38 protein-coding genes and 5 pseudogenes are annotated in these 57,671 nt (G+C 71.5%); 20 read left to right on the top strand and 23 right to left on the bottom strand.

The window, feature by feature from the left end; genetic code table 11:
- Window positions 1-270 precede the first annotated feature (270 nt).
- The 5 genes from ACFXAE_RS26100 to ACFXAE_RS26080 are packed head-to-tail and all read right to left on the bottom strand — an operon-like array spanning window position 271 to window position 5,990.
- Window positions 271-873 carry a hypothetical protein gene (locus ACFXAE_RS26100; RefSeq protein ID WP_384719036.1) on the bottom strand — a complete coding sequence of 201 codons (603 nt, stop codon included), beginning with the start codon at window positions 871-873 and terminating at the stop codon, window positions 271-273.
- Entirely contained in the window at window positions 870-2,432 is a 1,563-nt protein-coding gene (locus ACFXAE_RS26095) for an ATP-binding protein (RefSeq protein ID WP_384719034.1), read from the bottom strand. The genes ACFXAE_RS26100 and ACFXAE_RS26095 overlap by 4 nt, the downstream gene beginning before the upstream one ends.
- On the bottom strand, window positions 2,429-3,112 hold the full coding sequence (locus ACFXAE_RS26090; protein WP_384719032.1) for a response regulator: 684 nt from the start codon (window positions 3,110-3,112) through the stop codon (window positions 2,429-2,431). Before ACFXAE_RS26090 ends, ACFXAE_RS26095 begins: the two co-directional genes overlap by 4 nt.
- Before the next feature lie 23 nt (window positions 3,113-3,135).
- Window positions 3,136-4,797, bottom strand: coding sequence for a murein biosynthesis integral membrane protein MurJ (gene murJ / locus ACFXAE_RS26085; protein ID WP_384719030.1), 1,662 nt, complete (start codon window positions 4,795-4,797; stop codon window positions 3,136-3,138).
- Window positions 4,794-5,990, bottom strand: coding sequence for a lipid II:glycine glycyltransferase FemX (locus ACFXAE_RS26080; protein WP_384719028.1), 1,197 nt, complete (start codon window positions 5,988-5,990; stop codon window positions 4,794-4,796). The genes murJ and ACFXAE_RS26080 overlap by 4 nt, the downstream gene beginning before the upstream one ends.
- 214 nt (window positions 5,991-6,204) lie before the next feature.
- Here ACFXAE_RS26080 and ACFXAE_RS26075 point away from each other — a divergent pair, with 214 nt between their 5' ends.
- Complete coding sequence (locus tag ACFXAE_RS26075) at window positions 6,205-7,407, top strand: Ig-like domain-containing protein (protein ID WP_384719026.1); 1,203 nt, start codon at window positions 6,205-6,207, stop codon at window positions 7,405-7,407.
- Between the two features lie 351 nt (window positions 7,408-7,758).
- On the opposite strand, the gene ACFXAE_RS26070 is transcribed toward ACFXAE_RS26075, so the two are convergent.
- The 3 genes from ACFXAE_RS26070 to ACFXAE_RS26060 all read right to left on the bottom strand — a co-directional run bounded on the left by ACFXAE_RS26070 (window position 7,759) and on the right by ACFXAE_RS26060 (window position 10,064).
- Window positions 7,759-8,145 (bottom strand): hypothetical protein, encoded by a 387-nt coding sequence (locus tag ACFXAE_RS26070; protein WP_384719024.1) that lies wholly within the window; start codon window positions 8,143-8,145, stop codon window positions 7,759-7,761.
- Entirely contained in the window at window positions 8,142-8,885 is a 744-nt protein-coding gene (locus ACFXAE_RS26065) for a DinB family protein (protein ID WP_384719022.1), read from the bottom strand. Before ACFXAE_RS26065 ends, ACFXAE_RS26070 begins: the two co-directional genes overlap by 4 nt.
- Window positions 8,886-9,314: 429 nt before the next feature.
- Complete coding sequence (locus ACFXAE_RS26060) at window positions 9,315-10,064, bottom strand: SDR family NAD(P)-dependent oxidoreductase (protein WP_384719020.1); 750 nt, start codon at window positions 10,062-10,064, stop codon at window positions 9,315-9,317.
- 127 nt (window positions 10,065-10,191) lie between these two features.
- Here ACFXAE_RS26060 and ACFXAE_RS26055 point away from each other — a divergent pair, with 127 nt between their 5' ends.
- Together ACFXAE_RS26055 and ACFXAE_RS26050 are read left to right on the top strand one after the other, a co-directional pair.
- Window positions 10,192-10,626, top strand: coding sequence for an Rrf2 family transcriptional regulator (locus ACFXAE_RS26055; protein ID WP_384719018.1), 435 nt, complete (start codon window positions 10,192-10,194; stop codon window positions 10,624-10,626).
- Window positions 10,627-10,913: 287 nt separating this feature from the next.
- Window positions 10,914-11,477 carry a DinB family protein gene (locus ACFXAE_RS26050; protein WP_384719016.1) on the top strand — a complete coding sequence of 188 codons (564 nt, stop codon included), beginning with the start codon at window positions 10,914-10,916 and terminating at the stop codon, window positions 11,475-11,477.
- 164 nt (window positions 11,478-11,641) lie between these two features.
- Here the strand turns inward: ACFXAE_RS26050 and ACFXAE_RS26045 are convergent, their stop codons facing one another.
- Window positions 11,642-12,064: a winged helix-turn-helix transcriptional regulator gene (locus ACFXAE_RS26045; RefSeq protein WP_384719014.1), complete on the bottom strand. Its 423-nt coding sequence runs from the start codon at window positions 12,062-12,064 to the stop codon at window positions 11,642-11,644.
- 87 nt (window positions 12,065-12,151) lie between these two features.
- Here ACFXAE_RS26045 and ACFXAE_RS26040 point away from each other — a divergent pair, with 87 nt between their 5' ends.
- A complete protein-coding gene (locus ACFXAE_RS26040; protein WP_384719012.1) occupies window positions 12,152-12,961 on the top strand; it encodes an NAD(P)H-binding protein in 810 nt (269 codons plus the stop codon).
- Between the two features lie 283 nt (window positions 12,962-13,244).
- Here ACFXAE_RS26040 and ACFXAE_RS26035 read toward each other — a convergent pair.
- Together ACFXAE_RS26035 and ACFXAE_RS26030 are read right to left on the bottom strand one after the other, a co-directional pair.
- A pseudogene (locus tag ACFXAE_RS26035) lies at window positions 13,245-13,914 on the bottom strand (response regulator).
- Between the two features lie 514 nt (window positions 13,915-14,428).
- Window positions 14,429-14,482 (bottom strand): annotated as a pseudogene (locus ACFXAE_RS26030) (hypothetical protein); the annotation flags it as partial.
- Between the two features lie 1,024 nt (window positions 14,483-15,506).
- On the opposite strand from ACFXAE_RS26030, the gene ACFXAE_RS26025 reads away from it, so the two are divergent.
- The 5 genes from ACFXAE_RS26025 to ACFXAE_RS26005 all read left to right on the top strand — a co-directional run bounded on the left by ACFXAE_RS26025 (window position 15,507) and on the right by ACFXAE_RS26005 (window position 27,238).
- A complete protein-coding gene (locus ACFXAE_RS26025; RefSeq protein WP_384719010.1) occupies window positions 15,507-16,520 on the top strand; it encodes a trypsin-like peptidase domain-containing protein in 1,014 nt (337 codons plus the stop codon).
- Window positions 16,521-20,915 carry an FHIPEP family type III secretion protein gene (locus ACFXAE_RS26020; RefSeq protein WP_384719008.1) on the top strand — a complete coding sequence of 1,465 codons (4,395 nt, stop codon included), beginning with the start codon at window positions 16,521-16,523 and terminating at the stop codon, window positions 20,913-20,915. It begins immediately after the preceding gene.
- Window positions 20,912-23,593 (top strand): hypothetical protein, encoded by a 2,682-nt coding sequence (locus ACFXAE_RS26015; protein WP_384719006.1) that lies wholly within the window; start codon window positions 20,912-20,914, stop codon window positions 23,591-23,593. Before ACFXAE_RS26020 ends, ACFXAE_RS26015 begins: the two co-directional genes overlap by 4 nt.
- A 173-nt stretch (window positions 23,594-23,766) precedes the next feature.
- Window positions 23,767-25,785, top strand: coding sequence for an FHIPEP family type III secretion protein (locus ACFXAE_RS26010; RefSeq protein ID WP_384719004.1), 2,019 nt, complete (start codon window positions 23,767-23,769; stop codon window positions 25,783-25,785).
- Window positions 25,775-27,238, top strand: a complete 1,464-nt coding sequence (locus tag ACFXAE_RS26005) for an FHIPEP family type III secretion protein (RefSeq protein WP_384719002.1) — start codon at window positions 25,775-25,777, stop codon at window positions 27,236-27,238. Before ACFXAE_RS26010 ends, ACFXAE_RS26005 begins: the two co-directional genes overlap by 11 nt.
- A 20-nt stretch (window positions 27,239-27,258) precedes the next feature.
- On the opposite strand, the gene ACFXAE_RS26000 is transcribed toward ACFXAE_RS26005, so the two are convergent.
- Window positions 27,259-27,483, bottom strand: coding sequence for a hypothetical protein (locus tag ACFXAE_RS26000; protein ID WP_384719000.1), 225 nt, complete (start codon window positions 27,481-27,483; stop codon window positions 27,259-27,261).
- 82 nt (window positions 27,484-27,565) lie between these two features.
- Here ACFXAE_RS26000 and ACFXAE_RS25995 point away from each other — a divergent pair.
- Window positions 27,566-27,865, top strand: a pseudogene (locus ACFXAE_RS25995) (DDE-type integrase/transposase/recombinase); the annotation flags it as partial.
- 70 nt (window positions 27,866-27,935) lie between these two features.
- On the opposite strand, the gene ACFXAE_RS25990 reads toward ACFXAE_RS25995, so the two are convergent.
- From ACFXAE_RS25990 to ACFXAE_RS25975, 4 genes and pseudogenes are all read right to left on the bottom strand, one after another.
- Entirely contained in the window at window positions 27,936-28,481 is a 546-nt protein-coding gene (locus ACFXAE_RS25990) for a WYL domain-containing protein (RefSeq protein WP_384719044.1), read from the bottom strand.
- A 2-nt stretch (window positions 28,482-28,483) separates the two neighbouring features.
- Window positions 28,484-29,974 (bottom strand): alpha/beta hydrolase family protein, encoded by a 1,491-nt coding sequence (locus ACFXAE_RS25985; protein ID WP_384719042.1) that lies wholly within the window; start codon window positions 29,972-29,974, stop codon window positions 28,484-28,486.
- A gap of 516 nt (window positions 29,975-30,490) precedes the next feature.
- Window positions 30,491-30,608 (bottom strand): annotated as a pseudogene (locus ACFXAE_RS25980) (IS6 family transposase); the annotation flags it as partial.
- Window positions 30,609-30,657: 49 nt separating this feature from the next.
- On the bottom strand, window positions 30,658-30,921 hold the full coding sequence (locus tag ACFXAE_RS25975) for an alpha/beta fold hydrolase (protein WP_384719040.1): 264 nt from the start codon (window positions 30,919-30,921) through the stop codon (window positions 30,658-30,660).
- 362 nt (window positions 30,922-31,283) lie between these two features.
- On the opposite strand from ACFXAE_RS25975, the gene ACFXAE_RS25970 reads away from it, so the two are divergent.
- The 3 genes from ACFXAE_RS25970 to ACFXAE_RS25960 all read left to right on the top strand — a co-directional run bounded on the left by ACFXAE_RS25970 (window position 31,284) and on the right by ACFXAE_RS25960 (window position 33,850).
- The gene (locus ACFXAE_RS25970) at window positions 31,284-31,871 is read left to right on the top strand and encodes a hypothetical protein (protein ID WP_384718999.1); all 588 of its coding nucleotides are present in this window, start codon (window positions 31,284-31,286) and stop codon (window positions 31,869-31,871) included.
- 229 nt (window positions 31,872-32,100) lie between these two features.
- Window positions 32,101-32,877: a hypothetical protein gene (locus ACFXAE_RS25965; RefSeq protein ID WP_384718997.1), complete on the top strand. Its 777-nt coding sequence runs from the start codon at window positions 32,101-32,103 to the stop codon at window positions 32,875-32,877.
- A gap of 313 nt (window positions 32,878-33,190) precedes the next feature.
- The gene (locus ACFXAE_RS25960) at window positions 33,191-33,850 is read left to right on the top strand and encodes a TetR/AcrR family transcriptional regulator (RefSeq protein WP_384718995.1); all 660 of its coding nucleotides are present in this window, start codon (window positions 33,191-33,193) and stop codon (window positions 33,848-33,850) included.
- 120 nt (window positions 33,851-33,970) lie between these two features.
- On the opposite strand, the gene ACFXAE_RS25955 is transcribed toward ACFXAE_RS25960, so the two are convergent.
- Window positions 33,971-34,183 (bottom strand): hypothetical protein, encoded by a 213-nt coding sequence (locus ACFXAE_RS25955; protein WP_384718993.1) that lies wholly within the window; start codon window positions 34,181-34,183, stop codon window positions 33,971-33,973.
- Window positions 34,184-34,408: 225 nt separating this feature from the next.
- Between ACFXAE_RS25955 and ACFXAE_RS25950 the strand changes: the two genes are divergently transcribed.
- Window positions 34,409-34,594, top strand: coding sequence for a hypothetical protein (locus ACFXAE_RS25950; RefSeq protein WP_384718991.1), 186 nt, complete (start codon window positions 34,409-34,411; stop codon window positions 34,592-34,594).
- Between the two features lie 754 nt (window positions 34,595-35,348).
- Here ACFXAE_RS25950 and ACFXAE_RS25945 read toward each other — a convergent pair.
- The 4 genes from ACFXAE_RS25945 to ACFXAE_RS25930 form a co-directional block, all read right to left on the bottom strand.
- Window positions 35,349-36,698 carry an oxygenase MpaB family protein gene (locus tag ACFXAE_RS25945; RefSeq protein WP_384718989.1) on the bottom strand — a complete coding sequence of 450 codons (1,350 nt, stop codon included), beginning with the start codon at window positions 36,696-36,698 and terminating at the stop codon, window positions 35,349-35,351.
- 146 nt (window positions 36,699-36,844) lie between these two features.
- The gene (gene uppS / locus ACFXAE_RS25940; protein WP_384718987.1) at window positions 36,845-37,624 is read right to left on the bottom strand and encodes a polyprenyl diphosphate synthase; all 780 of its coding nucleotides are present in this window, start codon (window positions 37,622-37,624) and stop codon (window positions 36,845-36,847) included.
- Window positions 37,625-38,111: 487 nt separating this feature from the next.
- Entirely contained in the window at window positions 38,112-38,624 is a 513-nt protein-coding gene (locus ACFXAE_RS25935) for a hypothetical protein (RefSeq protein ID WP_384718985.1), read from the bottom strand.
- A gap of 243 nt (window positions 38,625-38,867) precedes the next feature.
- Window positions 38,868-39,485 carry a dirigent protein gene (locus ACFXAE_RS25930; RefSeq protein WP_384718983.1) on the bottom strand — a complete coding sequence of 206 codons (618 nt, stop codon included), beginning with the start codon at window positions 39,483-39,485 and terminating at the stop codon, window positions 38,868-38,870.
- A gap of 416 nt (window positions 39,486-39,901) precedes the next feature.
- Here ACFXAE_RS25930 and ACFXAE_RS25925 point away from each other — a divergent pair, with 416 nt between their 5' ends.
- The gene (locus ACFXAE_RS25925) at window positions 39,902-40,108 is read left to right on the top strand and encodes an alpha/beta hydrolase (protein WP_384718981.1); all 207 of its coding nucleotides are present in this window, start codon (window positions 39,902-39,904) and stop codon (window positions 40,106-40,108) included.
- Window positions 40,109-40,391: 283 nt separating this feature from the next.
- A pseudogene (locus ACFXAE_RS25920) lies at window positions 40,392-41,052 on the top strand (IS5 family transposase); the annotation flags it as partial.
- Window positions 41,053-41,101: 49 nt separating this feature from the next.
- Here ACFXAE_RS25920 and ACFXAE_RS25915 read toward each other — a convergent pair.
- Together ACFXAE_RS25915 and ACFXAE_RS25910 are read right to left on the bottom strand one after the other, a co-directional pair.
- Complete coding sequence (locus ACFXAE_RS25915; RefSeq protein ID WP_384718979.1) at window positions 41,102-41,620, bottom strand: RNA polymerase sigma factor; 519 nt, start codon at window positions 41,618-41,620, stop codon at window positions 41,102-41,104.
- A gap of 53 nt (window positions 41,621-41,673) precedes the next feature.
- The gene (locus ACFXAE_RS25910; RefSeq protein WP_384718977.1) at window positions 41,674-42,993 is read right to left on the bottom strand and encodes a protein kinase; all 1,320 of its coding nucleotides are present in this window, start codon (window positions 42,991-42,993) and stop codon (window positions 41,674-41,676) included.
- 468 nt (window positions 42,994-43,461) lie between these two features.
- On the opposite strand from ACFXAE_RS25910, the gene ACFXAE_RS25905 reads away from it, so the two are divergent.
- The 4 genes from ACFXAE_RS25905 (at window position 43,462) to ACFXAE_RS25890 (ending at window position 57,516) form a co-directional block, all read left to right on the top strand.
- Entirely contained in the window at window positions 43,462-52,095 is an 8,634-nt protein-coding gene (locus ACFXAE_RS25905; RefSeq protein WP_384718975.1) for an amino acid adenylation domain-containing protein, read from the top strand.
- Window positions 52,088-55,999, top strand: coding sequence for a type I polyketide synthase (locus tag ACFXAE_RS25900; protein ID WP_384718973.1), 3,912 nt, complete (start codon window positions 52,088-52,090; stop codon window positions 55,997-55,999). The genes ACFXAE_RS25905 and ACFXAE_RS25900 overlap by 8 nt, the downstream gene beginning before the upstream one ends.
- Window positions 56,000-56,021: 22 nt before the next feature.
- Window positions 56,022-57,251, top strand: coding sequence for a crotonyl-CoA carboxylase/reductase (ccrA, locus tag ACFXAE_RS25895; RefSeq protein ID WP_384718971.1), 1,230 nt, complete (start codon window positions 56,022-56,024; stop codon window positions 57,249-57,251).
- 67 nt (window positions 57,252-57,318) lie between these two features.
- Window positions 57,319-57,516, top strand: coding sequence for an antitoxin (locus tag ACFXAE_RS25890; RefSeq protein ID WP_384718969.1), 198 nt, complete (start codon window positions 57,319-57,321; stop codon window positions 57,514-57,516).
- Window positions 57,517-57,671 lie beyond the last annotated feature (155 nt).

Here is a 57,671-nt window from a genome sequence, read left to right as displayed (position 1 = left end):
TCACCGGACCACCGTCGGAGGTGACACCCGGGACCTGAGGCGGCGGCCCTCACCTCCGCGGGGTCCGGGTGCGTGGCCGGCCGGTCCCGGCGGGCACGCGGTCCACCCACCGGGCCTCCGCAGCGCGCGCTCCGGCGTCCTCGGGGACGACGGGACCGACCACGCCCGGTGCCTCGTCGGGACCCGGAGGCGAGACCTCGCTCTCCCGGCAGCGGTGAGTGGCCGTGGTCCGCGCGTACGGCGGGCTGCTCCGTGCCGGGGCGCGGATCGTCAAGGTCGTCGTCCCGACGCCGGGTCGAGGCCGCAGGTTCTCGAGGCCGACGTGCCGTCCCGTCCCGTGAGCCGCACGGTGGCCCGGCCGTCGGCGTCGTGGCTGTAGGCGATGGTGCAGATCAGCTGGCGCAGCGCGGTCCGGCCCAGTCCGCCCAGTGCGATGGGCAGGTCGGTCATGACCTTCTCGCCGCCGGGCGAGACCTCCACCCGAAGTGTTCCGGCGGGCGGGGCGGGGGGCAGGGATGTGCCGAGCCCCGCTTTGCGGTCCTGTTCGTCGGGACCGCTGAGCAGCGCGAGGATCACTTTCTCCGTCGGCACGGGCAGGGTGTCCGCGCCGGTGGGGTCCTGGCCGGCGACCAGACCGCCTTCGGGACCGTACTCGAGCGTGGAGTGGGCGGACCGGATCACCGGAGTGATCCCGCCTTCACGGGAGTGGAAGAAGAGCAGCATCTTGTGGTCGTGGTCGACGAACGCCTCGACGGAGGCGGGACCGCCCGCCTCGATCACGTCGGTCTCCCGGATGCCGCAGCCGCCGAGCAGCAGCGTCCCCGACACGACGGCGACCGCGCAGGTACGCCGCCACGTCCGCGCACGCCTCATCCGCCGGCCTCCTCCAGGTGGAGCGGTATCTCGACCGTGAAGACGGCACCGCCTCCGGGAAGGTTCCCCGCGCGGACGGTTCCGCCGTGCAGCCGCACGTTCTCCCGGGTGATCGCCAGGCCCAGGCCGCTGCCCGCCGACCGGGCACGGGCCGCGTCGGCCTTGTAGAACCGGTCGAAGATGCGCGGCAGCACGTCGGGACGGATGCCGGGTCCGCTGTCGGCGACCTGCGTGATCAGCACGGGCGGGCCGGGGGAGCGCGCCTCGCTGCGCAGGCTCACGGTGACGGGTGCGCCCCCGTGCCGCAGGGCGTTGCCGACGAGGTTGGCGATCACGATGTCGAAGCGGCGCGGGTCGAGCCGGGCGCGGATGCCGGGGGGCAGCTCGGTGCGGACGCGGCCGTCGGTCCAGTGCCGGTTCTGCAGCGTCTTGCCGATGGCCTCCGCGATGTCGACCTCGTCGGTGTTGAGTTCGGCGGCGCGGGCGTCGAAGCGGGAGATCTCCATCAGGTCCTCGACGAGCACGGCGAGCTTTCCGGTCTCGGCGCTGACCAGCCGGACCGCGCGGGCGGTGTCGGGGTCCAGCCGGCCGGCGTCCTCGTCGAGGACCTCGGTGACGGCGAGCATTCCGGCGAGCGGCGTGCGCAGCTCGTGGGAGACGTCGGAGGCGAAGCGGCGGGCGCGTGCCTCGGCCTCGCGCAACTCGCTCACGGAGTCTTCGAGTTTGCCGGCGGAATCGTTGAAGGTGCGGGCGAGATCGGCCAGTTCGTCGCTGCCGCGCACCGTGATCCGTGTGTCGAGTCGGCCGCTGCCCATGCTCTGGGCGGCCTGGCGCAGTTCCCGCACCGGCCGCAGCACACTGCGCGCGGCGATCAGGCCGGGGAGCAGCGCGATGGCGAGGCCGGGCAGGGTGCCGTCCCGGGCGGCCACGAGAAGCGCGTCGACGTCGACCTGCTCGTCGGTCATCCGCATGACGGCGTAGAGGACGAGTCCGCTGGGCAGCGAGCCCTCGGGGCCGGTCTTGAAGACGGTGGGCATGGCGATGGTCAGGTAGGGCACGCCGTCCTTCACGACCCGCTCGAAGCTGCCGTTGGGGTGGGCGTGTGCGGCGCGGCGCAGTTCGGGGGTGATGACGGTGGAGACGGGATTCTCGCCGGAGGAGGCGCGGACCGAGCCGTACTCCGCGAAGACCACCCAGGGGCGCGGCTTCCCCTTGCGGGCGATGTCACGCAGGGTCTCCTCCAGTCCCTCCCTCCGCACGGGCAGGGCCCAGCCGGTCTGCTGGACCTGGTCACGGAACGAGGAGACCGCGGTGTCCTGGGCGGTCTTCAGCAGGGCGTTGCGGGCTTCGCGGTAGGTCAGCGCGGACGTGGTGCCCGCGCTGACGACGGCGACCAGCAGGAAGGCGAACACCAGCCGGGTGCGCAATCCGAACGCCCTGGCCCGCGTCCGCCCCGCGGGAGCGTCCCCGGGCGTGCCGTCGTCGGCTGCGCGGCGTCGGCCGCCGGCGTCGAAGAGGCCGCCGAGGAGCCGCCGCGCCAGGCCGGGGCCGGAGGTCACAGCGGTCCGAAACGGTAGCCGAAGCCCCGCAGCGTCTGGATGTAGCGGGGGCTGCCCACCTCGTCCTCGATCTTGCCGCGCAGCCGTGCGACGCAGGCGTCGACCAGTCGTGCGTCGGCGTGGAAGCTGTGCTCCCACACGTGTTCCAGCAGCTGCTGTCTGCTGAACACCTGCTCGGGGGCGGCGGACAGATGGAGCAGCAGCTTGAGCTCGGAGGGGGCCAGCGCGAGGTGCCTGCCGGACTTGGTCACGCTCAGTCCGGTCCGGTCGACGGTCAGTTCGTCGTGGACCTCGATGGCCGTCCGGCCCTGGCCGGTGTGGTCGATGCGGCGCAGCACGGCGCAGATCCGGGCCTCGATCACCTCGGTGCGGGCGGGCTTGACGATGTAGTCGTCGGCACCGGCCTCCAGGCCGATCACCACGTCGAAGTCGTCGCCCCGCGCGGTGAGCATGATGATCGGCAACTGGCTCCGCTCGCGGACCCGCCGGCAGACCTGCACCCCGTTCATGCCGGGGAGCATCAGGTCCAGCAGCAGCAGGTCGGGCCGGAATTCGGCCAGCGCGGCGAGACCGGCCTCACCGGTCGCGGCCACCCGTACCTCGTGTCCACGGCGGCGCAGACCGAGCTCGACTCCTTCGCGCACGGAAGGGTCGTCCTCGATGAGGAGCACGCGGGGCATGGGCAGTTCTCCCTCGGTGGTGGTCAGGTCCGGGTCGCTCTCCGGCGTACGCCGGAGAGCAGGGCGTCGAGTTCGGCGAGCCGCAGCGGGCGGGCGAGCAGGGCGAAGGTGAGCACGACGACGGCGGCCCCGGCGGTTGCGGCGGCGAGGGCTCCCGCCCGTGCGGCGCCCAGCGCGGCCAGGTGGCCCAGCACGGTGGCGGGCACGGCGGCGAGGACGAGCCGCGCGTGCGTTCCCACGGCGGTCGAGCGCAGCGGACGGGCGACGGCGAGACGGCGGCTCAGCACCCGGGCGGTCACCGCCCAGCCCGCGCACAGCGCCACCGAGTACGCCGCGGCCATGCCGGTCACGGCCCAGCGGGCGGGCAGCAGGTGGGCGGCTGCCACGGACAGTCCCGCGTTGAGGGCGACGATCACCAGGTTGAGCAGGAACGGCGTACGGGTGTCGGAGAGTGCGTAGAAGGTGCGGGACAGCACGTACTGGCCCGACATGGCGACGAGCCCGGGCGCGAAGGCCGTCAGGATCGCGGCCATGGCCGCGGTGTCGTCGGCGCTGGTCCTGCCGTACCCGAAGACGAGGGCCATCACCGGCTGGGCGAGGGCGAGCAGCATGCACGCGGCGGGTACGACGGCGGACGCGGAGGTGCGCAACGCCCGGGAGACGTCGCGCCGCAGGGCGGCGGTGTCCCCGTCGGCGGCGGCCGCGCTCATCCGGGGCATCAGTGCGGTCACCAGGGAGACCGTGATGATGCCGTGCGGTACGACCCACAGGACATAGGCGTTGTTGTACGCGCTGTACCCGGGGCCGCCTTCGAGGCCCGCGGTCGTGGCCAGCCGGGTGGTGACCCAGTAGGCGGCCTGGTTGGCCAGCACCAGCAGCACCAGCCAGAAGGCCGACCGCAAGGGGCGGGTCAGTCCGCTGCCGCGCCAGTCGAAGCGGGGCCGCCAGCGGAACCCCGCCGCGCGCAGCGCGGGGAGGAGGGCGAGGGTCTGGACGGCGATGCCGGCGGTGGTGCCCCAGCCGAGCAGGGCGGTCCCGGCAGGGGTGAGCGTGCCCCCGCCGCCCGTGGCGAAGGCCAGGTACAGGCCGAACACGGTCATGACGACCAGGTTGTTGAGAACCGGCGCCCACATCATCGCGCCGAACCGGCCGCGTGCGTTGAGGACCTGCCCGAGCAGCGTGAACAGCCCGAGGAAGAGGATCTGCGGCAGACAGTAACGGGCGAACGCGGTCGTCATGGCGGCCTGTCGGCCGCCGTAGTCGGTGTACGCGTCGACGATCGCGGGAGCCGCCCACACCGCGGTCGCGGTGATCGCCAGCAGGGCGGCCACGCAGACGGTGACGAGCCGGTCGGTGTACGCGACGCCGCCGTCCTCGTGCTCCTTGGCCGCCTTGACCAACTCGGGGACGAAGACGGCGTTGAGCGCGCCGCCGAGGAGGAGCATGTAGACGATGGTGGGCAGGGAGTTGCCGACCGCGTAGCCGTCCGCGGTCGTCCCGATGGTGCCGAGCGCCGCCGCGACCACGGCGGAGCGGGCGAAACCGGTGCCCCGGGAGACGATCGACCCGGCGGCCATGACGGCACTGCTGCGTGCCGTGGAGGCCGCCTTCGCACCGTCGCCGGACCGCTCGCCGTCCGGCCGGGAGACGGCGTTGTCCGAGCCGGTCGGAGTCGTGGCGCTCACCGGTGGTTCAGGTACGCCTGGAAGGCGCGGTACAGCGTCTGGTTGGCGGTGCCGTCCAACGGTCTCTCCCATTCCCCCGACGTCTCGACGACCTGTCCGCCGGTGCCGAGCTTCCACCGCAGCAGTCCGTACGCGCGTTCGGCAGGGTCGAGAGTGGAGGGTACCCCGCGCATGTCGTAGACGTCGGCGCCGAGGGCGTGGGCGTCCAGCAGCATCCGCCACTGCAGGGCGTTGGAGGGCCGCACCTCGCGGCGGTGGTCGGCCGACGCCCCGGTCTGGTACCAGACCCGGCGCCCCACCGTGATCATCGTGTGGGCGGCGAGGATCTCACCGCGGTGACGGGCGAGGTACAGCTTCATCCGGCCCGGTTCCTCGGCGTTGAGCGCCGCGTACTGACGCTCGTAGTAGGCGAGGGAGCGGCCGAGCCGGAAGCCGTCGCGCCGCTCGGTGACGCCCAGCAGCCGGTGGAACTCGGGGAGTTCGGCGGCGCTGCCCACGACCACCTCCACGCCCTCCTTCCGGGCGCGCCGGACGTTGCGCCGCCACTCCTGGTTGAGGCCGGACCACAGGTCCTCGGTGGTGCGTCCGGCCAGCGGTATCCGGAAGACGTGGCGGGGCTGAGCGTCCCCGTCGTCCGCGGTACCGTCACCGCCGCAGCGGCGCCACCCCCGGGCGCGCAGCCGCTCGGCGACGGCGGTGCCGAGCGGATCGACCTCGCTGGCGAGCACGTCGCCCAGCCGGCGGCCCGGTCCGGCGAGCGGCTTCAGCGCGGCGGCGTCCCAGCGCCGGTACGCGGGCGAGGGGCCCATGCGTACGGCGAACGCGCCCGCGCCGCGCAGATGGTCGAGCAGCGGCGTGAGCCAGACGTCGATGCCGGGATCCGCCCAGTCGGCCACGGGCCCCTCGGGAAGGTAGGCGAAGTACCTGCGGGTGCCGGGGAACTGACGCAGCAGCACCAGTGCCACGCCGCTCAGCGACCCCGGTCCCGGATCCGTTCCCCAGCCGAGCAGCCGGGCCCGCCAGCCCTCCTTGACGTCGGCCCAGGAGGGGCACTGCAGGAAGCCGGGGCCGAGGGCCCGGCCGGCGGGCGACGCCAGGAAGCCGCGGTAGGCCTCGGGCGTGACGGGTCCGAGGAACACGGGTCCCTTCCCCGCTCGGGGGACGCGGCCGGGCGGTACGAGCAGTGCTGACACGGTCCGATCCTCACTTCCTCCCCGGCTTGTCGCAGGGACGCCGACGATGCTCACAGCGGTCCGTGACCGCTGCGCGCGGCGAATGTGACGGGACCATGACCGTTCCTCACCAACCGCCGTCACCTTGCTCCGTAGCGGCTGACCTGGCCTTTTCCGGCTCTAGAGTCACGACCGTCCGCTCATCACCGCGGAGTTGTCCGTCATGGAGGTCCCCTTGCACCACACACGTGTGTTCGCCCATGCCTCGATACGGGCCGTCGTCGTGGCGGCTCTGCTGGCGCCGCTCGCCGCCTGCTCGTCGAGTTCGCCGCCGACCGCGTCGGACGCGCCGGGGACCGGGAAGCCCGACGACCGGCCCGTCACGGTCACCGTCACGCCCGAAGGGCGGCAGGCCGCGCCGGGCCGGCCGGTGACGGTCACCGCCTCCCACGGCCGTCTCACCTCGGTGACCGTCACCGACGCCGACGGCCGCCGTCTGTCCGGCAAGGTCGCGGCCGACGGCGGGAAGTGGATCTCGGACCGCAGGGCCGCGCCCGGCACGGCGTACACCGTCACCGTCGCGACCCGGACCGAGGGCGGCACCGCCACGACCACGAAGGCCTCCTTCACCACGGCCGGGGCGGACAAGGTCAACAAGGTGGACTGGCGTCCGGGCACCGGCACCACCGTCGGCGTGGCCCAGCCGATCTCCCTGGTCTTCGACCACCCGGTCGGGAACCGGGCCGAGGTCGAGAAGCAGCTCGAGGTCACCACCTCGGACGGCACCGAGGGTTCCTGGGGCTGGATACGCGACTGGTCGGGCAGGGACCGGGTCGACTGGCGTCCGAAGTCGTACTGGAAGCCCGGGACGAAGGTGACGCTGAACGCCGAACTGAACGGCACCGACTCGGGCCCCGACGGCGGCTGGTTCGTACGCGACTACACGACGGCCTTCACCATCGGCGCCCGGCAGATCGTCGAGGTCGACCTCGACCGCCACCGGCTCACGCTGGTACGCGACGGCAGGACCGTCCGGAGCATTCCGGTCTCCGGTGGCACGCCCGGTGGCGACAAGCGCTCCTGGCGCGGAACGGCCGTGCTCATGGCCAAGGAGGGCACGATCAACATGAACTCCGAGACGGTCGGCCTCGGCGACGCCTACGACAAGATGGTCGACTACTCGATGCGGCTGACCTGGTCGGGCATGTACGCGCACGCCGCCCCGTGGAACGCCCCCCACTTCGGCAACGCCAACCGCAGTTCGGGCTGCATAGGCATGAGCGACGCGGACGCGGCCTGGTTCTACGGGCAGGTACGGCCGGGCGACCCGTTCGAGATCACGGGTGAGGAGACCAAGGGCGTGGTCGACCCGGGGAACGGCTTCGGTGCGTGGAACGTGCCGTGGACCGCCTGGCGGCAGAAGAGCGCGCTGCGGTGAGGACGGCCCCTGCCGACGGGGGTGCGGCCCGGCCCGGCTGACGAGCTCGCGCACGGCAGGCAGTGAGGCGTCGGGCTCCCGATCGTCGATCGTGGTCGCGTGGTGGGGCCTGTGACCAGGCCGTGGTGGCTCGGCCGACGGCGCCGGCGGTCCGGTCCCGGACGGTGAACTCGCGCCGACCGCCGCCATCCGGCACAACGACCGCACCGGGCAGCCCGTCATGCGATCGCCGACCGCGTACGGCCACTGAACCCCTTGGAATCGATCATCCAGGGCATCCGGCAGGTTCCTGCCTGCCGCGCGCATGTGTCGCGGGCTCCAGGGGCGCTTCGCGGCTGTGGAGCCGGGCGGTCACCCGTGCGGCATGCCGCCGAGAGGGCCGGACACGACCAACGGGACGGACGACTCGGCGAGGTAGGGGTGCCCGGGGAAGGGATCGATGTGGAGGTGCCCGCCGTCGTCGGTGGTGGCCATGGCGCGCAGGTTGTCCGCGAGCAGGGCCCTGGCCCCGGCGTCGCCGCTGATCACGAGGTGGTTCCGCCCGGCGTCCACGCGCACCAGGACCCCGGGACCGGGAGCCTGCCGCACCTCGATGCCCGCCAGGGCCCCGTCGCTCGCGGGCGCTGTCGAGGCGAGGTGTCCCGTGCCCGCCGTCACGGCGTCCGCCAGCCCGGCGAGTTCGTCCCGTGACGCGCGGAGATCCACTTCGCCGAACACGGGATCGCGGGTCAGTCTCACGGCTGTCCTCCGCGGGTGTGCCGCGCGGGGGCGCCGAAGCGGTTGTGCCACAGATCGCGGAGCAGCGCGATCTCGGACATGTGGTGGATGAACTCCAGGTTGGACGCCGCCAGTACGTTGGCGAACGGATACGCGGAGTCGTTGCTGTACGGGTACTGCGAGAGGCCGACCGTGTCGAGCTGCTCGTCGGTGAGCGCGGCGACGCTGTCGCGCCAGCGGTCGGTCAGCTCCCGGAGCCGGTCGAGCGCCAGGGCGGCCGAGGGGGTGAAGTCGACCAGCTCCTTCGGCTCCCGCCGCTGTTCCCCGAAGGTCCACTCCCATGCGCCCGCCAGGTGGAAGTGGACGTGCCCCAGCCGCCAGGCGATGGTTGTGACCGGTGCGTCGCCGGGCTCGGGCGGGCCGGTGTGGGCGAGCACCTGCTCGACCCGCTCGACGCTCACGCTCCAGTCCTCGGCGATCCTCGTGACGGACATCCCGTCGGCGGCCTGCCGGGCGACCTCGGCGTACTCGCTCGCCGGGATGTCCGGGGCACCGAGGTCGATCACCCACTCGCCCGGTCCGAACGCCCGGGGTGTCACCGCCTCGTCCCGGCGCCGGATCGACCAGCAGCCGGGCACCGGCTCCCACAGGTACTCCTCGTCGCCCAGTCCCGCCAGCCGTACCCGGGCCATCTCCCTGGCCTGGTCGAACTGTTCCAGCAGCAGCCCCAGGCGGTCGGTCCGCACACCCTCTGCCCCCATGTCCGGCTCCTTCCGCGGTCGCGACGCACCTCACCGCGCTCAGGCGGAAGCTAACGGCTCGCTCCCCGAATGCGCGACCGAATTCCGTGACCGATCCCCGTGACCGATCTTCGGGGCCGGCTTCCGCGCCCGGTCGACAGCTCCGGCGCGAGCGACTGCGGCATCACGATTCGCCGGCACCACCCCCGACCGGCCGATGAACCGCGAGGCGTTTGAACCGGCGGAGCGGGGCGATCCGCTCGGCGACCGGCGGAGCCTGCCCAGGCCCTTGATGTCCGGGGAGCCCTTGCGGGAGATCAGCGCCTGGACGCGGCGGCGTCGCAGCTCACCGCGTACAGCCTTCGAGCCGTACGCCTTGTCGCGGGTCGTCGGCGGCGCTTACGCCCCGAAGGCGCGGTGTCCTTCGGGGCGCGTGGCAGGGGTCCGGGGTCAGGCGTTGTAGCCGCCGTGGGCGTCCAGTACCGCGCCCGTGACGTACGAGGCGGCGGGGCTCGCGAGGAAGGCGATCGCCGCGGCGATCTCGTCGGGGTGCCCCATGCGCTGCAGGGACAGCGAGCCGACCAGGACCTTGAGCGTCTCGGGGTCCGGCGGCTCCATGCCGCCCTCCATCAGTCCGGCCTCCACGACGTTGGCCGTGATGTTCCGGGGCCCGAGGTCGCGTGCGACGCCCATGGTGTACCTCTCGATCCCGGACTTGGTCGCCGCGTAGTCGGCAAGGCCGGGGGCGCCGACCCGGGAGCCCAGTCCGGAACTCACCGTGATGATGCGTCCGCCCGTGCGCAGCACTCGGGAGGCGGCCCGGATGACGGCGATCACGCCGAGGTAGTTGGTGGCGTGCATCCGGTCCAGTGCGGCGGTGTCGGCGTCCGGGTCGTCCACCGTGCCGGCCACGGAGACCGCCGCGTTGTTGACGAGGATGTCCAGGCCGCCGAAGTGCGCGACCACGTCGTCGACCAGCGCCGGCGCCCGGCTCGTGTCCGCCTGGTCGGACTGGAGGGCGACGGCCTTGGCTCCCTTGCCGTGCACCTCGTCGACGACGGCCCGCGCCCGCTCCTCGGAGCTGACGTAGGTGAAGGCGACGTCGGCGCCCTGCTCGGCCAGCAGCCGTACGGTCGCCGCTCCCAGTCCGCGCGACCCCCCGGTGACCAGGGCGACCTTGCCCATGAGTGGCTTGCTCATTCTTCTCACCTCGTTGATTGACCCTTCCAGCAGTCGCAACTCTAATTGTTACGACATGCTGTCGCAACCTTCACTGTTACGACTGTGCTGTCGTAACATGAAGCGTTGCGGCCAGGAGGAGGAGTCCATGAGCGCCAACAGCAGGCTGACCATCGCCGCCCACGCGCTGGCCTGGATCGGCCTCTACCAGCGCCAGGGCCATGAGGTCGCCACCTCCGAGCAGATCGCGACCAGCGCGAACACCAACCCCGTGGTGATCAGACGGCTGCTCGGCGAGCTGCGCAGGGCCGGGCTCGTGGAGTCCCGGCGGGGCGTGGGCGCGGGCTGGTCGCTGGCACGCGAGCTGGAGTCGATGACCCTGCTCGACGTGTACGAGGCGGTGGAACCCGGCCCGCTGTTCGCGATGCACCGCGCCACCCCGGACCAGGGATGCGTGGTGGGTCACGGCATCCAGCCGGCCATGCAGAGCATCTACGAGGGCATCGAGAGGACCCTGAGACACGAGCTGGCCCGCGTCACGCTCGAGGACGTACTCCGGGACGTACTCGCGGCACCTCGCTAGCCTCCCCGTTGCGCCCTGACATCACCCGGATCCCCCTCCACGCCCAGGCCGGCGAACAGCCCGGCAACCGGTCACGCCAGAGTCGAGCCGGGGCACACGGGCGGCCGCGCCGGGCACACGCGCACCAGGCCTGAGCCGCCTTCGTCGTCACGGGCGTGACGGCGCGGCCCGAAGGGCACATCAGCCCTCAGCGTCATCTCCCGGTGCGGTACGCTCTCGCGGCCCACGGCCGGCGACGGCGTCCGCGAGGGGCGCAGTCAGGTTTCCGCTGTATGTAGTGTGCGGAAATGACAAGAAGCGAGCGACTCGCGGACCAGCTGGACCGGCACTGGCACAAGAACCTGCGGCCGCGGCTGCACGGTCTTGCCGATGAGGAGTACTTCTGGGAGCCGGTGCGCGGCTGCTGGAGCATCCGCCCACGTGGCACGTCGGCCGCACCGATGTCGGCAGGTCCGGGGGAATGGGCGATGGACTCCGCGTCCCCTGACCCGGTGCCGGCACCGGTGACCACGATCGCCTGGCGGCTGGCGCACGTCATCGTCTCCTGTCTGGGCTACCGGGTCGGATGGCACTTCGGCGGCCAGGACGTCGACTCCCGGACATTCGCCTACGCGGGGACCGCTGACGAGGCGCTGGAACAGCTCGATGAGATGTACGGGAGATGGAACGCGGGGGTCCGCGAGCTCTCGGACGCCGACCTGGAGAGTCCGCCCGCGGCGGGCCCCGAGCGGTTTCCCATGGAGGGCATTGTCCTGCACGTCAACAGGGAGCTGATCCATCACGGCGCCGAGATCTCCCTGCTGCGCGACCTCTACCGCTGGCAGGACGGAGCCGTACCGCGCCGAATATGACTTTCCGGTAACCGTCGATCGAGCTTCGGGAACCTACGTGGACTCCGTGACGCTCCGTGGCTGCGAGCTTCGCTGAGGGAGAAGAGGGCCAGGTGCTGCTGGTCGTGACGTTGTCGACAGCCCTCCGGCAGCAGGTGTCCGGCAGGCGGCGACAACTGCTCGTGTCAGCGGATGCCGTGGTCGGGATGGGCCTGGTCGTACGCGTGCCGTGCCTCGGCGATGACGGCACGATGTGCGAGGGACCAGTCGGCGAGTGCCTTGACCAGGTGGGTCAGGTCGGCCCCGGTCCCGGTCAGGCGGTAGTCGACCTGGGCCGGGACGGTCGGGTACACGGTACGCAGCACGAGGCCGTCGCGTTCGAGCCTGCGCACGGTGAGGGTGAGCATGCGCTGGGAGATGCCGTCGATGGCGCGCTGGAGTTCTCGGAAGCGACGTGGCCCGTCGGCGAGTTCGACGATCACGAGCACCGACCACTTGTCCCCGATGCGGTCCAGGACATCGCGGATGCCGCAGTCGGGGTGGTCCTCGCGCCCGCACGGGTCGAGGTCGGCGGGGGTGGTGGTTACCCCGGTGTGCGTGAGTGACATCGAACTGCCTTCTTGTGGCCGGTGGGCGTGCGGTCGAGGATCAAGCGTAGTTACTGATGGGAACCACTGCGAAGACTGCGAGTGAACATGATTTTGGTGACCGGAGCGAACGGGAACCTCGGCTCGGCCGCTCTTGCGGCGCTGCACGCCGGTGGTGCCGCTGCGACGGGCGGCAGCCGCACGCCGGGCGAGGGGGTGCGGCGTCTCGACTTCGACGACCGCGGGAGCCTCGACCTCGCCGGTGTGTCGACTCTGGTGCTCGTCTCCGCCGGCTATGCCGAGGACGACCGGGTCGTCGCCCGGCACGCGGCGGTCCTGGACGCCGCCGTCCGTGACGGCGTCGGCCACGTCGTCTATACGAGCCTGACCACTGCCGGCGATCATCTCGGTTTCGCTCTGGCACACCGTGCGACCGAGCGCCTGGTGCGGGCGAGCGGGTTGCCGTGGACGATCCTGCGCAACGGCCTGTACGCCGAGCTCTTCGGCGGCCTGCTGATGTGGGCCGGTGGCGGTGTGGAGTCCGCGTTCGGGGACGGTGCCCTGGCCGCGGTCTCGCGAGAGGACCTGGCCGAGGCCGCGGCGGTGGTGGCGTCGGATCCCGCACCTCATGGCGGGCGCGTCTACGACCTCGTCGGCACGCCGGTCACGGCGGGGCAGGTGGCCGACGAACTCGGCGTCACGCATCGCACCGTCGGCCTGGGTGAGTACCGGCGCCGGCTCCTTGACGAGACGGCGGGGCTGCTGCCGTTCCAGCCGCCGATGCTCGCCTCGATCGCCACAGGCATCCGGCACGGTTTCCTGGACGGCACCGCACCCGACCTCACCGACCTCCTCGGCCGGGCCGCCCGCGATCCACTGGCCACGGCCGCCGCGGCCGCGTCCGCTGCCCGGCCGTAAGGGACCGCGTGATGCTGGAGCGGTTCAGCGTCGCACCGGGGCTGCCGCGGCAACGCTGCTCCTGCTGTGCCTTCCAGGACTTGTGCTCATCTGGCCGCTGCGCACGCGACTTCGGAAGTCGACCCCCGTGAAGGGGGTGCCGGGGAGAAGACCGTATCGGCGCTGTCGCGGTAAATCCGGCATTCACTGCGGCACCGCACTTCTCGTGGTAGCCGCGTCGGACGATGTGCAGTGCTGGTGGCGCCCGGGCTGAGGACACTGCCGTTGGGCCCGGGCGGCGGCGTCATGCCGGGTGGACGAGGCGGCTTTCGTGGGCGAAGACCACGGCCTGTATCCGGTCGCGGAGTTCGGGCTTCTGCAGGATTCGCCCGAGAGGGGACTTCACGGTCGCCTCCGCGAGGTACAGGGCGGCCGCGATCTCGGTGTTGGACAGGCCGCAGCCCACCTGGACGAGTACCTCGCGCTCGCGGGCGCCGAGTCGGCTCAGCCGCTCGTCGCGGCCGGCGCTGCTGCCGTCGGGGATGTGCGGGCGGAGGTTCTCCAGCAGGCGGCGGGTGATCCGCGGAGAGACCACCGCGTCGCCTGCGGCCACGCCGCGTATCGCGGTGAGCAATTCCTCGGGCCCGGTGTTTTTCAGCAGGAAGCCCGAGGCTCCGGCGTTGAGTCCGGCGAAGGCTTATTCGTCCAGGTCGAAGGTGGTGAGGATCAGCACTCCGCTCTGCGGGGAGATCCGGATGACCTGCCGGGTCGCCTCGATTCCGTCGGTCCCGGGCATCCGGACGTCCATGAGGCATGAGGACGACATCGGGGCGCAGTTCCCGGGCGAGGCGTACGGCCTCCATGGCGTCCGCGGCTTCGCCGACCGGTGCCATGCCGGGCTGGGCCTCCAGGACCGTGCCGAAGGCCATCCGGAGCAGCGCTTCGTCGTCGGCGATCAGGATGCGGATCGTCATGCGGACGCCGCTCCGCTGCTGCCGGGGAAGAGGCGGGTATGGACTCCCCAGCCGCCGCCCGGAAGCGGTCCGGCCTGCGACTTCCCTCCGTAGGCGGCCGAGCGCTCGCGCATGCCGGGGATGCCGTGGCCGGATGGTGCGGCGCCCGGAAGTGGCGGACAGGGGCCGCTGTCGGTGACGTCCACCGTGACGGTCTCGGCCGAGCACCGTATCCGGACCTTCGCGTGTGCCGGTGGGTGTGTGCTCGAGGGTGTTGGTCAAGGCTTCCTGTACCAGGCGGTGGACGGTCAGCTGTGCGGTGGCGGGAATATGGGTGTGACCGCCCCGGACCTCGACGCAGGCCGGCAGCCCGGCGGCGCGCATCTGGTCGGCGAGGGTCTCCAGTTGTGCGATGCCGGGCAACGGGTGGCGCTCCGCGTCCGGTTCGTCGGTCCGCAGGATGCCCAACGGGCGGTCGCATGTCGGTCAGGGCCTGCCGGCCCGTCTCGGAGAGCTGGAGCATCGCGGTGGTGGCCTTGTCGGGCGACCGGTGCTGCGCGTAGACGGCGGCGTCGGTGAGCGCGACCATGACGGACGGGTTGTGGGTGACGATGTCGTGCATCTCCCGGGTGATACGTGTCCTCTCCTCGGTGACGGTCGGTCGAGCCTGCTGGTCCTGTTGTTGCTCCAGGCGTGCGGCCCGATTCTCCAGGGCAGCGAGGCAGGCGCGCGTGGTCCGCACATTCACACCCAGGACGGCGGCGGCGACCATCGCGGTCACCGCGACGAAGGGGGTCAGGAACGCGCCTTCCGTCGCCCGGCGCAGGCGGGCCGGCAGGGTTCCGGCCTCTGCGACGGCACCGGCGACAAGTGTGCCGCGCCGGCCCGAGTTCGCGGCCGCCGTGGAGAGAACCACCAGCAAGGCTATGTCCGACGGCAGTTGAACGTTCATCAGCCACTGGACGAAGGCCGCGGCTGCCACGGCGCCGAACACCGTGAGCGGGGCCCGACGCCGCCACACCAGGGGCAGTGCAAGGGCGGCGGTGAGGCCCATAGCCGCCGGGAGCTCTTGCGGCGTCCCCGCCGAACTGCGGCCCGAAGGACTCTGGGCGGACTGGATCAGCGGCCGCCCCCCCCAGACCCGCCGCCTCCTGCTCGAGTTCGCCCCCGCACCACCCCCGACACACCGGCTGTCCTGTCCGATGCCCGCCTCCTGGGGGAGGGCATCGACGTGCCCGCCATCGGCGCAGTCGTCTTCGCCGACCCCGAGAACAACCCCGCCGACATCCCGCCGATTCAGCTGGCCACGGCCTTCGCCGGTACAGCCACTGCCGACTCGACAGCGTCCTGCTCGGCCACGTTCGCACTGGTCGTCGATGCGTCTTCCATGATCGGGAATTGCGCCGGACGAATTACAGTCTTGGGTGATGGTGCGGCCGATCCCCCTTCGCCGTGCGCAATCCGGGGTGGAAACCCCACGATTATGCGGTAGCCACAAGCAGCAGTTGTCCTGTGGAGGATCGCGCCGCTGCGGTACGGTGGGGATGGTTTCGGCTCAGCAGAGGCCAGTTGGGGAACCGGCCGTCGAGAGAGCCGCCGCGTCTGGGGGCGACATGACACACTTCCTCGATACTCTGCCGTTCGATTTCTCGAAGCAGTCCGCACAGGAAATGCTGGATTTCCTGTCGGAGACGTACAACCTCGAGGCACCCGTGCGGTCAATGGTCCAGGCGGCCGGTATTAAAATGAGCGCGATCCATTTCGGCCAGTCGATGAATCTGGTATGGGCCGACATCATTCAGAAGAGTCGAAATCAGAATAGGTTACGCACCCTGCTGCAGGTCATCAGGGACAGGGAAGACGCCGCAGTGGCAGCGAAGATCGACGAGTGGCTCGGCCCGGAACCGCCGGTGATCGCCCCGCAGCCTGCCGAGGCCCCCCGATGGAAGGGTTTCGGGGGCAGTTTCGAACGCCAGATCTTCCCCGAGCCGACCCTCTTGGACGTGGCCTTTCTGCGGCGCGGCACCGAACTGGCCGCGAGCGTATGCCGCTTGCGGGTCACGGTGGGGCCGCACGACTACCTTGGCACCGCGTTCCGCATCAGCGAAAACCTGGTTCTGACCAACCACCACGTCCTGTTCGGCCGAACCGCGAAGGCGACCGCGGTCGAGGCCTGGTTCGATTACGAACGTACTTTCGACGGGGCGCAGGTCGCCCACAAGGTCGTGTGGGGTCGGCCCCTGTCGATCCGTGGCTCGGCCGATCACGACTGGGCGGTAGTCGAACTGGACGGCATGCCCCCGGGGACGCCGGTCATCCCGCTCGTCGGGGCGCCGCCCGTCGCCCCGGGGCACCGGGTGTACGTCATCCAACACCCCGGCGGCGCGCCGAAGAAGATCGGGATGATCCACAACGAGGTGCGTCACGTCGACGAGGACGTCGTCCAGTACTGGACCGACACGGAGGGCGGATCCTCGGGTTCCCCGGTGTTCGACGAGCGATGGCGCCTGGTGGCACTGCACCACTGTTCCGTGGCCCAGCAGGTCCGCGGAGGGGTGGAGTACCGGAACCAGGGGCGGCGTATCGAGCGCGTCGCGGAGGCCCTGTCGGGGATGGGGCTGATGTGAGTGGTTTTCCTGTTCGACTCTTCCGAGTTCTCCCTGGGTGCCCCGGGCGCCCTCCGGCTGGTCGAGCTGCTGGCGAGCGCCTACCCCGAGCCGGAAGACATCAAGGTGCTCGTCGAGCGGGTGAGAATCCCGAGAACACGCATCGACTTCAGCGGCCCTGTCGACCAGATCTGGCCGCGGGTCCTCAGGTGCGCGGCGGCGGCCGGCAAACTGCGCCTGATCGTGGAGGAGGCAGCGGCCGGCCGATTCCAGGAGGCGTACCGCGAGAAGTTCGACGAGCTCTTGGCGGAGTTCGCCGACAACGGGCCGGCTCCGCACGGTCGGCACGACTGGCGCCACGCGGTGGCCTCCGCCCTGACGCACCCGGCGCCGGCCCGGTCACCCATCCTCATCGCGCTCGAGACCGAGACGGAGCCTTTGTCCGGCCCGGAGTTCCTGACGGTGGAACACCATCTCGTCGTCACTTTGGGCCCGCTGCAGGTCGAGCGCGTGGAGCGCACCGCGGGAAAGGCTCTGCGTACGGGGGCGTCGATCAGCGAGATCATCGCCGCCGGCTCCCTGATCTGGAAGGTCCTCACGGCCGCACAGCCGCGTCTGGACGAACTGCGCCGTCGTGGGGCCGAGGCCGGTCTCGCGCAGCCCGTGGCCTGGTGCGGCCGAAGCGAGCTGTTGGACCGGCTGTGGCAGCCACTCCTCATCGCTCACACCGGCACCGAGGGCGCGGACGGCTTTCTCTCCGTCGGCAGCGGAGGGCATTACTTCATGCCGCTCGCCGGTCCTCGGGAGAGCCGGACCATGAAGAAGCGCTCCAACGCCGCACGGCCGGACGTGCGCTGCGTCGATCTCCGCAACGCCGAACCGGAGAGTCGCGCCAAGCTGCTGCGCGGCGTGGCATCGGCGGAGGCCGCCCTCGTACTGTCGTTCGACGCGCCGGCAGCCGTCGTCTCGTCGCTGGTCACTCTCGTGCAGGGCGATCGCGTCAGCCCGACACGCGCTGTGGTCGCCTTCGGCCCGACGCCGCCGGACGCCGGTGGGATCGACAGGATCCTGCACACGCTGCCGTTCGTCAGCCTCGCCGACGGCGCGCTGGCCCGGACCGATCTGCTCGACGGGCTGAAGGAAGCGCTGCGCGACTACGCCGGGACGCGCGCGGCCCCCTGTGTCGTGGCCGCCGTGCGCGCCGCGTGGATTCGGTGTTCGCTGGCCTGCGCCGACGTGGCCGGCCTACGGAGCGGACTTACCTGGAGCTCATGGGCATGGATCGGCCTGCCGCTGTTCACCCAGCGGTACGACTCCGTCGTACCGACCGAGTTCCCGCATGTGACGGCTCTTCGGTCCCTCACCTCCGACGGCAGGTACTTCAAGCGCGAGAAAGGCATTCCGGACATCTACAAACCCGGCGAACTGGCGCGCGCCGATCTGCCGAACGAGGGGCGGAAGAAGTTCCACTTCTACCTGTCGGGGGCCGGCGGCAGCGGGAAGAGCTGCCTCCTCCGCTTCGTGCACGACGAGATCCGGACCCGCTCGAACGCGATCCCCGTGTGGTACCGGGTGGACGCACCCAGTTCGCCGTGGCGGGAGGTGGAAAGGCGCATCCGTGAGGAGACCGTCCGGGCCGTCCGGGCGAGCAGGTTCGCCGGGGCCGTGGACGAGGTCATGGCACCCGATGGAGCTTCCCTTGCCGCGTTCCTGCACAGGACGGCGCAGCGTCTGCGCAGCAGGGATCCGGATTTCGACGAGATCGTGATCTTCATCGATCAGCTGGAACGTACCTTCGAGTCGGGTGACGAGCCGCACTACGAACGACTGGACACCATTTCTCGGGACGTGATCCAGTTGCTCAGGACCGTGGGGACGGGGCAGGGAGTACGAGTCTTCATCGCCTCCCGGAAGCAGTATCTCCCCGACTTCCTCGGTTCATCGAGGACGGCGGAGCAGTGCGGACTCGAGTTCAACATCCTGCAGTCCCTCACCGACAGCACCGAGAGTGTCGAATTCGTACGAAGCCTCATCGACTGGTGCCGCGAGAAAAAACTCGTCGACGAGAATCTGGCAATCCAGCCCGATGCGGCCAAAGCCCTGGTGAACGGCGCCGAGGGAAATCCGCTCAACATCACCCTGGCACTCATCCAGCTCCTTTCCGCCACCCCCGAAGGGAAGATCACAGAAAAGCACATCACCGATCAGCGGCCATGGGAGCAGCTCTTCGCCCTCGACCTCCAGTCCGCGGCTCGGGACGACCTGGACTGGTACTTCCTGCTGGCGATGGCGCACGCGCGCACCGAGATCGTGCCGTTCGAGGACGTGTGGTGGCGATTGCGCATGGTCAGGCCGCAGCTGACCCAGCGCGTCGACAGTCTCCAAGCGCGTGGCATTCTCGAACGTCTCTGGCTGATCGGCCACCTGGGCCGAACCATCCACGCCCGCCCCTACGGCGACGAGCCCGCACGTTTCGTGGAGTTCTTCCACGCGAACCTCCGTGACTATCTGCTCCGCGACGTCATGGCGCGCGGCCGTTCCGGCCTCGACGTCGAAGTACCGGCCACCGAAGGCTTCGGCGCCGGAACGCCGCCCGCCTGGCGGGCCCTGGACCGGCTGGCCGACCACGCGCACGACTGGGACCAGATCCAGCAGTTGCTCCAGCCCGAGGACATCCGTGCTCTCATCACACACCGGGCAGTGGTGGTCGAGCCCTACCCCGCTGCTGACGGGGGCGGGCGCCTGCCGTTCCAACTGTTGTTCAGACGCAGTCGCGACGGGGAACGCGAGAAGCTGATCGATGCAGCCAGGGAATGTTTCGTCCTCTCGGCTCTCGTGCACGAGGACGCCGGACGCTGGGCGTTCGAGGAGCTCTTCCCTGACGCCGCGCTGCGCGTGGCGACCTGCATGACCTGGCTGCGCGACTGTCCGCCCGGGCACCGGACCGCCGTCCTGCGCTACCTCGTCGAGGTGCAGAGCGACAAGGCCCGCAGCGCCGTGGTCTCGTGGGTGCTGGACGAGGTGACCGAGGCCCGCCACGACGTGGTGCAGACGCTGACCGACGTACTGCGGGAACCTTTGTACGCGGGCAGGTACCGGAACGAGGTCATGGCCGCACTGCTCCGGACCGTGCTGCCCGCGGTGCACGGCGACCCCGAGCGGCTGCCGCCTCAGGTGAGGTCGTTCGCCGTGGCGGCGTGCGAAGGCGACGGAGTTACCCTTCGGCGGGCGCTGGCCTACTGCGCGGAGCGGCTGGGCGATACGGACGATCCTCGGATGCGGCACATGCTGCCACTGCTGACCTCGGCGTCCGTGGTCGAGCAATGGCTGGCGGAAGCGGCGGTGGCCAGCGATTACAGCAGTGACCGCATCGGTGACAGGCTGGCCGGCGCCCCCGGTTCGCTGCTCGACATCGCTGTGGGGAGCAGCCTCCGGGCCGTGGTCGACGAGGCGCGAGTGGCGGACTGGTCGGAGGCACTGCGCGGCCGGATCGGCGTGCGGCTGCCCGATTTCCAGGTGGTCACGGGCGACTGCGAGGCCGATGAGATCGAGTTCAGTTCGCTCCGGGAGCGCATCTCCAGCAACACCTTTCACACGGACCGGCTCTGTGTGCTGAAGCGTCAGTGGGAAGCGTTCGGCGGTACAGGCCCCTCGGACGCGCTCGACGGCTACGACGATGCCGTGGGAGAGGATGTCCTCTGGCTGCCGGCGACCGCGCTCCCCGGTCATTTACCGTTCGACGCACGGGACTTCGACACTGCCGTCCTCGACTGGCTCGAAGCACACTGTCGGCGCTCCTTCCACCGGATCTTCGACAGCGGGTTGCTGACGACGCTGTACCGGGAGCTGGAAGCGCTGTCGGCCGGCCGGCCCTTGGTGGCGGTGGAGCCCTTCCGCGCCGTGATCGCGGATCTCGTGGAGGAAGGCGCGCTGTTTCCCTCCCGGCGTCGCGCGATGCTCGAGGAACTCGCCCGGCTCGACCCTGCGGATCACGCGCTGCCCGAGCTGCTGGGCCAGAAGCTCAGGGAGCATATGCGCGCCGACATCTGCCGTTCGGTCGCCGACACCTCCATGCAGGTCACGGCGCTCTATCTGGCCGACACCTTGGAACAGGCGCTCGCCGATCGGAGGGCGTCCGCGGACGGACGGAGAATCCTGGTCCTGAGCCCGGCCGACGCGGAGATGGTGTCCGCGGCGGTTCGGCGCCAGTTCCTCGCCGTGCTGAACGACCCCAGGCGGCCACCGCCGATCCTCGCCACCACGCCCTATCTCCGGCATGCCCTGGCCAAACTTCTGCATCGCTTCGACCCACGCCTTCGAGTGCTCAGCTTCACCGAGCTGGATCATCCCGAGCTCATTCTGGTACCGGCCGACTACCCGGTCAGCGTGCCGAGGGCGCTGGAGGCTCCGGCGTGAGCCCGCCGTCCGCAGACCCGTACGCGCAGTTCCTGGCCGGCGCTGACGTGGCGACGTGGCGGGACTGCCTCGACCGCGTGGTGCTGCGCATGGCGGAGCAGCAAGACGACGGCCGGCGTCCCGCCCTGCTCGCACAAGCGCTGTGCATGACGATCTATCTGCACTGGCTCAGCAGGTTCAGCGGTGATCTGCACGCCGAGCGCGAGGCGCGGCGGTGCCACGACAGTCTCAGAGCAGAGCTCTACGCTCGTTCAGGGACCCACTCGGCCCCTGCGTGGAACGTCTGCTGGGGCCTGGTGCTGGGATGGGACGGTTACCGGGCCCGGGCGGCACAGCTCCTCGAGCAGGACGGCCGGATCGCTCCCGAGCATGTGCCGATCGTCCTTGAGGACACCGATATCGGTTCCCTGGCACAATTGCGTCGCCTGTTCCAAAGCCCTGCGGGGTGCGGTTTTCTCCCCGTCCTGTACATGTACGGGGAGAGGCTGGTGGCCGTGGGAGCTGTTCATGAGGCACTGAGCCTGGTCGGGAACCACGACCGAGGCGGGGAACCCCTTCTGCTGGACGTGCGCGGGTCGGCCGGTGAGCGGCTGGGGCGGTGGGACGACGCATACACGGCGTACTCCCGGTCACCGTGGCCGGTCCATCGTGTCCGCGCCGCGATGGTGGGAGCCATCGCGGGAACGTCTGGGAAGCCGACGGACCATCTGGTGCTGGACGATCCAGTGAGGCAGGTGATCGGCGACAACGACCGTGAACTCGATCAGAGTGAGATCACCCGGCGTACCGCCTTTCTGCACGCGTGCCTCCAGCAGTCGGGCACCAGCTGGCTGGTCGAGCTGGAACTTGGCAAGCTGAGCTCTCGCCAACGCCGGTACACCGAAGCGGACCTGCACTTCCATCAGGCCCTGAGAAACGCTCCCCAGGACGCGCGGTACGCCATTGCCCAACTCCGCTTCAGCAACCTGACCTGGGTGAGTGACGAGCGGTCCTACTCCCCGCTGCGGATGCTGCCCGAGGCCTGTACGGCGGGATGGGAAGCCCTGGCGCTCAACTCCGACCCCGTGGAAACTGCGGGCATCCGCATCTGGATGGCGTGCGAGTCCGGGGACCTGCGACTGATCCCGGCCTCGTTGGGCGGCCTGTCTGCGCGGGAGCGGGGTGAAGCGTACGACGCAGTCCTCGACACCGGCCGTGCCCTGGACGCATGGCTGGACAGCCTGGCCATCGGCTATTCGCACCGCTGTGCGTCAAGTGTGCTGAAGACTCTGGGAAAGGCGGGCTTCAGCCGGTCGGCCCTTCATCTCGCCGGACTTGTCCTGAGCGAGTCAGCAGACGATTTCCTCTCCCTCTGGGAAACCGCTGAGTCGATCGAGGACCTGGGCCCCGACGACCGGCTCGAGGCGGACACGCGAGAACTCCTGGAGGTGAAGAAGCGCTTTCACGAACGAATTGTGGAGCTCAGCCAGTTCGACTTCAAAAACGCCATACGTGCCTACGAACTGGTGGCGAGGATCGGCCATCACGGTCAGGCCGAGGACCTGCTCCTGCGGGCTGCGAGGCAGGCGGAGAGCGTTTCCGAGCTCCTGGCGGTCGCCGCACTCCGCCGGCGGGTCAGGGCTGCCCCGACCCGCCAGGAGGGGCTGCGGTGCCTCACCCGGGCCCGGCGCGAGGCTCGCCACCGCCTCGAACGGCTGCAGGTCGCGTACGAGTTGTTCTGCTACGGACAGATCCGGGATGCCCGCGCCCTCCTCGTTCACGAGGGGGTGTTCGCGGGCGATCAGCCACTCACCCACGTCGAGATGATTGTCGTACTGCGATGCCGTCGGTGGCTCACGGACCAGGAAGTCGATGATCTCGTCCACAGAGCGGTGCGCCGGCTCAACCTCGACCACCGGTCCGGAGAGCTGGGTGAGTTCGGCCGGCAGTACGGAGAACGGCTCCTCACCGTGTGCGAGGACTCCGCTCCCCTGAGCGAACGCATCAGCCAGGATCTCGACAGCGCGCTGGTCGATCCCCTGCCCGGGACCCCATGGCCCGGCCGGTCGGACGACGACTGGGAGGCGATCCGGGATCGCATCGACAAGATGGTGCACTTCGAGCACGATGAGCGGGCTCTGGACATCACCGCATGCCTCGGATCCGCCGACCCGGCGCAGTCGTTCGGCCTGCGCTTCGCGATCTGCGACCACCTGCGAGAGCGCATGCACCAGCTCCTCGCCGAGCTCCGACGGGACGCTCCCGCGCTGCCCGCCGAGGAGACTCCGATCTCCAAGCGGCGTGATCCCGGAGTCGGTACCCGGACGATCCAGTTGTGCGACCTGTGGCGTGCGCGCCTCACTGCCGCACCGGGCGACGACGAGGCGCAGGCCGTCTCCGCGCTTCAGGTGTTCCTCGACACGGAGCAGGCTCTGCTGAGGCAGTGGGAGAGCCGTCGGCGGCAGACAAGCGCGCCGAAGCTGCGGCGCACGCTCCGCGTAGCCGAGGCGCTGCGGGACTTTTTGGATACGCTGCTCGGCTCCTCCGAGCGCGAGCACGCCCACCCGGTACTTCGGTCCCTTTTCCGGCACATCGACCGGGACGTTGCCGCGTTCTCCACCGATGTCGCGGAGCGCATCGAGGAACTTCGCCGCGAGCTGGCGGACGTGCCTGCCACGGAGCCCGGGGGGAACGCATGACGGAGGGCTCCCCGGTTCCGGCCCACGATCCCCTGACCGGGCGGTGGCGTGATCTGCTCAGCAGGACGGGTCCCGTCTGTGAGGGCCGTCCGGTGGAGAGCACCGGACGGAGTGTCCGAAGTCCGGGCCCCGGTTCGGAGCAGGAGCGTCACATCGGCATCCGCGAGGTTGTCGTGGACGCGGGAAGCGCCCATCGGTCCCGGCTCGATCTGCTCTGCGTCGCGCTGCTCGAACAACAGGCGCAGACCGGACCAGGGGGCGTTCCGGAACTGGTCGTCATCGGAACCGAGACGCTGCGGGCACAGAGTTCGCCCACCCTCTCGGTCGACCCGGACACCGTTATCCCTCTGGGTGTCATGGGTGCCGGCTCCCTCACGGTGTCGCTGGCGCTCTTCCGTATGGAACGTCGCTCACGCCTGCGCGACATCGTCAATTCCATCGAGCATCTGGGCCGGCTGCTCGACTATCAAGGTGACGTCACCGGTTCCACGGCCGTGGCGTGGAACCTCGTCCGTCGGCTCGAGACGCTGTCGGCAGCACCGGGAGTGACTGTACCCGTCGCGGGCACCGCACGATTCCAGGCGGACCGGGACGGCCCGGAGACATACCAGTTGCTGGTCGGCTCGTTCAGGCCGGATGAATCCACGTGGTCGTCGGGGCCCGGCCTCGAGGTACGGGAGGGAACGGTGACACCGGCGGGACCCGCCGTCGCGAGCGGGGCCGGCTGGCGGGGTGCGGACTTCATGCTCCTGCGTGCGGGCCGGCCCGTCTCCGCACCGCGCGCCGACGTGCGCACCTTGCAACAGCGCAGCCGTGACCATGGCTTGACGGTGGTCAGGCCGGGTGTGGAGGTTGTCTACGACGAGGAGAGCTGGAGTCTTCGTGCCGCCCGAGTCCGGCAGATGTCGCGAGCCGGCCGCATCATCAGGCTGGCGGTGGCGGGCGAGGTGGCGGCTGCCCGTACCGAGTACCGAGCCGCCTTGGCTCAGCCCGGAGCCGACGGCCCGCTCATCGACAGCCTGACGAGCCGGATCACGAGCCTGCACGAATACTGGCTGGTGGACGACGTGCTGGGAGGTGCCGGGCAGGCGGGCTCCGGCGAGGCGCTGCCCGAGCCCGCCACGTCCCGGCAGTTGCGCGACCGTCTCGGCGCTCGTATGGACCATCTGCTGGGGTTGCTGCCGCAGCCGTCGGCACAGACTCCGCAGGAGTTCCTTCCGGTGGTTACGCCGATCGTCTACGAGTTGGGTGATGCCTTGGTGCCCCTCGCGGACTCCAGGCAGGACGGGGGCCGGTTCCTGTACGAGCTCATCCCCGCGATGAAGGACCGCATTCTGGCGGACACGGGGGTGCAGGTCCCGGGGGTCCGGGCACGTGGCACCGTCTCCCTCCCGGCGTATGAGTACGAAATCCAGGTCAACGAGGTGCCCGTGCTCAGCGGCTTCGTCGCCCCGGACGCGCGGTACGTCGTCGGGCGGGCCGGGCGCAGGGCGCCGGATCGGTATGCGGAACCGACGAGTGTGCACCCACTGACCGGAGCACCCGGATCATGGCTTCTGTACCCGGACGGCCATGGCGACGGTGGGGAAGGCGAGCGCGTCACGGCCGCCGAGTACCTGATCCACCGGCTGGAAGTGGTCCTCAGAGCCCACCTCGTTCACTACCTCGGCGTCCAGGAGGTGGACGGTCTCGTCGAGCGCTGGACCAAGGAGGACGGCGACGGACTCGTCGGCTCGGTGCTGACGGACAAGGCCGCCGTGCTGAAGCTCACCTGGGTTCTGCAGGCTCTCGTGGCGGACGGTGTACCGATCACCGACTGGCGGTCGGTCCTGCGCGCGCTGCGGGACGCGGGAGGGATGACGGCCCCGACGCGAACTTTGTGCCGGGCCGCGCGGGAGGGGCTGCGGCACCGACTCGTGGCAGCGCGAGCCGGCTACCGGAGAATCCGGGTCCCCGCCGGGCACGAGGCGGCCCTGCTGGGCCGGCAGGACCCGCCTGCCGCTGTGGAACGCGGCGCAGCGCGAATCCGGTTCCTGCACTGGCTACGGCAGGCGGTCGAGGAGGACGGCCCGAATCCTTCGCTGGTCACCGGTTCACAGGACGCCCGAGAGCTGATAGCTCCACTCGTGCGCGCCGAGTACCCGTTCGTCATGACCTGGTGGGAACAGGAGTTGACTCCGGATGAGACCTGATGGTCCGACACTCACGGTCACCGTGACGCTGGCTCCGCCGGTGTTCGACGCCGCCGACGATGCGGTCCGTCGACGGGTCGGGGCCGAGCTGAGCGGGCCGGCCGCGGAGCTCGGAATCCATGAGACGCTCGCCGTGCACTTCGTGAGGGGTGATGCGGACGGGCCGGCGGTTCCGCCGGTCCGCGTGTCGGTCGACGGACGACGCTGCCATGTCCCGGACACAGCCATCGGCGAAGCACTCTCCTACATCGACGGCAGCCCCTTGGTCGGTAACCGGACGGACTCCGACGCGGTTCTTCACGGTTCGGGGGCAGGCGAGGGCACGGACTCCGGCCGGCTCGGAGAACTGCTCGCGCTCGTCTGCCGCGGCGCACTACTGGCCCGCCCGGCCAGCCACGACAAGGCGACGGAACACGAACAGGAACAGCCGGTCGACATCCTCGTCGATCCCGCTTACCTGCGGGACCTGACGGCGGAGCACACGGAGACCGACCTCTTCTCCCTTCTGCGGAAGGATCTGTTCACCGAGTTGGGTCTCGTCCTCCCGCCCTTCCACGCCCACCTCGATCCGTCACTGGGCGACGCCGGCTTCGCCTTCCGCGTCCAGGGGATGCGTACGCCGCCCCGGATCGGCCTCACCAAGGGGACCCTCCTGGTCGACGACACCGTGGAGCGGCTCGCCCTGATGAATGTGCCCGCCCAAGCGACCACTTTTCCCGGGACCGGACGACCCGCGGCGGTCGTGGCCGCGGAACACGGCGAGATCCTCGAGGCGGCTGGTTTTACTGTCCGGGACCCGCTCAAGTATCTCGTTCTCGGCCTTACCGGCACACTGCGGTCCCAGGCACACACCCTGCTCACCCCCGGTGTCACGGCTCGCATGCTCGACGACCTCGGCAGCATGTTCCCCCTGGTCGCGGACGCCGCGCGCAGCCATCTCCCGCCCGGTCTGCTGATGGCCGTCCTACGAGACCTGCTCCACGACGGGGTGTCGGTCCGCAACCTCCGGCGGATTGTGGAACTGATGCTGCGTCACGTGATGGAGCGGAAGTCCTTGCCCGATCCTGACGGTGGTCCGGAGGATGATCTGGAGGGCTGCGTTGCGTTCGTCCGGGCCGGACTCGCGGACCACATCGCGTCGAAGGCCGCTCGTGGCTCCGGGACCATCGTCGTGTTTCTGCTCTCCCAGGAGCTGGAGGACGCCGTCGCTGAAGAATTCCGCGCGCCGACGAGCGACCGGTCCGAGGAGGCGGCGGATCGCCTGGGTGCGGCCCTGGAAGCGGAGCTGGCGTACCGCCCGCCCGCAGCCGGGCTGCCGGTCGTCCTGACACAGGACGACCGGCGGGTGCCGGTGCGTACCGTACTGCGCCAACGGCTGCCGCGGCTCGCTGTCCTGGGCTACAGCGACATCCCCCCGTACTACAACATCGAGCCGATCGCCCGCGTCTCCTGACGCGGGCGGGAACCCGGAGGTCACGCGTGCGCCTCCGGCAACCCCCGGGCGCGCATCACATCTTCGATCGCCTCCAGCACCACGGCCCGGTAGACCCGGGAGCCGCATAGCGGGCATCGGCTCTGTTCCACCCCCTCCAGCAGCACGGGCGTGCCTTCTACGGTCATGCGTACCTCGACCGCCCGGCGCTCGTAGTGCCCGGTGCAGGGACAGCGGTCGTAGCGGGAAGCGGGAGGAATCGCCATGGGGCCAGCGTAGGGCGATGGCTGCCGCTCGGGGACCGGAAACGGTCGCCCCACTCCCACCCCCGGGGAAACACGTGAACTCCTGCCCGGGGAGTTACGGGAGCGTTCACGGCCTCGGGTGTCGTTCCGTGAGGTGGAGGAGCCGATGCTGCAGCGTGGTGTGATCGTCTCCCGTGAGACGGCCCGCCGCTGGTGCGCCGAGTTCGGGCAGGCCTGTGCGAACGGGCTGCGTCGGCGGCGGCCGCGGCTCGGGGATGAATGGCATCTGGACGAGGTGTTCGTGAAGATCGACGGGGAGCTGAAGTGCCTGTGGCGGGCCGTCGACGCCGGCGGCAGCGTCTTGGACGTCCTCGTGCGGAGCCGCCGGGACAAGACCGCGGCGGACTCGGGCCGGGGCGGGCCGGCCGGAGGCGGTGGGTGCGGCTGAGACCTCGTACCCGGTGCAACGCCCGCTACCACCGGGCCTGACTGTCGCTGTTGTCCTCGAACAGGTTTCGGGTGCGGCGCAGCAGCGCCTCCCGTACGGCGTCCGGTGACAGGACGCGCAGCCCGGTGCCCAGGCCGAGGAGGTATGTGACGAGCTGGTCGGCTTCGTTACCGCCGATTTCGACGATGGTGGTATCGGGACCGTCCGGGCGATGGGTGCCGATCGTGGGTGGGACCAGCCGTAGCGCCTGGTCCATGGAGTGCGCCAGCCGGACTGTGACATAGAGCGGGTACACGACACCTGCGATGGATCGGGAGACGAGGAGCGCCGGGTCGGGCGGGTCGACGAGTTCGACGGTACGTCCGGTCGGTTGTACCTGTACCACCCGGTCGGCCCGGAAGGTACGCCACTGTTCCCGGGCGATGTCCTGGGCGACGAAGTACCAGCGGCGGCCTGTGTGCACCAGGCGATAGGGGGCGACGTTCCGGACCGTGTCCTTCCCCGCGTGGTCCCGGTACGACAGACGGGTGAGCTCGCCACGACAGCAGACGTCGGCTGCCGCGGCGCAGATGATCAGCGGCCGTCGCCCGGGCGGTGAACGCTGAGGTCACCGTGGGCCGACAGGACGCCGGCCAGGTCGCCGGGTTTGTGCCGCAGGGTGGCGTCCAGGAAGGCGAGCGTGGGCACGGCGACGGCGCGTGGGCTCTCGGCGCGGCCCAGAGAACCGACCATGGAGGGTACAGGCGGCAGGTACAGGGGACCGTCCATGAAGGTGAGGTGTGCGGCGTCGGGGATGGTGAGCCGGTAGCTCGTCGCGGTGTTGAGCTTGAGGGCCTTGGTGAGGCGGGGTAGGTAACGCTGGTCGGTTTCCGGGGTGATGGCCTGGGTGAGCGCGAGCGTCGGCTGCTGGAGGGAGGGGGAGACGGGGCCGTGGGGGTAGCCGTCCAGATCGATGACGGCGCCGAACCGGCGGTCCTGCCGGGCGGCCTGCAGCGCGGCGGCGCCGCCCATGGAGTGCCCGGTGACCGCGACGCGGTCGGTGTCCAGGTGTCCGGTCAGGGGGTCGGTGATCTCGCCTCGGCCCAGTTGCTCCAGCCGGGTGAGGACGAAGCCGAGGTCGGCGGCCCGGACAGCTGTCCAGCCGGCCGCCAGTTCGTCGCCCTTGTCCCGGTCGTCGGTGGAGGTGAGCTCGGTGTTGATCGTTCGGCCGTCGGCGAGGACGACGGCGGCGGAGTCGTACGGGTGGTCGAGGGCGGCAATCACATAGCCGTGGCTTGCCAGTTCCTCCGCCCAGGCGGTGTTCTGGGTGCGCACTCCGCCCGCCCCGGGAGAGAACAGCACGATCGGGAACCGTCCGCCCCCACCGGCCACCGGGGCGTTGAAGACCGAGTGGGTACGGGCGCGCGGAACGCCGTCGACCAGGAAGCCGGGCAGGCCTGCATAACGGGCGAGGGCGTCGGACACGGTGCGCGCCTCGTGCTCCGTGCGTCCGAGGTACGGAGCCCGCCGCGTGCCTGAGGGGCTGCGCTGCGCGGGGTACCAGAGCTGGACCACGACCGTGCGCCGGTCGTGCGGATCGGCGGTGAAGCTCTCGGGGCGGCGTGGGTCGGTCCACTGCACCACGCGGGTGCCGACCGCGAAGTCGCCTGACGGCTCGGGGAAGGCGGGTACGGGGAAGGCCCAGGCGGCCACCGGGCCCGTGGCGATCAGGCCGACGCAGGCAGCCGATCCCGGCAACGCCAGCCACCATCGGGCCCGCCACGCCGACCGGCCGCTGCGGCGTCGCAGCAGCGGAGAGACGGCGAACGGCAACGCGAGGACAGCGCCTGTCAGTACCGGCAGCATCTGCCAGCGGATCCCCGCCACGCTCAGCGCGATCGCGGACAGCGTGAAAACGGCCCCCACCGCGGTCGTCAGGCCCGGGCGGGCAGCGGGAGGAAGCCAGCGCGCCACCACCATCGCTACGGCACCCAGCAAGGCTGTGAATTCCAGGGGGGACATGTACAGCTGTGGGATGATCTCGGTCACCCGGCCATCCTCGGCGCAGGGCACGCGCCACCACATCGGTCCCCGGTAGCCGTCGGGGGCGACCTGAGTAGCAGTCCGGGGCATGTGCTCTGTACGACCGCAGGCGTATCCGGGCACGCCGTCTGTGCGACCGGAGTCGCAGTCGGGCACACCGTTACCGGTGACGTTCGCGACGCTGCCGGCGTGGCACCGCAGGCTCATCATCCGGAAGCGGGACTACAGCGAGCGCCGGAGCAGGCCCGGGAGACCGGCGACCGCGAGTGCGGTGAAGGCTCTGGTCCTGCGGCTCGCCAAGCGGAATCCCCGCTGGGGCTGTCGACGGACCCAGGGGGAACCGGTCCGGCTCGGACACCCGGTCGGCTCGACGACGGTCCGGGAGATCCTCACCGCAGCGGGCATCGATCCAGCCCCACGCCGCGGCGGAGCGGCGTGGCACGCGTTCCCGACCGGGCAGGACGAGGCCATCGTCGCCTGCGACTTCGTCCACATCGACCGGCCGGCCTGCGCCGGGCCTACGCGCCGGTGTTCCTCGAACACGGCACACGCGGGCCGCACATCGCTCCTCGACCTCGCGGAAGCTGAGCGGGAAGCGGTGATACAGCCCCACGCAGTGGGAGATGACCTCGACCGGGTAGCGGTGACCTTCGTACGACGGCGGCGCGCTCCCCACGTACGGCCCCTCCAGCATGATCGGCCCGAAGATCATTCCATGCCGACAGTCAACGTGACAGCGCCCTTCGGCCTCCTTGACCAGCACCAGCCCACGGACGAGCGCGGGACGGGTGGCGACGGTGAGCAGGGCTGTGCCCGCCCAGCGACCGGCCGACCAGTACCGGCCGGCGCGAGCCGAGTTGCTCGACTGCAGCGACGACCTCGGCGGCATGGACGGCCCGGGAGACATCCTGCGGATGGCGCTCGCTTGCGCCGTGCCCGCACTGATCGACCGCGACGACCTGGTACCGGGCAATCAGCCGCGAGGACACCACCTCCCACTCACCCGCATGACCGGCCAAGCCGTGCGGCAGCACGACCGGCTTCCCCGGTCCGCCCGGGTCCCGGCAGACAAGCCGAACCCCGTCGCGCACCACCACACGCTCGGACCACACCACGACCGCCCCCGGGAATCGTCTCGCCCCGACCACGTCCCGACAGCCACGAGCCGCGCTCGATGCCGCCCTTCTCGAAGGCGCGCCGCCATGGAACACCGGCCACGTCCGCGGCGACGGTGCCCTGTGACCGCAGCGGGGCAACTGTCATTGTCAGACCCAGGTGGCAGCATGACCGAAGTGAACACCCTGAGGTGTCCTCAACTCACCTCCGTAGCAAACGAAGAGGAGCATTCCCCTTGCGACTGCATCGCGTAGCGCCCGGAATCGCCGCGGGCATCCTCGCCCCGGCCCTCCTGCTCGCCACCCCGTCCTTCGCCACCACGGCGGCACCGACCGCGGTGACGGTGCCCGCGGTGTCCTCGTCCGCGGACGAGCCGGACGCCGACGACCTGAGGGTGGCCATAGTCCGGATCCTCGCCGACCCGGACAGCGGCCGGCGTGTGACACGAGAAGCCAACGCCCTCCTGGACGCCAACGACTCCGACGCGATGCGCGCCTGGCTGGAGACCGGTTACCGCATCGCCCAGGCCGAGGACGACCGCGTCGCCCTCACGCGCCTGCTCGCCGACCCGGACAGCGGTCGGCGCGTCATCGCCGAGGTCAACGCCCTCCTGGACGCCAACGACTCCGACGCGATGCGCGCCTGGCTGGAGACCGGTTACCGCATCGCCCAGGCCGAGGACGACCGCGTCGCCATCGCCCGCATCCTCGCCGACCCGTCCATCAGCCCGGCCCTGCGCGCGGCAGCCAACGCCGCCCTCGACGACAACACACCCGAGGCACTGCGCCACTTCCTGGAAGTCGGCAGGTACCAGGTCGCCTGACCGGTACGGCGCCGCACCACAGCGCGTCGCCCGGGTGGCACCCCCTGCCGCAGGCCCGGCCGCCGGAACGCCGAGAATCCGGGCGGGGCCGCCTGCACCTAGGTGTGCCGGCGGCCCCGCCCGGGGCAGGCCCTGTGCCGGCTCGGCGCCCTCCGCAGAGCTCTGTGGTCCCGCCGCCCGGTGCGGCAGGGGCCACTGATACCTCCGACAGCAGAAAGCACATTCTTCGATGACCACACAACCCCTACGCACCGAGCGCAGCGGTCCGCAGACCCCTTCCGTCGTGACCGACCTGCCGTTCAAGCCTCAGCTCGTCAAAGCGGTTTTCAGGGACGTGACCTCGTTGCACGTCTCCCGGCCGGCCGCGTGGGCCGCCGCGTCGGTGACGCGGACCGTACTGACGGAGATCATCGACGGCGCGAGAAGCGCGGCGGCCGAGGAGGCCAGGAAGAGGCTGATTCCCAAGGACCTCATCTCGGCGATCGACCGGAACGTCGAGGTGGAGGTGGGATCGGCGTGGTACCTGCACAGCCCGACCTTCCACGGCCTGATGGGCGAGGTGCGCAACGCCGATGGTGTGCTCGTGTCTCTTCGTGAGCGCCGCGGGGCGCGTACCCCGAGTGGTGTGGCCGGCGCCCACCGGTTCGAGGCCGGGGTGAGAAGGCTGCTGGGGAGCCGGGGGGTGAGGGCGGTCCCGGCGATGGTCCGCGACCTGGACGGAATCGCGAGCGTGTTCCTGACGGACCTCGCCCGGGACGCGGCCATGGTCGTCCGCGAGGGCGGGGTCAAGCGGTTCGGGACGGTCAGTCTGGTGGTGCCGGGCGAGCCGGCCCCGGCCCCGCTGCTCAAGGACCCCCTCCTCGCCCTGTCCACCCGCCGCGGGGACGGGCGGACTGTTGGCGGGGACGACGTCCTGGCCGCCGTCACGATGCAGCTGTTCGGCGATCTCAGGCAACGCGCCATCACCGAGGCAGCCGAGATGACACGGAACACGTCGGCCAACTGATCGGGTCCGGTCCCAAGCAGCACCCGGCTCGTGACCAGGCCGAACTCGCCGCGGAGACCCGCCGCTTCTTCCGCGGGCGTCAGCGTCAGCCGCACATCGTCCGCGGCTGCTTCGGCGGCCCGCACGTCCGCTACGTCCTGGACGAGAACCCCATGAGTTTCTGGTCAGTGGGGCGTGTCCGGCAATCCCCGACAGCGGCGGTTTCGGCGTGTCGTTCGGGAGCCGGACCGGTGAAGACGGCCGTAATGAACACTCCAACCGTAGGTGTCGCGAGATTGGAAAGTCGATTCCAATCTTTGGTAGGCTGGCTCTCATGCAGACGCGCAGTGTCGAGACCCGGGTCAAGGCGGCGAGTACCGAGGGTGGTCGTCGCACGCGGGACCGCATCCTGCACGCCGCTGCCGAGCTGATGTTCAAGCAGGGCGTCGCCGGCACGAGCATCCCCGACGTGCAACGCCGAGCTCGGGTGAGTGCCTCGCAGATCTATCACTACTTCGGGGACAAGAAGGGCCTCACGGCGGCGGTGATCGAGTACCAGAGCACCGTGAAGCTCGAACAGCAGCGGCCCTTGCTCGACCACCTCGACAGTATCGACGCGTTGCGTGAATGGTGCGAACGCGCCGCCGTCCGCCTGGACGCGGTGCACTGCGCCGGAGGGTGCGAGATCGGCTCGCTCGCGAGCGAGCTGTCGGACATCGACCCCTCGGCTCGCCTCGGCCTGGCGACGGGATTCGCCGCGTGGCAGGCGGCAATCGAATCCGGGCTTGCTCGCATGCGCGAGCGCGGCGACCTCGGAGCCGACGAGGACGTTTCGGCGCTTGCGGTCACGCTGCTGGCCGCGATACAAGGCGGCATGCTCCTGTCACAGGTGAGCCAGGACGCCACCCCGTACCGCCGCGCGGTCAACGTGGTCATCGACCACATCGCAGACCGTGTCGCGGCGGCTCAAGCTTCGCGGTCCACCGATCGCTGAACATGGGCGGTCCCCCCGGCGGCTGCTCCTGCACCGAGCGCCGCCGGGGCTCTCCACGCCGCCCGGCCGACGAGTCCCGCCTTGACGAGGGTGCCGCCTCGGGTCGGCACCCTGCGGATGTCACGGGTTCCAGGTCATGCTGGCGTAGACCCGGTCGAAGCGCTGTGCGGCCAGGTCCTGCCGGGATGTCGACCAGGAGCAGAGGGCCGTCTCCAGGCCGTCGAGCCCGTGTTCCCACTGGGCGAGGCACACCCAGTCCTCGGGACGTACGTCCGTATCGGGTGCGGGCAGTTCGCCTCGGGCCGCCGTTCGTGCCGCTTCCCGCCCGGCCACCACCGGGGGATGTCCACTGCGAGAGCCCTCTCACGCAACTCGTTCAGTATGTCCAGCGTTTCGAAGGACACGGGAAGTCTCCTTGCGGCCAGGTCGGTTCGACAGGGGGATCACGCCGGGGGAGGGGCGGATCGTGTCGGGCGGCCGGGCCTGACCGGGCGGCGGGAAGGGGGAGAGGCCGGGGGCGAGTTCGCGGCGGTATCCTTCCCGCCGGGCGGGTTCCGCGTGCACGCACGCACCCTGATCGGCCGCTTCACCGAACGCGTACGCCTCTTTGCTGCCCCCGCGTCCCCCGAGCGCGAGCGCCTCAAGGTTTTCACCCCCTGCGAGCACGAGGTCGTCCTCCTCGTCAGCGAGGGCCTGTCGGGCGGGGCCGGCTGGGGACGGCAACCGAGCCTGACGGCCCTGTGATGCCGTACGGCGCGGCGAGCCGGAAGCAGCGGCTCGCTCTCGCCCACGGCTCATCCGATACGCCCCACAGCGCCCCCACGGCGAGGGGCCGCGGCGACTCGGCAGGGTCGCTCCAGCCTGTGCCCACCCGGTCATAGGTCACCGACGTCGTGAACTCGGCCGCCCTGTCCTGGACGTTGAGGTAGTCCAGGTCCAGGGCGTTTACCGCGGGCAGGAAGACCACCACCGGACCTCCCGCGCCCGACCGGTGCAGGAGCAGCCGACGGCCGTCAACGTCATAGTGCTGCCCCAATGGGACGGGCGTCTCTCCTTGAGGAACGGAGAGGTGCGGTTGCGAACCGGACGTTCTCGTCATGGCGAGGGCGCTCTTCCGAACAGGCGGTGAAGCCGAGGGCAGCCGTGTTCGAGACGGTGGCCCCCGGTACGGCTGCGGCCGCACCGGGGCCTGGGGTCACCCAGCGCCTGTCTCTTTGACCCGTCCTGGCAGCGCCACCAGAAGATGCCACGGCGGTCTTGACGCTGTTCGTCCCCCGCGTGCTCCTGGGCGTAATGCTCGCGCGGGACACCTTCGAAGGGTTCCTGTTCCCTCCTCCTGGTACGCCGTCGCAGGGCTTCAGAAGCCCACCTGACCGCGAAAAGCTGCACCTTGCGCAGCCGCCTTCACAGGCGGGCCGGTCGTAGGGCACGACCGCTGTGCCGGCGGCCGTGCTCGTGCCAGGAGGCGCCGTCTCCGGCTGGTTGCCTGTCCGGGCGGTCATGCTTCGGCGAGGAGAGGATCGTAGGGGGTGCTGCGCCGGCGTGCGGACATGAAGGACAGGAAGTCGTTGATGAACGCGCTGCGGCTGTATGTCTCACCGGTCCCAGTAGTGTCGCGGTGGAACGCGGTCCGGAACAGGGACCGGTACTCGTCCGCGTCGATGCTCTGGTCACCGTTCTTGTCGGTCACGTCGAAGAGGACTTCGGCGACCCTGATCAGTGCGGGACCGGCGAGCGACGGGACGGCGGAGGCGTACTCGTGAGCGCTGATGCGGCCGTCGCCGTCGGCGTCGAGGGCCGCCTGCAGTTCCCGCCACCAGTCCGCGTAGGCGTTGTAGAGCCGGGTCTCCTCGGGCTCGTCCAGGTCGAGCCGGCTGGAAAGCTCGCGGGCCATGGCGGCGAGGTCGGGCCAGTCCAGGTATCCGTCCCCGGTCTGGTCGAGGACGTCCGTGAAGAACTCCTCCGCACCACGCTGCGTCGTGGTGGTCGCGGCGGGTTCCGGTTCCGGGGTCAGCGGGGTGATGAGGCGAATAAGGGCGCCGGCCCGCTTCATCTGATCACGCAGGGCGGCGACCGTCCTCGCGCGGGGATCGTCGCTGTCGGGGGAGAGCGACAGCAGTTCGGCGATGCTTTCGGCCTGGATCCACCCTCCGGGCAGGAACCGGGCCAGACCGGCCGCCAGGTACGCACCCTGCATCAGGGTCTGCACCCCCGCGATCTCGGGCAGACCGGCTCGCCGCCGGAACGGCTCCGGCAGGGACGCCACGGTGATCGCTCCGATGACCGGGCCGGCGACGGCCCGGCCGGTCGCCCACAGGGCAGGAAAGCCGTTCAGTACGGGTGGTGCGGGGAGGTGGTCGAAGAGCTTGTAGAGGATGATCCGCATCGCCTCGGTGTTCTCCAGCTCCTCAGCGACCACCCGGTCGTAGTAGGGCCAGAACTCCTCCAGGGTGGGCGGCAGATGGCCGGCTTCGTCGCCCATCGCGGCCAGGAAGGCCTGGAACTCGGCGTACAACTGCTCCATGGTCTTCTGCTCAAGGGGCTGTCCGCCGAGCCGGCACATGGTGACAGCGCTTTCGAACATGGTCGCCACCACCCAGGCACGCACACCCGGGTCCATCGCGTCGTAGGGCCGATCTCGTGCGTCGGTGCCGTGCAGCCGTGCGTGCATGCGGTTGAGCCGGGTCGCCTCCCTCTGCCGTACGTGGTCGTCGGCACCGAACATCCGCCGCAGGCTCGTGAAGGTGTTGCTCAGTCTCCGCCAGGGATGGACGACGAAGGTGGAGTTCTCGATCAGGGCGGCGCCGATCTGTGGATGCGCGGCTTCGAGCACGGTTGCCCGAATCATGGCCAACGCCCAACGCGGGTCGTTGAAGAGCGTGTGGAACTGTGAGCCAGGACCGAACAGGGGCTCTCCTCCGACGTCGCGATCCCCAGTTCCGCGGCCTCCTGTACCGGCACCAGCGGTGGGGGACTGAGGACGGTCCGCACTCGTCACGATCGGGTTTCTCCGTTCTGGTTCGGCAGTACGCCGCCGAAGCGACGCTCGCGCTGCCGGTAAGCGTGCAGGCACTCGAGGAAGTCGGACGCGCGGAAGTCGGGCCACAGCGCCGGCGGAAAGACCCATTCGGCATAGGCGACCTGCCAGAGCATGAAGTTGGAGATGCGCTGTTCGCCGGAGGTACGGATGACCAGGTCGACATCAGGAGTGTCGGGAAAGGGCAGATGAGCGGCGAAGCTCTCCTCGGTCACGGCCCCGGACGGCACGCCGCTGCGGATCAGCGACCGTGCGGCCTCCACGATGTCCCTGCGGCCGCCGTGATCGAAGGCGACGGTCAGCGTCATCTGCCGGTTCTGGCCGGTCAGCGTCATCAAGTCGGCGGTGTCTCGGGCCAGCCCGGGAGGGATACGGGGATCGGTCATGCCGAGGAAGCGGCAGCGGATGCCCCTCGCGTGCAGCAACGGGGCGTGCTTACGGACTACTCGGCGCACCAGGTGCATGAGGAATTCGATCTCGGTGTCCGGGCGGCACCAGTTCTCGGTGGAGAACGCGAACAGGCTCAACCAGCCCACTCCCGCCGCCCGCGCCGCCTCGATGACGTCGATCACCGTTGTCTCCGCAGCGCGGTGACCTGAGGTTCGCGGGAGCGACCGTTGCGCTGCCCACCGGCCGTTTCCATCCATCACACACGCGACGTGGCACGGCACCTCACGCGGCCTCGGCGGCGCCGTGTCCTTGACAGTGGCAGGACGGGAAGCGGGCCGTTCAGTCATGGACTGCTTTACTGTCACACCCGCCCCTCTCGGCGGTCGAGACGGACGCCGTCCCGCAGTGGAGGAGGCATCGTCCAGCGGCACCGCCACCGTCTTACGGTCATCAACGGAAGACTGACAGCGTTCAGCGCCGAACGGTCCGCACCTCCTACGAATTCACCCTTGGTGCGTATGTGCGAGGTGGAACGAGGTGGGGGTGAGCTCAAGTCAGGGAGTTCGCGCTCTGAACCATCGGATGATGGACAGCTTGACCCAAGTCGCCCTCGCGGCTCCGCACCTGACCCTTGGCAGCGGCCGTGCACGAGAACGTCTCCGCGGGGGCGTCCGAGCTCCGTGCGGGGAACGCGGATACTGTCCACCACCACCGATTTCCGGACCGCCCGCAGGGAATCAACGGGCCGGCTCGATCTCCGTGGCGCGGGTCGGCACGGAGGCGAGCTGTTCCAGTGCCTTCGCGCGGGTAAGCAGTCGACTGCCGAGGCCGTTGTCAGACAGGGATGATCCGGCCGTCGTCGATGTGGAAGTTCTCGGTCGGTGAGCAGCCGATCGATGGCGTGATCAGCATGCTGACGGCAACCGGTGCGGGTTCCGCACCGGAGGTGGAGAACTCGCACACCGCCTGGCGGCCGGTCAGCGGGAACCAGAACCAGGAGTCCGCCTTGCCGACCAGAGCACGGTCCGATTCCCTCCACGCGCCGTTCTCGAAGGTGAAGACCTGGAGGCGCACGGATGCCGCGAGCGGGTCGGTCCGCGACCTCAGAGCGGTGAGTGTGAACTTGAAGTCCTCGTCCAGGACCGATGAGGCGATCCGCCGGCGCTCCGCCGGCCGGGACTCGGTCTGCGTTTCCTTCCCCTGACCGGCCGTCGGGCGGGCCTGCGGATCGGTCGGCGAGGGGTTCGCAGGGCCACCGGCGGTTGCGCCGATCGTGGCCGTGACGGCCGCGGCGGTGGCCGCCACGACGACACCCCAGCCTGTGAGCGTACGGAAGTTCTTGATCACGACGTCTCCACGTGTGGTGATGGGTGCGTGTGCCCGAAGTGCTGCGCACCGTCTTCGAACCGGCGCGCCTCACGGTCGACCGGGGCTGTGCCGGCACCGGTCCGAATGACGCCCCTCCGCCTGGTGGCCCAGGGAAAGACGACCAGGAGGGGCCTGTGAGGGGACTGTCCGATGCCTTGGTGCGGGTCGGAGCGGTTGTTCCCGTCACCGCGTCCCGGGCGGCGTCGGTACCACTCGACGCGGCTACTTGCCGGGGGAGGACGGACGCACGGGCGTCGGCGCCTCGGCCGGGCCGCGACCGTCCTCGGTCCGGTGAGGCCGCACGTCGGAGATTTCGAACGTGAGTTGCCAGGTCGCCGGCGTCAACACCCGCTGCGTCACCTGACCATGAGCCCGACGGAACTCCCCGGTGCCTCCGGTGATCGCGTTGACGACCGGAACCGGTACCGGGATTCCGGCTTGCTCGCCCTGAACGGTGATCTGACCTTCCGGCAGCACCGCGGTCGACGCGCACTGTCCCGCGTTGCGTTCGAGATCGGTGACGACGCAGAACCCGCCGATGCGCCCGACGACGCGTTCCTCGCGTCCCTCGGTCGACGTCAGGTTCCCGCTGAAGACGAACTGGTCGCCGGCACTGCGGCCCGCCGCCCCCAGATCGAGCTCTTCGCCGACGTGCAGCCGAGCTTCTACGTGGATGGCGCGGCTCTTCACCGTGGAGCCGTCGTCAGGGCGGGGTGCCGCAGCCGGGGCTGTCTCCGGGGGGACCACGTCGGCCGACGCGGGCCCGATGAGGGTGAACCCGGCAGAACAGCCGAGAACCGCAACGGCGAAGAAAATGAAGGGTCGGCCGGCGAAGCCCATGGTCGCCTCCGTGTGTGGGAATGAACAGGGCCAGTGCCACCGGGCTTCGTCCGAAGTCGACGCGGCCGGACGGTGGCGTGTCGGGTCGGTTGACGGAGGGAGGGCACCCGGGCGGTTCCCGGGGCCATGGGCGAGAACGTACGAGAAGACCCGCGGAATCATCGGGAATCCTCGCCACGCTCACCCTGGTGGTGACGCATCTCGTCCGAACTCGTTCATGACGGGCCCTCCGTCTGGCGGAAACGCTAATGGCAGCCGCGGCGACATGCTCAGCAGAAGGACGGCAATGGGGCCATTAGGGTGCATTTCGATTGCGTCCTGGGAAGTGGTGCACGGGTTCCCACCTGATCCGGGTGTTCGGCCTGGCGTCGGAGTGAGGGTCCGTATATGAGGACGGCCACCGGCTGATCTTCGAGGTGTCGGCCCAACCGTTGCTGTGCCCGGCTCTGGTGGTGGGCAGCACCAACGACCCGTACTGCGCCCCCGAGGCGGCCGCCGGCTTCGCGGCGCGCTGGGAGGCGCGATGGCACCTGGCGGGCGCGTACGGACACATCAACTCCGCCAGTGGCCTGGGCTCGTGGAGGCACGACCGGGAACTCCTGGACTCGCTGACCCAGCAGTGATCAGCCACCGCATGGGACGCATAGCCACCTGGTGGTACCGCCCTGCGGTTCCCCCTTCGAGTGAGAGGTCGTTTTCACCTGTGATGCATTACTGTCGCAGGTTTTCTACGGTGGGATGGTGAGGCTGCCGATCTGGGTGGGGCTCAAGGGCTGGATGAGGCGATGGCTGGGGCTGGAGGCGTCTTGTGTCTGTTTCATTCCAGGACGCCTGATCGCGTCGCGTGCTTCCACCGAGCAGAACGCGCGCCTGGGCGCACTCGTGCGCCGGCGGTACGTCCAGGTCATGAGCGAACGTCGTGCGTATCCGAGTGACCTGTCCGATGCCCGATGGGAGCCGGTCGAGCCGGTCCTGGCGGCCTGGCGGTCCGAGCGCCGCCGCCGGGCCCTGGCGTTCGGGCGGCCGCCCGAGCACGAGCTGCGCGAGATCATGAACGCGATCCTGTACGTGGACCGCACCGGGGTGCAGTGGCGCTGTCCGCCGCACGACTTCCCGCCCTGGGAAACCGTCTACGGACTCCTTCGCCAAGTGGCAGAAGGACGGTGTGTTCGCCCAGCTCAACGGCCTGCTGCGGGAGTTGGCGCGGCAGAAGGAGAGCCGCAGTGCCCGACCCTCGGCGTGTGTCATCGACGCGCAGAGCGTGAAGACCCCCACCAGCGTCCCGGCCGCCGGGCAGGGCATCGATGCCGGGAAGAAGATCGTGGGCAGGAAGCGGAGCATCGTCACCGACACCCTCGGGCTGTTGCCGGCGGTGCTGGTCACCGCGGCGAGCAAGCAGGACTCCGACGCCGGCCGGGCCCTCGTCGAACACATCGCCGCGGAGCATCCCACCGTCCGCGAAACCTGGGTCGACGGCGGCTACCACCAACACCTCGTCGAACACGCGACCACCCTCGGCACCGACATGGGAATCGTCCAACGCACCCCCGGCACCAAAGGATTCACCCCCAAGGCCGCCCTCGTACGGGCCCGGCCGCGGGGCGCCGACACCGGGCTCACGCCGCCGAGGGCTGCCACGCCTCCTGGAACCGGCGGCGGGCACGGAAGAGACGGGAGCGGACCGTGCCCACGGGCAGGGCGAGCACCTCGGCCATCTCCTCCTCGTTGAGCCCGTAGGCACGCAGGGTGAGGACCTGCCGGTGCGCCTGGGACAGACGTTCCAGCACGTCGCTGATGTGCACCGCGTCCAGCGGGTTCGTCTCGTGCTGTGACTCCACCTGGGAACAGCAGCGTTCCTCGCCGTAGCGCTTGGCGGTGCGGACGGCCTCGCGGACCGTCACCGAGCGCACCCAGCCGTAGAACGCCGCCGGTTCGCGCAGGGAGCCCAGACCGCGGTAGATGGCGAGCAGCGCCTCCTGCGTGGCGTCGGCACCGTCGTCGTGCGTGATGGACCGGCAGATGCGCGCGACGTAGGGCGTGATGCCGGTCAGCAGGTGGTTCATCGCGTGCTCGTCGCCCGCCTGAGCTCGGGGGAGCAGCGTCAGGGGGGAGGGGAGTTCGCTGACGGGGGTCATGTCGGGCAGGGCCTCCTTGCGACAGCCGGGCGGATGGGGGAGCGGGGAGGGGCTCAGCCCGTGGCCACCCGGGCGGGCCCGGCGTTCGCCGTGGTCGCGAAGCGGAACAGCCCGGCGCGCACGTCGTCGCGGAACGCCCTCATGAAGGACGGGCTGTAACAGGCGGTGGAGTGCGGGAACTCGATGGAGAGCCGGCCTTCGAAGGAGACGACGCACGCCATGAGGGGGCTGCGTCCCGCCTGCGGGAAGTAGTGCTCGCGGGCCGGCACCAGACGCACGTCGACCGCTCGCAGTCCGCTCGGCAGGCGGGGACCGGGGACGACGCCCATGTTGGTGGCGATGACCGTGGCCAGCTGCAGAGCGGGGTTGCGGGGGATCTCCGGCGTGATGCGCATCTCGTGGAAGTGGTCTTTGCGGGAGAGGAAGTCGCTCAGACGCCCGTGCACGGTCCGGGCCAGCTGGAGCGGCTCGGAGGACTCGGACACGTCCAGGGTCTGCAGGTGGGTGGTGACCGCGGGGACCGGCGCGGAGGCGGGCAGCGGCGGGGACAGCCGCGAGCGCAGGTCGACCGGGGAGAGACAGCCGAGGGTGCGGGGCCCGTTGCCGTCCAGGCGCCGCCGGGCCGTCGCCAGCAGCGTCGCGGCGATCAGCGCGTGCACGGAGACGCCCGCGCCGCGCGCCGTCCGGCGCAGCCGCGAGGTGAGGTCTGCGTCCAGGGTCAGCCTGCGGACCTCGATGTGCCCGTCCGGGCCGGTCTCCCGGCCGCCCGCGGACGGGCGTGACACGTCATACGGCACCAGCGCGACCGGGCGCCGCCGTATCTCCTCGATGCGGCCGTCGAGGTACTCCGCCGTGTCGGCGTCGTCGGCCGGCGGCAGCAGCCGGCTGACGGGCTCGGGCCAGCGCGGCAGGCCGGGGTCGGCGCCCTCGGCGCCGGGCTCCCCGTCGACCAGCGCACGGTAGTGGTCCCACAGGGCGTTGTGCAGCGCGATGCCGCTGTGGCCGTCGACGACCGTGTGGTCCACCACCAGCACGAACAGGTGGCTCTCGCCGCCCGGTGCGCTGACCAGGACGGCACGGCTCAGCGGTCCCCCGACCGGGAGGGGCCGGTTCAGTTCCGCGGTGTAGGCCTCCGTCTCGTCGCCGGTCCGTGTGACCAGCCGGGGCCGCCCGTCCTCACCGAGAAGGCGCAGTACGTGGCCTGCGCCGTCCTGTTCGATGCGGGAGCGCAGCGGCGGGTTCGCCTCCGTGGTGGCGTCGAACGCGGCCGACAGCGCCGCCACGTCCACGGGACCGCGCAGGGCGCAGGACAGCACGGCTCTGCTCCTCTGGCCCACATAGAGCGTCTCGACCGGACACAACGCACGGTGCATGCCGTCAGCCTTCTTTCCGTCGTTCGTCCCCGGGGGTCCGAGGGCCCGGGACCGGTGTGCCGCCGCGGCTTCAGGGGGGTGTGCCGGGCCTTTCGAGAGTGCACTGCGGAACGCGGCGGATTCCAGCGGAGAACCCGGTGAGACACAAAGTCACTTGTTTTCCCTAGAATTTGAGCCGGGGCGCGCACTCCCCGGCTCCGCGATTTTCAGGGAAATCCCTGAATCCGCCTCCCCGGAAGCCGGTTTGCCTTGACCCGGCCGGTTCCGTTGCCCCACCGTGCTGTGCCGTGAGACCGGGGCGGGTAACCGATTCCCTGCCCTCGGCGTGCGGCACTCCTTTTCCGCTCCGTGGGCCGGCCCTGCGCGTTCACCCACGCGAGGGCGGCACGGAGCGGGGGCCGCACCCGTCCGATCCGGCCGGGCCCCTTCCGTCCGGGACATTACGGCTTGCCACGTGAGGGTTGTGCTATGTCACTCCAGGAGGACGAACGTCGACCGCTGTCCGGAGCGCAGGAGGGCCTCTGGTACGCCGGGCGGCTCGCATCGGACAGCGCCGCGTACAACACCGCGGAGGCGGTGGAGATCCACGGCCCCCTCGACATCGCCCTGTTCGAGACCGCGCTTCGGCACACCGTCGGCGAGGCCGACACCTTCGCCCTGCGCTTCACCGACGGCGACGACGGCCCCTATTGCCGGCTCGCCCCGGACGCGGACGACTGGACCCTGCACCGGGTCGACGTCAGCGGCGCGGAGGATCCCGGGGCCGCCGCGTGGTCCCATGTCCGCGCCGATCTCGCGGTCCCCGTGGACCTCGAGAAGGGCCCGCTGTTCGCACACACCCTGCTGACCCTGGCCCCCGACCGCCACCTCTGGCTGCTGAGGGCCCATCACCTCCTGCTCGACGGTTACAGCTACAAGCTCCTCGGGCGGCGCCTGGCCGAGACGTACAACGCCCTGGCCGAAGGGCGAGAGCCGGACCCCCGCGGCTTCGTGCCGGTGAGCCGGCTCCAGGAGGAGGAGGCGGCCTACCGCGCCTCCGACGCGTACGCCCGTGACCGCGACCACTGGGCGCGGCGCCTGGCCGGCCTGCCGGAACCCGCCCGGCTCACCTCCCGTACGGCCGCCCCCACCGCGCCCTTCCTGCGCCGCACCGCCGAACTGACGCCCGCCGAGACCGAGGCCCTCGACGCCGCCGCGGCCCGCCTCGGCGTCCGGCGCACCGACCTGCTGACCGCCGCCACCGCCGCCTACCTGCACGGGATGACCGGCGCCGCCGACCTGGTGCTGGGCCTGGCCACGATGAGCCGGCTCGGCAGCGCCGCCCTGCGCACCCCGGGCACCGCCTCCGACGTCCTCCCGCTGCGCGTCGCCGCCGCACCCGGCACGCCCGTGGCGGAGCTGGCCCGGGCCGTGGCGGACGAACTGAAGGCCTTGCGCCGCCACCAGCGCTACCGGGGCGAGTTCCTCCGCCGCGACCTGGGGCTGCTGGGCACCGGACGCCGACTGTACGGGCCGGTGCTCAACATCGTCCCGTTCGACGAGTCCCCGGTCTTCGGCGGTCACCCCACCACCTGGCATCACCTGTCCGGCGGAGCCGTCGACGACCTGCAGATCTCGGTGCGTCCCGGTGCCCGCTCCGGCGGGCTGTGGCTGGCCTTCGACGCCAACCCCGCGCTGTACGAGGAGGACGAACTCGCCCTGCACCGCGACCGGTTCGTCACGCTGCTGCACCGGCTGGCCGAGGTGGAGCCCGCGACCCCACTGCGCGACCTGGACCTCCTGCTGCCGGGCGAACACCCCCGCGACACCCCCGTACGCGCTTTTCCCGTCGAGCGGACCCTCACCGGGCTCTTCGAGGAGCGGGTGGCGGCCGGCCCCGAGCGCACCGCCGTCACCTGCGGAGGCGAACGGCTCACGTACGCCGCACTCAACGCCGAGGCCAACCGCCTGGCCCGGCTGCTGACCGAGTACGGCGCCGGCCCGGGCCGGGTGGTGGCCCTGGCCCTGGAGCGCGGAACGCGGCTGCTGCCCGCCCTGCTGGCCGTGCTCAAGACCGGCGCCGCCTACCTGCCCCTGGACCCCGGCCACCCGGCCGAGCGGCTGCGGCTCGTCGTCGAGGACACGGCCCCCGCCGTCCTCGTCACCGAGCAGGCCCACGCCCGCCTCGCCGGGGACACCGTCCCCGCCGTCCTGCTGGACGATCCGGCGGTCGCGGCCGACCTCGCCCGCCGCTCCCACGCCGACCTGAGCGACGCCGACCGGCACGGGCCGGTGAACCCCTCCGACATCGCGTACATCATCCACACCTCCGGCTCCACCGGCCGCCCCAAGGGCGTGCCCGTCCCGCACGCGGCCGTCGTCCGGCTCTTCGCCGCCGCGGCCGAACACTTCGACTTCCGCGCCGACGACGCGTGGACGCTGTTCCACTCCTACGCCTTCGACTTCTCCGTCTGGGAGATCTGGGGCGCCCTGCTGCACGGCGGCCGGGTCGTCGTCGTGCCGTACTCCGTCAGCCGCTCGCCCCGGGAGTTCCTGGAACTGCTGCACCACGAAGGCGTGACCGTCCTCAGCCAGACGCCGTCCGCGTTCGAGCAGCTCGTCGACGCCGACCTCGAACGGGGCGGGGACACCGGGGCGTTGCGTTACGTCGTCTTCGGCGGCGAGGCCCTGCGCCCGGCGCGGCTGCGCCCCTGGGCCGACCGGCACGGCCTGGACCGCCCGGCGCTGGTGAACATGTACGGCATCACCGAGACGACCGTGCACGTCACCCACCACCGCCTCACCCGGGCCGACCTGGACGACCCGCGCCGCGGCAGCGTCATCGGCACCCCCCTCGCCGACCTGCGCGTCCACCTGCTGGACCCCGGGGGGCACCCGGTGCCGCCCGGCGCGACCGGCGAGATGTACGTCTCCGGCGCCGGCGTCGCCGCCGGGTACCTGAACCGGTCCGAGCTGACCGCCGAACGCTTCCTCGACGACCCCTACGGCCCGCCCGGCACCCGCATGTACCGTTCCGGCGACCTGGCCCGGCGCCGCCCCGACGGCACGCTGGACTACCTCGGACGCGCCGACGCCCAGATACAGCTGCGCGGCTTCCGCGTCGAACCCGGCGAGATCGAGGCCGTCCTCGCCGCCCACCCGGGCGTCGCGCGCACCGCCGTCGTACCCCGCCGCTCCGCCAACGGCGCGCTGCACCTCGTCGCCTACACCGTCCCCGCGGGCGACGAACCCGCGAGCCCCTCCGCACTGCGCGCCCACGCCGCCGCCCACCTGCCCGAGCACATGGTGCCGGCCGTCTGCGTCCCCGTGGACGCGCTGCCGCTGACCGCGAACGGCAAGCTCGACGTCCGGGCCCTGCCCGCCCCCGACTTCACCGCCGCCGCTTCCGGCACCCGCCCCGGAACACCGCAACAGGCCCTGGTGTGCGCCCTTTTCGAGGCCGTGCTGAAACTTTCCCAGGGCTCCGTGGGCACCGACGTCAACTTCTTCGACCTGGGCGGCGACTCCCTCCTCGCCACCCGGCTGCTGGCCCGTCTACGACACGAGACCGGCGCCGAGATCCCCATCACCGCCCTGTTCGAGACGCCGACCCCGGCCGCCCTCGCCCAGCGCGTCGTCGCAGGGGCGGACGGCGCCCCGCCCCGGCCGGTTCTCGGCGGCCTCGTACGCCCGCAGCGGGTGCCGCTGTCCTTCGCCCAGGAACGCATGTGGTTCCTGAACCGGCTCGACGAAGGCGCGGCCACCTACAACATCCCGCTCCTCGTCCCCGTCGGCACCGATCTCGACACCGAGGCGCTCCAGGAGGCCCTGGGCGACCTGGCCGACCGCCACGAGATCCTGCGGACGGTGATCGCCGAGCACGACGGCTCCCCCTGCCAGCGCATCCTGCCGCCGGGGGAGCTCCGCCCGGTGCTGCGGCACGTCTACTGCCCCGCCGCGGAGACCGCCGCGCACGTCACCGCCGCGCTGCGGCACCCCTTCGACCTGACCGCCGAAAGTCCCCTCGCCGTCTGGCTCCTGGGCACCACACTGCTGTTCGTCCTGCACCACAGCGCCGCCGACGGCTGGTCGCTGCGCCCCTTCGCCGAGGACCTGAGCACCGCCTACGCCGCCCGCCGCGACGGCCGGGCACCCGCGTGGGCCCCGCTGCCCGCGCAGTACGCCGACTACGCGCTGTGGCAACGCGCCCTGCTGGCCTCCGCGCCGGACGGACCGGGACGGCTGGAACGGCTCACCGCCCACTGGCGCACCGCGCTGGACGGGCTGCCCGACGAGTGCACCCTGCCCGGCGACCGGCCCCGGCCCACCGCGCCGGGCGGCGCCGGCGCGCACGTCGGGACATCCGTCGACGCCGCCCTGCACCGCGCCCTGCTGCGCCTCGCCGACCACGAGGGCGCCAGCCTGTTCATGGTGCTGCACGCCGCCGTCAGCGCCCTGCTCACCCGCTGCGGCGCCGGCGAGGACATCGTCCTCGGCACACCCGTCGCGGGCCGCACCGAACCCGCGCTGGATCCGCTGATCGGGCTGATCAGCAACACCCTGGTGCTGCGCGCCGACACCTCCGGCGACCCCGCCTTCCGGGACCTCCTCGCCCGGCTGCGCACCGCCGACCTGTCCGCCCTCGACCACCAGGACCTGCCCTTCGACCGGCTGGTGAACGAACTGAACCCGCCCCGCACCCCCGGCCGGCACCCCCTGTTCCAGGTGATGCTGGCCCTGCAGAACAACGCACCCGCCGTCCTCGAACTCGACAGCACCCGCGCCGAGTTGCGGCCCACCGCCACCGGCACCGCCAAGTTCGACCTCTTCGTGGACGTCCAGGAACACCGCACCCCTGAGGGCACTCCCGGCGGCCTGACGCTGCACGTCGAGTACGCCACCGACCTCTACGACGCCGGAACCGCCGAGGCGTTCGCCCACGCCCTGCACGGCATCCTGCGCACGGTGAGCGCCGACTCCGCGGTCCGCCTCACGGACCTGCCCGCACCCCCCGGGCGCACCCCCGCCCCGCCGGCGTTCAGCCCGGCGGAACTGGAGGACACGGCCCTCGCCCTGCCCGGCATCCGCGACGCCCGTGCCCTGCCCGGCGCCGACGGCACCCCACCGCGCCTGTACGTGGTGCCCGGGCGGCCGGACGCCGCCGAACGCCTCGAGGACGCACTGGAGCGCGCGGGCCACGGCACCGTTCGCGTCACGGCGGTCAACGCGCTGCCCCGCACGGAGGACGGCGCCGTCGACACCGAGGCGCTGCGCGCCCTGCCCGCCGTCGACCGCACGGCCGCCGGGACCTGGCGGGAGCGCCTGACCACCCTCGCCGGCGTCACCACCGCCGAGGTGTCGGTGCAGAACACACCCGAGGAACTGGACCGCCGTCACACCGGCCTGCCCGACCGCACCACCGGCCCCGCCCCCGCCGCCCGCACCGCCGGCGCGTCCGCCGCCCCGGCGCTCAGCGAGGGCCCCGCGCTGCGGGAGCCGTCCGTGCCGAGCTGGGCCGAGGCCCTGCGGCGCGCCGCCGAACGGGACCGGGGCGACATCGTCCACGTCCACGCCGACGGCAGCGAACACCGGCACACCTACGCGTCCCTGATCCCCGAGGCCTCCCGCGTCCTGGCCGGCCTGCGCCGGGCGGGACTGCGCCCGGGCGACCAGGTCATCCTCCAGTGCGACGCCACCGAGGACTTCCTCGCCGTGCTGTGGGGCTGCGTCCTCGGCGGCTTCGTCGCCGTCCCGCTGACCGTCCCCACCTCCTACGACACGCCGTCCGCGGCCCTGACCAAGCTGGAGGGCATCTGGCGGATGCTCGGCCGGCCGTGGATCGTGTGCTCCGCCGACCGCCAGGCGGGGCTGCGCGCCCTGGCCTCACGGCAGGAGTGGCCCGGGCCGCGCATCACCACGGCCGACGCGCTGCGCGAGGCGCCCGAGGACCATGACTGGCATCCCGCCGAGCCGGACGACCTCCTGCTGATGCTCATGACCTCCGGCAGCACCGGCCTGCCCAAGGCGGTGCGGCTCACCCACCGCAATGTGCTGACCCGCTCCGCCGCCACCGAGCAGATGAACACGCTCGGCACGGACGACGTCTCCCTGAACTGGATCCCGCTCGACCACGTCACCGGCGTGGTGATGTTCCACCTGCGGGACGTCTACCTCGGCTGCCGCCAGATCCACGCCCCCACCTCCTGGATCCTCCAGGACCCGCTGCGCTGGATGGACCTCGCCGACCGGCACCGCGTCACCGTCACCTGGGCGCCCAACTTCGCCTTCGGTCTCCTCGCCGAGCAGTCCCACCGCTTCACCGGCCGCGCCTGGGACCTGTCCCCGATGCGGCTGGTGATGAACGCCGGCGAGGTCGTCGTCGCCTCCGCCGCCCGCCGGTTCCTGCACACACTGAAACCGTTCGGCCTGCCGCAGGACGTGATGCACCCCGGCTGGGGCATGTCCGAGACCTGCTCCGTGGTCACCGACGCCGTCCTGCCCGGCGAACCCCCCGCCGACGAGGGCACGTTCGTCAGCTGCGGCCGGCCCTACCCCGGCTTCGCCATGCGCATCGTCGACGACACCGGCACGGTCCGCGCCGAGGAGGACGCCGGCCGGCTCCAGGTCCGCGGCACCTCGGTGACCGGCGGCTACCACGACAACCCGGCCGCCAACGCGGAGGCGTTCACCGAGGACGGCTGGTTCGACACCGGTGACCTGGCGTTCCTGCGGGCCGGCGAGCTGTACATCACCGGCCGGGCCAAGGACGTCATCATCGTCAACGGCGTCAACCACTACAGCCACGAGATCGAGGCCTGCGTCGAGGAACTTCCGTGCGTGGAGCGGAGCTTCACCGCCGCGGTCGCGGTGCGCACCGACCCGTCGTCGCCCACCGACGAACTGGCCCTGTTCTTCCACCTCACCGCCGAAGCCGCCGCCGACCCGGCCGGCCCCCTGCGCCGGATCGCCGGCAAGGTCACCCGGGAGATCGGCATCAGCCCGGCCTTCCTGATCCCGGTCGAGCGGCAGACCGTGCCCAAGACCGAGATCGGCAAGATCCAGCGCACCAAGCTGCGCAAGGGCCTCGAGGCGGGCGACTTCGACGAGGAGGTCCGCCGGACCCAGCTGCTGCTGGGCAGCGCGGCCACCGTCCCCGACTGGTTCCTGCGACCGGTGTGGCAGCGGGCGGAACGCCCCGAAGCCCGTACGGCGACGGCCGGCCGGCACACCCTCGTCCTGGCGGGCGGCGACCCCGAGGCCGGCAAGCTCGCGGAACGTCTCGCCGGCGCGCTGCGATCCGGCGGGGGTCTGTGCACGGTGGCCGGCGAGGGGACGTCGTACGACCGGCTCGACGCCGCTCGCTACCGCGTGCGGCCCGCCGAGGAGAGCGACCACGCCGCGCTGCTGCGGCAGCTCGAGCACGACGGACGACCGGTCGACGCCGTCCTGTACCTCGACGGGCTGCGCGGCGCGGCGGACCCCGGGACGGCGCCGGACGACACGACCGGTGCGGAGCGGCTGCTCGCGTTCGCACGCGCCCTCTCCGCCCGGCAGCGCCCCGTCGACCTGCTGTACGTCACGGCGGGCGCGCAGGCCGTACGTCCGGGCGACCTCCCCTCCCCGGCCCATGCCATGGCGGGCGCGCTCCTCAAGTCACTGGCCGAGGAGTCCGGCCGGCTGCGCGCCACGCACCTCGACCTCGCGGCGGACGAGGGTGCGGACCCCCTGCCCGTCCTGCTGGCCGAGGCGACGGTCACCGCGGACGCCGCGGAGGTGGCGTACCGCGACGGGCACCGGTACGTACGCCGCCTCGCCCCCCTGCCCGGCACCCCGCCCCGCGCCGAGGCGCCCGCGCACGACGGCTTCACCCTGCTCACCGGCGGACTGGGTGGCGTCGGCGCCGAGATCGCGGCGCATCTGCTGCGCACCCCCGGCACCCGGCTGCTGATCGTGGGCCGCACACCGGCAGCCGAGGCCGTGGTTCCGCCGCGGCTGCGCGAGCTGGGCGAGGTCCGCTACGCCCGTGCCGACGTCACCGACGAACGCCAGGTGCGCGCCGCCGTGGAGGCCGCCGCCGAAGCGTGGGGCATGCCCCTGGGGTCGGTGCTGCACCTGGCGGGCACCCTCGTGGAACGCCCCGTGGGCGAGCTGGACACCGCCACCTGGCGCCGGGCGCTTCGGGCGAAGGTGCGCGGCGCGTGGATGCTGCACCGCATCACCGCCGACCACCCGGTCGGCTCCTTCGTCACCTTCTCCTCGGTGAACGGCTTCTTCGGCGGCGCCATGAACGCCGCCTACGCCGCCGCCAACGCCTGCCTGGACGCGCTCGCCCACTACCGCCGCGGTCTCGGCCTGCCCGCACAGTCCCTGGCCTGGAGCATGTGGCGCGAGCGCGGCATGAGCCGCGGCTACGGGCTCACCGCTCTCACCGAGGCCCGCGGCTACCGGCTGCTCGACGTCACCGCGGCGCTGCGCTCCTTCGACCTGGCCCGCTCCCTGGACGAGCCGCACCTGCTGATCGGCGCCGACCGCACCGCCCCCTGGGTCCGCAGCCACGTCGTGGCCCCCGTGCGCCAGGTGCGGCGCCTGTCCGCCCGCGTCGGCCTGGCGGACGGCACGGACCTGGGCGCCCTGTACCGCGCGGCGTCCGACGGCATCCGCGCGGCCGGCCTGTCCGACGAGTGGGAGCTGCGCTCGGCGGGCACCACGGCACGCCCCGACGCGACGGAGGCGGGGGAGGAACTGCGGCGGCTGGAGGACCGGCTCGCCGAGGTGTGGTGCGGTGTCCTGGGCCGCGACCGGGTGGGCCGCGACGAGAACTTCTTCGACCTGGGCGGCAACTCCCTGCTCCTGGTCACCGCCCGGACCGGCGTCAACCGCGCCTTCGGCACCGACTTGCCGGTGGTCGACCTGTTCGCCCACCCCACCGTCCGGGACCTGGCACGCCACCTGTCGGAGCACCTCGGCGCCGGTACCGGGCCCGACGCCGGACCGGCACGGCGGCCCGAGTCCGCCCCGTCACCGCGCGGGGCCCTGGACCGCGCCAAGGACCAGGCACAACGCCAACGCGCCGCCCGCGCCCGCCGGTCCGCACGGCACGGCACGGAGCGTGACCGTGCCTGACACCACCGGGCCGGGAGGGAACGAGGCGACGTCCGTGCAGCACACCACCGAGCCGGGAGAGAACGAGGCACAGACCATGCACGACACCACCGCACCTCACGACGACGACCTCCCCGCCGTCGCCGTCATCGGCATGGCGGGCCGTTTCCCCGGCGCCGACGACCTCGACGCCTTCTGGGACAACCTCGCCGCCGGACGGGAGTCCGTCCGGCCCGTCACCGACGAGGAATTCCTCGCCGCCGGCGGCGACCCGGACGACCTGGGCGATCCGACGCTGATCCGGATGGCGTCGGTCGTCGGGGGCATCGACCGCTTCGACGCCGGGTTCTTCGGCTACAGCCCCGCCGAGGCCGCCGTCGTCGACCCCCAGCAGCGGCTGCTGCTGGAGACGGCCTACCACGCCCTGGAGGACGCCGGCTGCCTCGGCGAGAACCGTACGGGCGAGGCGTTCGGCGTGTACGCGGGCGCGGGCGACAGCCGGTACTACCCGGCCCACGTGTACCCGCGCTTCGCCGGGCAGCCCGGCTCGGTGGCGCTCGTCCACGCCGCCACCGCCAACTCCCTGGGCACCCTCGCCACCCGCGTCTCCTACGAACTCGGCCTCACCGGACCCAGCGTCTCCCTGCAGACGGCCTGCTCCACCGCGCTGGTCGCCGTGCACACCGCCTGCCAGGACCTGCTGGACCACCGCTGCGACACCGCCCTGGCCGCCGCCGTCTCCCTCAACCCCTCGGCCGTACTGGGCTACCGCCACGTACCCGACGGGCCGTTCTCACCCGACGGGCACTGCCGCGCCTTCGCCGCGGACGCCGCCGGCACCTCCTCCGGCGACGGGGTCGGAGCCGTCGTGCTCAAGCGACTGGAGGACGCCCTCGCCGACGGCGACCGCGTCCGCGCCGTCATCCGCGGCAGCGCCGTCAACAACGACGGCCGCCGCAAGGTCGGCTTCAGCGCGCCCAGCACCGCCGGACAGACCGAGGTCGTCCTCGCCGCGCAGGCCCAGGCCGAGGTCGACGCCGGCACCATCGGCCTGATCGAGGCGCACGGCACCGCCACCAGACTCGGCGACCCGATCGAGGTGTCCGCCCTGACGGAGGCCTTCCGGCACAGCACGGACCGGACCGGGTTCTGTGCGCTCGGCTCGGTCAAGACCAACATCGGCCACCTCGGAGCCGCCGCCGGCATCGCCGGACTCATCAAGGCGATCCTGGCCCTGGAACACCGGCAGATCCCGCCGAGCCTGCACTTCGACCGTCCCAACCCGCTCATCGACTTCGACGCGAGCCCCTTCCGCGTGCCCACCGCCCTGGAGGACTGGCCCGAGGGCGGCCATCCCCGCCGCGCCGCCGTCAGCGCCTTCGGCATCGGCGGCACCAACGCCCACGTCATCCTGGAGGAGGCACCGCCCGCCGCCCCGGCCGCACCGCGCCCGCCCGAGGAGGTCCGCCGCCTGGTGCTGCCGCTGTCGGCGCGCACCGCCGGCGCCCTGCGCGGCCAGGCCGAGGCGCTCGCCCGGCACCTCGAACGCCGTCCGCGGCTGCGCCTGGACGACGTGGCCCACTCCCTGCGCACCGACCGGCCCGCACTGCGCCACCGGCTCACCGTCACGGCGGCCACCCGCGAGGAGGCCCTCGACGCGCTGCGCTCCGCCGCCCCGGCCACCCCGCCGCTCCCCGACGACCCCGCCCGCGTCGCGTTCCTGCTGCCCGGCGGGGGCACCCAGTACCCGGGCATGGGCAAGGACCTGTACCGCGACCACACCGTCTACCGCGACACCGTCGACGAGTGCGCCCGCATCCTGCGGTCCGTCCTCGGCGCCGACCTGCGCACCGCCCTCTTCGAGGAACAACGGCCCGACGACACCTCCGCGTTCCTGGGGCTCGTCGTCACCGAGTACGCCCTGGCCCGTACGCTCATGGAGTCCGGCGTGCGCCCCGACGCGCTGATCGGCCACTCGCTCGGCGAATACACGGCCGCCTGCCTTGCCGGCGTCATCGACCTCGCGGACATGCTGCCCCTGGTCACCGAACGCATCCGGCTCATCGGCTCCGCCGGCGGAGCCACCGTCGGCGTCGCCGCCCCCGCCGGGGACATCCGGCCGCTGCTCGACGCCGGCCTGTCCCTCGCCGCCGTCAACGGACCCGGCGCCTGCACCGTCGCCGGGCACCTCGACGCGATCACCCGCTTCGAGGCCGAACTCACCCGCCGCGCAGTCCCGTTCCGCCGTCTGCGCATTCCCGTCGCGGCCCACTCCCACGTCCTCGACCCGGTCCTGCCGGCCTACGAGGCCCACCTGCGCCAGGTCACCCTGCGTCCGCCGCGCATCCCGTACGTCACGAACGTCACCGGCACCTGGGCCACCGACGCGCAGGCCACCTCCGTACGGCACTGGATCGACCACACCCGCGACACCGTGCGGTTCGCCGACGGCATCACCGCCCTGTGGGACCGGCTGCACCCCGTCCTCGTGGAGATCGGCCCGGGCGACACCCTGACCAAGCTCGCCACCGGCCGGCTCACCGACGAGGCACCGGTGACGGTGACCACCATGCGGCACGCCAAGGCCGAGGCGTCCGACGGGTTCGTCCTCACCGAAGCGCTGGGGCGGCTGTGGAGCGCGGGCGTGGACAGCGCCCTCCCCCCGGTGCCGGGCACGCCCCGGCGGGCGCCGCTGCCGCCGTACGCCTTCGAACGGCGGCGCCACTGGATCGACGCGCCCGGCGCCCGGACGGACCCCGGCACGTCCGACGACGCCCCGGCCGCGGCGGGCCCCGGCCTCGCCCCCCGTCCCCGGCTGACGACCGAGCACGTACCGCCGCGCACCGACCGCGAACGGGAGGTCGTCCGGCTCTGGGAGGAGACCCTGGGCGTCGGCGGCATCGGGCTGCACGACAACCTCTTCGACCTCGGCGGCGACTCGATGCGCGCCGTGCTGCTGGCGGGCCGGCTGCGCCAGGCCGGTGTCCTCGACGTCCCGGCCGCGGCCCTGCTGGCCGCGCCGACCGTGGCCGGGGTCCTCGCCACGGCCGACCAGCCGGACGAGGAGACGCCGGACGGCGGCGCTCCTGCGCTCGGCCCGCTGCTGCCGCTGCGCGCCGAGGGCACCGCCACGCCCCTGTTCTGCGTCCACCCCGGCGCGGGCGTCGCCTGGCGCTACACGGGCCTGCTGCCCCATCTCGGCGGCGACCAGCCCGTCCACGGCATCCAGGCGGTCGGCCTCGACGGCACCCGGCCGCCCGCACCGGACGCCGCCGCCATGGTCGCCGGCTACCTCGACCTGGTACGCCGGGTGCAACCCCACGGCCCGTACCGGCTGCTGGGCTGGTCCTACGGCGGATTCGTCGCGCACGCCATGGCCTGTGCCCTGCAACGCGACGGCGAGCAGGTCGAACTGCTCGCCATGCTCGACGCGCCCCAGCCGCACGGCACGGCCCACGACCCCGACGCGGCCGAACGCCAGGTCGCGGCCCTGCTGTCCAGGGTGACCGGCCTCCCGGCCGACACGGGGGCCACGGTGGAGGCCCTCCTGGACCGGATCGACGCCCGTGTCACGGCCGACCCGGCGAGCGCCCCCGTCACGCGCGCCGAGGCCGCCGCCATCGCCGCCGTGATGCGCAACAACCTGCGCATCGCGCCCCAGTTCGCCCCCGGCGTCTACCGCGGTGACGTGCTGTTCTTCAGCGCCGCCGAGGAACAGCCCACCGACTTCCCGGCCGACCTGGCGGTGCTGCCGGGAAAGGCCGACAGCTGGCGGCCCCACGTCGACGGAACCCTCCACGACCACCGCGTGCCCTGCGGCCACTACGAGATGACCGAACCCGAACCGATCGCCCGCATCGGCGAAGCGGTCGCCAAGGCCCTGCGCGGCCTCGGTGACCGGGCCGCCACACCCCCTTCCCCGTGAACCCGCGTTGAGGAGAACCAGCGTGAGAGCGACCCAGGACCTCTACGAACTCGGCGACGCGCCCGAGATCGGCACCGTACCGAAGCAGATGTACGCCTCGCTCATCCGCCGTGAGCGTTACGGACAGCCCGTCGACGCCTTCCGTACCGAGGTGGTCGACGTCCCGCCCGTGGGACGCGGACAGGTCCTGGTGAAGGTGATGGCGGCCGGCATCAACTACAACAACGTCTGGGCGGCACTGGGTTCGCCGCTCGACGTGATCGCCGCCCGGCAGAGGGCCGGCGCCACCGAGGACTTCCACATCGGCGGCTCCGACCTGTCCGGGATCGTGTGGGCGGTCGGCGAGGACGTGCGCGGGGTGCGGCTCGGCGACGAGGTCGTCGTCCTCGCCAACCGCTGGGACGAAAGGGCCGAGGACATCCGCCTCGGCGGCGACCCCACCTGGTCCGGTAGCCAGCGGGTGTGGGGCTACGAGGAGAACTACGGCTCCTTCGCCCAGTTCGCCGTCGTCGACGACTACATGTGCCACCCCAAGCCCGCCCGGCTGTCCTGGACGGAGGCCGCCTGTTACATGGCGACCGCCGCCACCGCCTACCGCCAGCTCTTCGGCTGGCCGCCGCACACGGTGCGCCCCGGCGACCCGGTGCTGATCTGGGGCGGCGCCGGCGGTCTCGGCTGCATCGCCATCCAGCTCGTCCGGCACGTCGGCGGCATCCCCGTCGCGGTCGTCTCCAGCGAGGAACGCGGCGAATTCTGCCTCAAGCTGGGCGCCGAGGGCTTCATCGACCGGCGGAAGTTCGACCACTGGGGGCGGCTGCCGGACACCACCGACGAGGCGGCGACGGACCGCTGGCTGTCGGGCGCCCGCGCCTTCGGGCGGGCCTTCTGGGAGGTGCTGGGCGAGCGCCGCAGCCCGCGCATCGTGCTGGAGCACTCCGGCGCCGACACCGTCCCCACGTCCCTGTACCTGTGCGACAACGGCGGCATGGTCGTCCTGTGCGGCGGCACCACCGGCTACAACGGCGACGTCGATCTGCGTTTTCTGTGGATGCGGCAGAAGCGCCTGCAGGGCTCGCACGTCGCCACGGCCCGCGAGGCACGTGAGGTCACCCGGCTGATCGACCAGGGGATCATCGACCCCTGCCTGTCCCGGACCTTCGCTTTCGACGAGATCGGGCTCGCCCACCAGCTCATCCACGACAACCGGCACCCGGCGGGGAACATGGCCGCCCGGGTGGGCGACACGGGGTGAATCACACGCGTTCTGAGGGGTACCTGCGGCGATGTACGACATACGCGCACCCCCGGAGGTACCCCCCATGGGCAAGCTGGGCGACATGATGAACAAGGCCAAGCAGATGGCCAAGGGCCATCCCGACCAGGCCGACAAGGGCGTCTCGGGCGCCGAGCGCATGGTCGACGAGCGCACGGGCCGCAAGTACGACGCCAGGACCGACAAGGCCGCCGACGCGGTGCGGCGTTCCTACCGGGACGGCGGCACGCCGCCGGAGCGCTGACCCGGCCCGGGGGCCGCCCCCCCCCCGCCCCCCGCGGGGGGGGGGGGGCTGGGGGGTGCGCTTAGGTGACCCCGCCCCCGCGCCGCGGCCGGTGCCGGTGACGGCGTCGCGGCTGCGTACGGTGCTGGCGGAAGCGGCGGTGGAGCGGGTCGGGT

This window comes from Streptomyces sp. NPDC059454 (genome assembly GCF_042749965.1).
Lineage (GTDB): Bacteria > Actinomycetota > Actinomycetes > Streptomycetales > Streptomycetaceae > Streptomyces.
Note: the sequence above shows the minus strand (reverse complement) of the source record. Positions and strands in the feature narration are given on the sequence as shown.

Excerpts from the sequence above, each read along its gene's own strand:
- ACFXAE_RS26100 (WP_384719036.1), bottom strand. The coding sequence starts at position 873 with ATGAGGCGTGCGCGGACGTGGCGGCGTACCTGCGCGGTCGCCGTCGTG.
- ACFXAE_RS26090 (WP_384719032.1), bottom strand. The coding sequence starts at position 3,112 with ATGCCCCGCGTGCTCCTCATCGAGGACGACCCTTCCGTGCGCGAAGGA.
- ACFXAE_RS26065 (WP_384719022.1), bottom strand. The coding sequence starts at position 8,885 with ATGGGGGCAGAGGGTGTGCGGACCGACCGCCTGGGGCTGCTGCTGGAA.
- ACFXAE_RS26060 (WP_384719020.1), bottom strand. The coding sequence starts at position 10,064 with ATGAGCAAGCCACTCATGGGCAAGGTCGCCCTGGTCACCGGGGGGTCG.
- ACFXAE_RS26055 (WP_384719018.1), top strand. The coding sequence starts at position 10,192 with ATGAGCGCCAACAGCAGGCTGACCATCGCCGCCCACGCGCTGGCCTGG.
- ACFXAE_RS26050 (WP_384719016.1), top strand. The coding sequence starts at position 10,914 with ATGACAAGAAGCGAGCGACTCGCGGACCAGCTGGACCGGCACTGGCAC.
- ACFXAE_RS26045 (WP_384719014.1), bottom strand. The coding sequence starts at position 12,064 with ATGTCACTCACGCACACCGGGGTAACCACCACCCCCGCCGACCTCGAC.
- ACFXAE_RS26040 (WP_384719012.1), top strand. The coding sequence starts at position 12,152 with ATGATTTTGGTGACCGGAGCGAACGGGAACCTCGGCTCGGCCGCTCTT.
- ACFXAE_RS26025 (WP_384719010.1), top strand. The coding sequence starts at position 15,507 with ATGACACACTTCCTCGATACTCTGCCGTTCGATTTCTCGAAGCAGTCC.
- ACFXAE_RS26005 (WP_384719002.1), top strand. The coding sequence starts at position 25,775 with ATGAGACCTGATGGTCCGACACTCACGGTCACCGTGACGCTGGCTCCG.
- ACFXAE_RS26000 (WP_384719000.1), bottom strand. The coding sequence starts at position 27,483 with ATGGCGATTCCTCCCGCTTCCCGCTACGACCGCTGTCCCTGCACCGGG.
- ACFXAE_RS25985 (WP_384719042.1), bottom strand. The coding sequence starts at position 29,974 with ATGTGGTGGCGCGTGCCCTGCGCCGAGGATGGCCGGGTGACCGAGATC.
- ACFXAE_RS25965 (WP_384718997.1), top strand. The coding sequence starts at position 32,101 with ATGACCACACAACCCCTACGCACCGAGCGCAGCGGTCCGCAGACCCCT.
- ACFXAE_RS25960 (WP_384718995.1), top strand. The coding sequence starts at position 33,191 with ATGCAGACGCGCAGTGTCGAGACCCGGGTCAAGGCGGCGAGTACCGAG.
- ACFXAE_RS25945 (WP_384718989.1), bottom strand. The coding sequence starts at position 36,698 with ATGATTCGGGCAACCGTGCTCGAAGCCGCGCATCCACAGATCGGCGCC.
- uppS (WP_384718987.1), bottom strand. The coding sequence starts at position 37,624 with ATGACTGAACGGCCCGCTTCCCGTCCTGCCACTGTCAAGGACACGGCG.
- ACFXAE_RS25930 (WP_384718983.1), bottom strand. The coding sequence starts at position 39,485 with ATGGGCTTCGCCGGCCGACCCTTCATTTTCTTCGCCGTTGCGGTTCTC.
- ACFXAE_RS25915 (WP_384718979.1), bottom strand. The coding sequence starts at position 41,620 with ATGACCCCCGTCAGCGAACTCCCCTCCCCCCTGACGCTGCTCCCCCGA.
- ACFXAE_RS25910 (WP_384718977.1), bottom strand. The coding sequence starts at position 42,993 with ATGCACCGTGCGTTGTGTCCGGTCGAGACGCTCTATGTGGGCCAGAGG.
- ACFXAE_RS25905 (WP_384718975.1), top strand. The coding sequence starts at position 43,462 with ATGTCACTCCAGGAGGACGAACGTCGACCGCTGTCCGGAGCGCAGGAG.
- ACFXAE_RS25890 (WP_384718969.1), top strand. The coding sequence starts at position 57,319 with ATGGGCAAGCTGGGCGACATGATGAACAAGGCCAAGCAGATGGCCAAG.